The 57,671-nt window shown below is 37.7% G+C and carries 49 protein-coding genes and 1 other RNA gene (2 of these 50 running past the window's edge); 4 read left to right on the top strand and 46 right to left on the bottom strand.

Annotated features, from left to right (window positions below; all coding sequences use genetic code 11):
• The 4 genes from N3I35_15920 to N3I35_15935 form a co-directional block, all read right to left on the bottom strand.
• On the bottom strand, positions 1–1,702 hold the start of the coding sequence (locus tag N3I35_15920; protein ID MCX8131567.1) for an SDR family NAD(P)-dependent oxidoreductase. Its footprint begins 8,804 nt before the window's first position; 1,702 of the gene's 10,506 nt are visible here — the first part of the coding sequence; the start codon lies at positions 1,700–1,702; its stop codon lies off the left edge, out of view.
• A 34-nt stretch (positions 1,703–1,736) separates the two neighbouring features.
• Positions 1,737–11,534 carry an SDR family NAD(P)-dependent oxidoreductase gene (locus tag N3I35_15925; protein MCX8131568.1) on the bottom strand — a complete coding sequence of 3,266 codons (9,798 nt, stop codon included), beginning with the start codon at positions 11,532–11,534 and terminating at the stop codon, positions 1,737–1,739.
• Positions 11,535–12,576: 1,042 nt separating this feature from the next.
• Positions 12,577–13,377, bottom strand: coding sequence for a hypothetical protein (locus N3I35_15930; GenBank protein ID MCX8131569.1), 801 nt, complete (start codon positions 13,375–13,377; stop codon positions 12,577–12,579).
• A complete protein-coding gene (locus N3I35_15935; GenBank protein ID MCX8131570.1) occupies positions 13,374–13,982 on the bottom strand; it encodes a TetR/AcrR family transcriptional regulator in 609 nt (202 codons plus the stop codon). The genes N3I35_15930 and N3I35_15935 overlap by 4 nt, the downstream gene beginning before the upstream one ends.
• A 278-nt stretch (positions 13,983–14,260) precedes the next feature.
• On the opposite strand from N3I35_15935, the gene ssrS reads away from it, so the two are divergent.
• A non-coding RNA gene (ssrS, locus tag N3I35_15940) (6S RNA) lies at positions 14,261–14,473 on the top strand.
• Between the two features lie 64 nt (positions 14,474–14,537).
• Here the strand turns inward: ssrS and N3I35_15945 are convergent.
• Positions 14,538–14,705, bottom strand: a complete 168-nt coding sequence (locus tag N3I35_15945; protein MCX8131571.1) for a hypothetical protein — start codon at positions 14,703–14,705, stop codon at positions 14,538–14,540.
• Positions 14,706–14,895: 190 nt separating this feature from the next.
• Between N3I35_15945 and N3I35_15950 the strand changes: the two genes are divergently transcribed.
• The gene (locus N3I35_15950; GenBank protein MCX8131572.1) at positions 14,896–15,714 is read left to right on the top strand and encodes an MBL fold metallo-hydrolase; all 819 of its coding nucleotides are present in this window, start codon (positions 14,896–14,898) and stop codon (positions 15,712–15,714) included.
• Between the two features lie 40 nt (positions 15,715–15,754).
• Here the strand turns inward: N3I35_15950 and N3I35_15955 are convergent, their stop codons facing one another.
• On the bottom strand, positions 15,755–16,354 hold the full coding sequence (locus N3I35_15955; protein ID MCX8131573.1) for a Crp/Fnr family transcriptional regulator: 600 nt from the start codon (positions 16,352–16,354) through the stop codon (positions 15,755–15,757).
• 122 nt (positions 16,355–16,476) lie between these two features.
• On the opposite strand from N3I35_15955, the gene N3I35_15960 reads away from it, so the two are divergent.
• On the top strand, positions 16,477–16,611 hold the full coding sequence (locus tag N3I35_15960) for a hypothetical protein (protein MCX8131574.1): 135 nt from the start codon (positions 16,477–16,479) through the stop codon (positions 16,609–16,611).
• A gap of 14 nt (positions 16,612–16,625) precedes the next feature.
• On the opposite strand, the gene N3I35_15965 is transcribed toward N3I35_15960, so the two are convergent.
• The 24 genes from N3I35_15965 to N3I35_16080 all read right to left on the bottom strand — a co-directional run bounded on the left by N3I35_15965 (position 16,626) and on the right by N3I35_16080 (position 39,537).
• Positions 16,626–17,444, bottom strand: a complete 819-nt coding sequence (locus N3I35_15965; protein MCX8131575.1) for an aldo/keto reductase — start codon at positions 17,442–17,444, stop codon at positions 16,626–16,628.
• Between the two features lie 12 nt (positions 17,445–17,456).
• On the bottom strand, positions 17,457–18,740 hold the full coding sequence (locus N3I35_15970) for an alpha-amylase family glycosyl hydrolase (GenBank protein ID MCX8131576.1): 1,284 nt from the start codon (positions 18,738–18,740) through the stop codon (positions 17,457–17,459).
• Positions 18,741–18,836: 96 nt separating this feature from the next.
• Entirely contained in the window at positions 18,837–19,736 is a 900-nt protein-coding gene (locus N3I35_15975) for an AraC family transcriptional regulator (GenBank protein MCX8131577.1), read from the bottom strand.
• An 88-nt stretch (positions 19,737–19,824) separates the two neighbouring features.
• A complete protein-coding gene (locus N3I35_15980) occupies positions 19,825–20,400 on the bottom strand; it encodes a flavodoxin family protein (GenBank protein MCX8131578.1) in 576 nt (191 codons plus the stop codon).
• Between the two features lie 50 nt (positions 20,401–20,450).
• Entirely contained in the window at positions 20,451–22,043 is a 1,593-nt protein-coding gene (locus tag N3I35_15985; protein MCX8131579.1) for an MFS transporter, read from the bottom strand.
• Entirely contained in the window at positions 22,040–22,501 is a 462-nt protein-coding gene (locus tag N3I35_15990; protein ID MCX8131580.1) for a MarR family winged helix-turn-helix transcriptional regulator, read from the bottom strand. The genes N3I35_15985 and N3I35_15990 overlap by 4 nt, the downstream gene beginning before the upstream one ends.
• A 260-nt stretch (positions 22,502–22,761) precedes the next feature.
• Positions 22,762–23,913, bottom strand: a complete 1,152-nt coding sequence (locus tag N3I35_15995) for a radical SAM protein (GenBank protein ID MCX8131581.1) — start codon at positions 23,911–23,913, stop codon at positions 22,762–22,764.
• A 245-nt stretch (positions 23,914–24,158) separates the two neighbouring features.
• Complete coding sequence (locus N3I35_16000; GenBank protein MCX8131582.1) at positions 24,159–26,039, bottom strand: YcaO-like family protein; 1,881 nt, start codon at positions 26,037–26,039, stop codon at positions 24,159–24,161.
• 14 nt (positions 26,040–26,053) lie between these two features.
• Positions 26,054–26,257 carry a hypothetical protein gene (locus N3I35_16005; GenBank protein MCX8131583.1) on the bottom strand — a complete coding sequence of 68 codons (204 nt, stop codon included), beginning with the start codon at positions 26,255–26,257 and terminating at the stop codon, positions 26,054–26,056.
• A 316-nt stretch (positions 26,258–26,573) separates the two neighbouring features.
• Positions 26,574–26,897, bottom strand: a complete 324-nt coding sequence (locus N3I35_16010) for a hypothetical protein (GenBank protein MCX8131584.1) — start codon at positions 26,895–26,897, stop codon at positions 26,574–26,576.
• Between the two features lie 64 nt (positions 26,898–26,961).
• Positions 26,962–27,876, bottom strand: a complete 915-nt coding sequence (locus N3I35_16015; GenBank protein ID MCX8131585.1) for a YafY family transcriptional regulator — start codon at positions 27,874–27,876, stop codon at positions 26,962–26,964.
• A gap of 150 nt (positions 27,877–28,026) precedes the next feature.
• Positions 28,027–29,256: a bifunctional GNAT family N-acetyltransferase/class I SAM-dependent methyltransferase gene (locus N3I35_16020; protein MCX8131586.1), complete on the bottom strand. Its 1,230-nt coding sequence runs from the start codon at positions 29,254–29,256 to the stop codon at positions 28,027–28,029.
• Positions 29,257–29,258: 2 nt separating this feature from the next.
• Positions 29,259–29,393 carry a hypothetical protein gene (locus tag N3I35_16025; protein MCX8131587.1) on the bottom strand — a complete coding sequence of 45 codons (135 nt, stop codon included), beginning with the start codon at positions 29,391–29,393 and terminating at the stop codon, positions 29,259–29,261.
• A gap of 584 nt (positions 29,394–29,977) precedes the next feature.
• Positions 29,978–30,841 (bottom strand): hypothetical protein, encoded by an 864-nt coding sequence (locus N3I35_16030; protein ID MCX8131588.1) that lies wholly within the window; start codon positions 30,839–30,841, stop codon positions 29,978–29,980.
• Positions 30,842–30,992: 151 nt separating this feature from the next.
• Complete coding sequence (locus N3I35_16035; GenBank protein ID MCX8131589.1) at positions 30,993–31,919, bottom strand: DUF1848 domain-containing protein; 927 nt, start codon at positions 31,917–31,919, stop codon at positions 30,993–30,995.
• 127 nt (positions 31,920–32,046) lie between these two features.
• The gene (locus tag N3I35_16040) at positions 32,047–32,718 is read right to left on the bottom strand and encodes a DinB family protein (protein MCX8131590.1); all 672 of its coding nucleotides are present in this window, start codon (positions 32,716–32,718) and stop codon (positions 32,047–32,049) included.
• A gap of 189 nt (positions 32,719–32,907) precedes the next feature.
• On the bottom strand, positions 32,908–33,195 hold the full coding sequence (locus N3I35_16045; GenBank protein MCX8131591.1) for a MerR family DNA-binding transcriptional regulator: 288 nt from the start codon (positions 33,193–33,195) through the stop codon (positions 32,908–32,910).
• A 25-nt stretch (positions 33,196–33,220) separates the two neighbouring features.
• A complete protein-coding gene (locus N3I35_16050) occupies positions 33,221–34,105 on the bottom strand; it encodes a zf-HC2 domain-containing protein (protein MCX8131592.1) in 885 nt (294 codons plus the stop codon).
• Positions 34,086–34,589, bottom strand: coding sequence for an RNA polymerase sigma factor (locus N3I35_16055; protein ID MCX8131593.1), 504 nt, complete (start codon positions 34,587–34,589; stop codon positions 34,086–34,088). The genes N3I35_16050 and N3I35_16055 overlap by 20 nt, the downstream gene beginning before the upstream one ends.
• 268 nt (positions 34,590–34,857) lie before the next feature.
• Positions 34,858–35,814, bottom strand: a complete 957-nt coding sequence (locus N3I35_16060) for a GNAT family N-acetyltransferase (GenBank protein ID MCX8131594.1) — start codon at positions 35,812–35,814, stop codon at positions 34,858–34,860.
• A 597-nt stretch (positions 35,815–36,411) separates the two neighbouring features.
• Complete coding sequence (locus N3I35_16065) at positions 36,412–37,515, bottom strand: EFR1 family ferrodoxin (GenBank protein MCX8131595.1); 1,104 nt, start codon at positions 37,513–37,515, stop codon at positions 36,412–36,414.
• Between the two features lie 10 nt (positions 37,516–37,525).
• Positions 37,526–38,329 (bottom strand): SDR family oxidoreductase, encoded by an 804-nt coding sequence (locus N3I35_16070; protein ID MCX8131596.1) that lies wholly within the window; start codon positions 38,327–38,329, stop codon positions 37,526–37,528.
• A gap of 418 nt (positions 38,330–38,747) precedes the next feature.
• A complete protein-coding gene (locus N3I35_16075; protein MCX8131597.1) occupies positions 38,748–39,167 on the bottom strand; it encodes a hypothetical protein in 420 nt (139 codons plus the stop codon).
• Between the two features lie 13 nt (positions 39,168–39,180).
• Complete coding sequence (locus N3I35_16080; GenBank protein ID MCX8131598.1) at positions 39,181–39,537, bottom strand: hypothetical protein; 357 nt, start codon at positions 39,535–39,537, stop codon at positions 39,181–39,183.
• Between the two features lie 344 nt (positions 39,538–39,881).
• On the opposite strand from N3I35_16080, the gene abc-f reads away from it, so the two are divergent.
• Complete coding sequence (gene abc-f / locus N3I35_16085) at positions 39,882–41,501, top strand: ABC-F type ribosomal protection protein (GenBank protein ID MCX8131599.1); 1,620 nt, start codon at positions 39,882–39,884, stop codon at positions 41,499–41,501.
• A 380-nt stretch (positions 41,502–41,881) separates the two neighbouring features.
• Here the strand turns inward: abc-f and N3I35_16090 are convergent, their stop codons facing one another.
• The 16 genes from N3I35_16090 to N3I35_16165 all read right to left on the bottom strand — a co-directional run.
• Positions 41,882–43,663 carry a non-ribosomal peptide synthetase gene (locus N3I35_16090; protein MCX8131600.1) on the bottom strand — a complete coding sequence of 594 codons (1,782 nt, stop codon included), beginning with the start codon at positions 43,661–43,663 and terminating at the stop codon, positions 41,882–41,884.
• Positions 43,664–43,669: 6 nt separating this feature from the next.
• On the bottom strand, positions 43,670–44,023 hold the full coding sequence (locus tag N3I35_16095) for an aspartate 1-decarboxylase (GenBank protein MCX8131601.1): 354 nt from the start codon (positions 44,021–44,023) through the stop codon (positions 43,670–43,672).
• A 102-nt stretch (positions 44,024–44,125) separates the two neighbouring features.
• Positions 44,126–45,922 (bottom strand): ABC transporter ATP-binding protein/permease, encoded by a 1,797-nt coding sequence (locus N3I35_16100; protein MCX8131602.1) that lies wholly within the window; start codon positions 45,920–45,922, stop codon positions 44,126–44,128.
• Entirely contained in the window at positions 45,919–47,709 is a 1,791-nt protein-coding gene (locus tag N3I35_16105; GenBank protein MCX8131603.1) for an ABC transporter ATP-binding protein/permease, read from the bottom strand. The genes N3I35_16100 and N3I35_16105 overlap by 4 nt, the downstream gene beginning before the upstream one ends.
• 128 nt (positions 47,710–47,837) lie before the next feature.
• On the bottom strand, positions 47,838–48,938 hold the full coding sequence (locus tag N3I35_16110) for a radical SAM protein (protein MCX8131604.1): 1,101 nt from the start codon (positions 48,936–48,938) through the stop codon (positions 47,838–47,840).
• A gap of 27 nt (positions 48,939–48,965) precedes the next feature.
• Positions 48,966–50,411, bottom strand: a complete 1,446-nt coding sequence (locus N3I35_16115) for a radical SAM protein (protein MCX8131605.1) — start codon at positions 50,409–50,411, stop codon at positions 48,966–48,968.
• Between the two features lie 15 nt (positions 50,412–50,426).
• Positions 50,427–51,443, bottom strand: coding sequence for a BtrH N-terminal domain-containing protein (locus N3I35_16120; GenBank protein MCX8131606.1), 1,017 nt, complete (start codon positions 51,441–51,443; stop codon positions 50,427–50,429).
• A 5-nt stretch (positions 51,444–51,448) separates the two neighbouring features.
• Complete coding sequence (locus N3I35_16125) at positions 51,449–51,703, bottom strand: phosphopantetheine-binding protein (GenBank protein MCX8131607.1); 255 nt, start codon at positions 51,701–51,703, stop codon at positions 51,449–51,451.
• A 13-nt stretch (positions 51,704–51,716) separates the two neighbouring features.
• Positions 51,717–52,955: a radical SAM protein gene (locus N3I35_16130; protein ID MCX8131608.1), complete on the bottom strand. Its 1,239-nt coding sequence runs from the start codon at positions 52,953–52,955 to the stop codon at positions 51,717–51,719.
• Positions 52,937–53,683, bottom strand: coding sequence for a GNAT family N-acetyltransferase (locus tag N3I35_16135; protein MCX8131609.1), 747 nt, complete (start codon positions 53,681–53,683; stop codon positions 52,937–52,939). The genes N3I35_16130 and N3I35_16135 overlap by 19 nt, the downstream gene beginning before the upstream one ends.
• On the bottom strand, positions 53,676–54,230 hold the full coding sequence (locus N3I35_16140) for a S24/S26 family peptidase (protein MCX8131610.1): 555 nt from the start codon (positions 54,228–54,230) through the stop codon (positions 53,676–53,678). The genes N3I35_16135 and N3I35_16140 overlap by 8 nt, the downstream gene beginning before the upstream one ends.
• 251 nt (positions 54,231–54,481) lie before the next feature.
• Positions 54,482–55,801, bottom strand: coding sequence for a radical SAM protein (locus N3I35_16145; GenBank protein MCX8131611.1), 1,320 nt, complete (start codon positions 55,799–55,801; stop codon positions 54,482–54,484).
• A 4-nt stretch (positions 55,802–55,805) separates the two neighbouring features.
• The gene (locus tag N3I35_16150; GenBank protein ID MCX8131612.1) at positions 55,806–56,372 is read right to left on the bottom strand and encodes a hypothetical protein; all 567 of its coding nucleotides are present in this window, start codon (positions 56,370–56,372) and stop codon (positions 55,806–55,808) included.
• A gap of 86 nt (positions 56,373–56,458) precedes the next feature.
• Positions 56,459–57,034 carry an HD domain-containing protein gene (locus N3I35_16155; GenBank protein MCX8131613.1) on the bottom strand — a complete coding sequence of 192 codons (576 nt, stop codon included), beginning with the start codon at positions 57,032–57,034 and terminating at the stop codon, positions 56,459–56,461.
• Positions 57,035–57,166: 132 nt separating this feature from the next.
• On the bottom strand, positions 57,167–57,421 hold the full coding sequence (locus N3I35_16160) for a hypothetical protein (protein ID MCX8131614.1): 255 nt from the start codon (positions 57,419–57,421) through the stop codon (positions 57,167–57,169).
• A gap of 86 nt (positions 57,422–57,507) precedes the next feature.
• Positions 57,508–57,671, bottom strand: partial view of a hypothetical protein gene (locus N3I35_16165; GenBank protein MCX8131615.1) — the 3' portion only. It continues 34 nt past the right edge of the window; the window shows 164 of its 198 coding nt (coding positions 35–198); the start codon falls outside the window, past its right edge; it ends in the stop codon at positions 57,508–57,510.

Genomic DNA, 57,671 nt, shown 5'->3' on the forward strand with positions numbered 1-57,671 from the left:
AATATGAGACACGGTTTGCAATCTGAGCATAGTTTAGCGATAATGGAAATGCCTTCGAGTCCGATATGGCTTCAGCTCCGGTAAGCGCATAATCCTTATGCATTACCCCGGCAAACACTCCCACTTTCATCCTTTTATTCCGGCCTTGAGGCGAGACTAATGTTTTGGGCGTATATCCGGCATCTTCTATAGCCTCCCAGCAGGTTTCGAGAAATAACCTTTCCTGGGGGTCCATCAATTCCGCTTCACGGGGTGATATTCTGAAAAACTGGGGATCAAAGCAATCGGGTTCGTCTAAAAATCCTCCCCATCTGGACATCTTCTTGCCTGACGGCGAACGCAGCGTATCAAATCTTTGCCAATCCCAACGGGATTTTGGAATTTCACTGATACAATCTTTCCCTGATTTCAAGTTGTCCCAGAATTCGCGTAGATTTCTTGCGCCAGGATAGCGTCCTGCCATTCCGATAACCGCAATATCACCCTTCAATTGATCGAATCCGGAGAAATAATCTGCGTAATCAGGGTGATTTTTTACATTTGCCCGTTTATATCCTGGCAGATTTTTTTCTGTTATGTAAGCCGACAGTTCAGCAATAGTTGTATACTCAAACAACAATGTCGGAGATAAGGCCGTTCCAAATTCCCTCTCCATATCTTTAACTATCTCTAATAACCCTATAGAATCCAATCCCATTTCATAATAGCCGGAATGTATATCTATTTGTTCTAAAGGTTTTTTCAGATGCCGTGCCGTTAATTGGCGTAAAAATTTTTCAACCTCTGCACCTGATAATGTTGTATCATCCGGCGTTGAAAAAGACTCGGAATCCCCTGAATACTCCCTTGACTGAGAACCAGCCTTTTTATCCGTATTTATTAAGCCTGGTTCCCTGACCAGTTTGCAGGCAAGGTTTCTTAATTCCCCTATTTTTCTTCCTGTCTCGCTATAAAACTCTATTGTCACATAAACAAGCTCTTTTTTCCGTATAACCGAAGAAGTTTTGACCAGTGCTACGCATTTTTCCCGGATAGGTTCCCAGGCACGAAAAGATTCATAAAACAAGGGAAGGAATAACTGCTCTTGTTTCAACAAATCCTGATACATCACTTTCGAAGCAATAGCACTTCCATCAATAAGCGCCGGATGAAATATTGTACCGGCAGCGGTTGCTGATGCTCTGTTGTTCAGGCAAATATCTGCCAAAATCCATTCTTCCGTATGATAAATGCTTCCTTCTGCTTTCATAATTCCTGTGTGAATCAGCTCCTGACCCCGGTAGTGTTTATAGACTTTTTCAAGGTCAACAACTTTATTTGCAGACTGTTTCATTGCATTCAAATCCGGTATCTTGTCAGAAACCGCAGAAACAGTTTCATGCATCTGTGCAGTGATATACAGTTTTTTATCGTAGTCAGCCCTATCATTATGATACCTCTGGCCTTCTACAGTAATATTCCATTGCCCCTCACCTGCTTCAGAGCATTGAATGGTCAGCATGATGCCATAGTCTGGTCCCGCAGCTAAAGGGTTGTAAATTGTTAAGTTGCGAAGTTCGAGTCCGGAAAAGTTATATCCATTCTCCTGAAAAAACTGATATAGCATATCAATATAAGCTAATCCCGGCATCAGTTCCCGGCCATAGGCTTTATGATTTTTAAGAACCGGATGGTTTATATTGATTAATATATTATCTTCCATTGTCAATTCACCTCGATTTTTTAATCTCTGGAGTCTACTCTTCATCAGCTGTATAGCTTTGCTTCCATATGCTGTTCGTACTGTGCAAGCTTTTTAGTGCCCGCTCCTGTTCTTTGACATTAGTCGTTGTATTATTTATGTCTCCGACCATAACCGCATGTTTTCCGCCTTTGGAATTCTCACCGGTACAGTCTTTTCCGTTTTCCGGCCTAAATGCTTCCTCAGTTTGATAAACCATATATTTTTCCAATACCGGAGAAGGTATCGGATGGCGTACCACTCTTTGCAATTCAGTATTTGCCCATGCCTCTAAAATCACGTGGGCATTGGTGCCTCCATCTGCAAAAGAGCTTACTGCTGCAATCCTTGCAGCATCTGACCATGTAGAAAGATCACGTGAAAAATCAATGAAGGAAACGTCAAATTCATAATTCTTCATAGGCCGCTTTCCAGATAAGAATGGAAACTTCTGACCGTGGTACAGCATAAGTACGACTTTTATGAAACCTGCAATACCTTCAGCACACAGGAGGTGCCCGATGTTAGGTTTGACGGATCCTACTCCCAGGGAAGTACTGCTTGAAGAGCGGTAAACGGCTTGAATCGCCTTAAGTTCCAATAAATCCGTAACCTCTGATCCCGAGCCGTTTGCTTCGATATAGCCAACTTCTTCAGGCCTTCTCCGGCTTTTAGTCAAAGCAGCCATCATAACATCCTTTTGAGCTTGAATATTTGGAGTTGCAGGACCTGCGGTCCGTCCATCGTTGTTTACAGCCGCAGCTTTTATTATGGCATAGATATGATCTCCATCAGCAACGGCCTGCTCTACTGTTTTTAGCAAAACCATTCCTACACCCTCACCCAATACTACCCCTGAAACCCGCTGATCAAAAATGTGAAATACCGGCTCCCTGCTTAAAATTTTTCTCTGTTCAAAAATCCTATGGAATTCATCTGTGGTTAAAAGGCTTATTCCACCAACAATTGCACATTCTATTTCTCCGCAGCACAAGGCTTGTGCAGCTATATTTATTCCAACTAAAGCTGATGAGCAGGCAGTATCCAGAACAATGCTCGGACCACGAAGGTCAAAGAAATGTGAGATATTAGCTGCCAGGTAGTTTTTCCCTACGCCAACAATAGGATTCCGGGCCTTTCGCAGGCTGAGCCTGTCCGGCTGGTGCTGACTCCGGGCTCCAAGGTAGACCCCTACCGGTTTTCCCTTGATTTCTTTATGTGAATATCCTGCATTATGCCAGAGCCTGAGACTTTCTTCCAGCACCATCAGTGCTTGGGGGTCCATAACCCTTGCATCTTCATCATGGATGAGAAAAAAAGACGGATCAAAGTGCGTGATATTGTCAAGCATTCCCGCATGGAAATTGCTTAAGTGACCCCAGCGCTCCAAAGGCACAGGACGGATCACGGTCCGGCCTTCCCGGAGCAGCTTCAGATATTCCTCCACTGTGCCTGCACCCGGGAAACGGCATGACATACCAATAACCGCAATATCCTGCATGCCGGTCTTAATTTTCAGCTTTCCTGCCTCTACATCCTTCCGTACTTCTTTTGATGCTGATTGTCCTGCACGCTGATAGTCCTGCTTTTCAATAGTATCTTGCCTGACGGGTAAGATATCCAGAGTTTTTGCCAGGATATGGGCATGTTTGCACGAAAGCCATTGTGCAAATGCCTCAATAGTCGGATATTCATATAATATCGAAGGATCTATTTCCTCCCCAACCATTTGCTTAATCGGAGGCAATAGTTGGGCAAGCATAATAGAATCTACTCCATAGTCCTGAAAAGGTGTATCTGCATCTAGTCTGTGGGAATCGACCTTCAATTCCCGGGCAAACAAACCGGTTAACCAGTTTTTTATTGCACCGGTAAGGTCATCTGATATTTTGGGTGTTTTAGCGGAATGGAGAGTATACAACCGGGTGCCTGCTGGAATATCTTCATGGATTTTGCGGTTCATCAGTAGGTGAGGTTTCCACAAATCCGGGTTTATCACCGCTGGCAAGATTACAGGACCTAATTCATTTGACAGGACGCTGTCGAGCAGCTGCAATCCCTCTTTATCAGTCATACTCAGCAGACCTGTATACATATAGGCTTTACTTTTCACCTCTCCCATACCGGTCTCTTTCCAGCTGGGCCATTGAATACTGACAACAGGGCAACTAAAAGCATTTGCTTCTGCAAAATAATCCATATATGCATTTGCCATGGCATAGTCACTTTGCCCTGATGCTAAGGTGGGAATAACTGCCGATACTGATGAAAACAGTGCAAAAAACTGTAAAGGTTCATCTTTAAAGCATTGAAGTATTACGTCCAGTGCAGTAGTTTTAGGCTCCAATACCTGCTTAACCCTGTCAACAGATTTTCTTATGAACGCCGGGTTTTCAAAGTCACCAATGCCTGCACAATGAATAATTCCCCCGACCGGTCCCATGGTCTGCCTGATTCCCTGCAAGCTCTGCTGCAAAGCAATTTTGTCTGCCAGCGACACCTGCAGTATCTGCACCTGCACTCCTTGCTCTTCTAACTTTTGTATGGACTCTATTTTTTGTGAAAGCGGAGTATCCTTCTCCCTGTAAAATCCCCACTGCTCCCGAGGAGGCAATTCTTCCCGCCCTGTGAGTACCAGGCGCTTCACTCCGTAATACTCAACAAAATGCTTGGCACACAGATACCCTATTCCCCGTGTCCCGCCGGTGATCCATAAAACGTAATCCTTACTAAAGGCAAATCTGCTTTTCTTATCAGCTCTCAACTGAATTTCATTCAGAAAAGCCCGGTATCTTTTTTCTCTCCGGTAACAAATCTCTATATCCTCACTATCCGCAAAATATTCAAAAGCAATATGGCGCGCAAGAATCTTGTTATCCGCACACGGATCTGCATCCATATGCCGTGTCCGCAAGTGGCTGTATTCACTTTGCAGCATGCGGTACAATCCTGCACGGGATGCACCGGATAAATTGATGCCAGTATTCTGATAGGATTCAAGTCCCTTTGTTACACATAGCAGAGTCACTTTTTCTTTACGGCCGTGTTCAATCAACTGCTGCAGCCATAAAATCCACGTTTCGTCCTCACTACCATCCTTTCCGCAACCGGTCAGATCAATACAGCCGTCATATTTCTTCCACTCATATTCCTTGTTTTGCAGCTTTTTATCAGGTTCAAATATTTCCAGAATTTCGATTTCCGGAAAGTATTCAGAAAGTTCACCTGCAAGTTCCATAGTTTCTTTTGTTGCTATAATAGCAACACATGAATCCACTTCTCTGCTTTGACCCGCTTCACTCAGCTCCCAGCGCTTTTTCAGAAAGCACATTTTTCTCCCGGAAAAGCTGTCTTCGGCAATGTTCCTGCCAGGTACACCCATATCAACCCTGGGCTTCCAGCATAGTTCCCTGGCAAATGGATATGCAGGCAGGCTTATACGGCAAGGCTTCGTTTTCCCATATAGCTTGTCCCAATCAAAATCCAGACCTTTTACCCAAAGTTCGAGTAGCTTGGCGTATTTGCCTTTCTTTATCCAAGCATCAATAATACCTTCCATATCTTCATCCGCTTCAAAAACAGACAAAGAATCCTTATTGCGTTTTACCTGTCCTCTGAATAACCCCTCTATAGCTCCTTTTCCCCCAGCAAAGCTCTTAAGCTTTTCTTCCAGTTCTTTAACGGATAGAGCAGTAACGGCCATGCGTTCCTCCATGGCTTCACGCCCCACCTGCAGGGTGTAAGCCATATCTGCAAGACTATTGTCTGAAAACTGCTGCCTGACGATAGCATCCGACAATCTCTCTGCCTGCTCTTTCAGTTTCTCTTCATTTTTTGCCGATAATACGATAATCGCAGGATTTTGAGTGTTTATAACAATCTTTGGCTGCTCCGGAACAGCAGGAATATATTCTTCAACCACTATATGAGCATTTGCCCCACCTGCACCAAAACTGCTTATCCCGGCACGCCTTGGCACCTCATTCCCGCCGATCACCGGCTTTTTCCATTCTTCAATTTCCTGCTGAACTACAAAAGGTGTATTAATGAAATCAATATTGGGATTGAGTATCTCAGAATGCAGTGACGGCACCAGCTGACGGTACTTGAGCTGCAATAGGACTTTTGTCAGTCCTGCAATACCTGCAGCACTTTCACAATGCCCTATATTTGACTTAGCTGATCCTATTGTGCAAAACTGCTTATCCCTTGTATATTTCTGAAAGGCTTTGGTCAGACCCGCAATTTCAATCGGATCACCTAGTGAAGTCCCTGTTCCGTGCGCTTCGATATAGCTTATGCTCCTCGGGCTTATACCTGCTTCTTTAAAAGCCCGGCCAATAACTTCAGCCTGGGCATTAGGATTCGGAACGGTGTATCCGTTTGTTTTCCCACCATGATTTATTGCAGTTCCCTTTATTATTCCATATATGTGATCTCCATCCTTAACAGCTTTTGAGAGCGGTTTTATCAGCACCGCACCGACACCTTCCCCGGGAACGTATCCGTCACCTCCCTGCCCGAAACTTTCACATCTTCCTTTGCTCGATACAAATCGGTTTTGTGAAAGAAACAGATACTTATTTGGGTGTACAGATACATTGACACCTCCAGCAATTGCAATTTCACATTCGTTCCGCTGTATACTCTGACAAGCCAGATGTATGGCCGTCAGTGAGGATGAACACATGGTATCTACAGCCATACTCGGTCCGTGAAAATTGAAAAAATATGATACGCGGTTGGCGATGGATGCCGGAATACCCCAATAAGCTGCCGGTCTTCCCTGTAGCATTTCCTGAGCCCCGTATAATTGATACTCTTCATACATCACTCCTACAAAAACTCCTGTATTCCGGCTCTTACCCATATCGCCGTTCTTACCCCGTACTTCCCGTGTGTACCCCGCATCTTCGAAAGTCTCAAATGCGCATTCCAGAAACAAGCGCTCCTGTGGATCCATGTATTCCGCTTCTCTTGGAGAAATATTGAAAAATAATGGATCAAAACGATCAATACCTTTGAGAAAGCCTCCCCACTTACTGTAAGTTTTTCCGGGCTTGCTCCTGTCTTCATCGTAGTATAGCCTGTAGTCCCAACGGTTTTTAGGGATTTCCGTGATACAATCCCTACCTTCTTTTAAGTTTTGCCAGAATTCAAAAATGCTTTCAGCCCCGGGGTAACGACCTGCAAGTCCTATAATGGCGATTTCCCCGTTATCCGCCGTTTTCTTATCTTGCAGTATATTTTGTATTGCCGCAAAACGATGTCTTTTATAGCTTTTTAGTGTCATATCCGGTTTTTCAGTTCTATCATATGAATCATTGCAGTTTTCATCTGTCGTCAATATTTTTTTCTCATTTTCCAGCAGTTCTGTCAGCTTATCTGCATAATTTTCGAGAAAATATCCTGTTAATTCCTTAATGTTTTGATACTCAAAAAACAATGTTTTAGGTAAAGAGCCAAATATTATCTCCAGCTGGTTGGTCAATTGCATAATCATAATGGAATCAATTCCATATCTCTCCATAGGTGCATTTACTTCAATGCGGTCGTCCGGAAGCTTGATGACTGAAGATATTATCCTTTTTAAATATTTTTCTGCTTTCTCACATAGTGAATCGTGCCGGATTACAGGGTTTGGCCTATTTATCTGCATAACTGAAAGAGCTGTCGTTCCTTCAGGATTGCCCGGTTTTTCCATAAATCTTTCTCTAAGCCTTTTAGAATCCCCTTCAATTACCAGTATCTGATCCTCTCCCGAAGCCAGTCCCTGGTAAAAAGCATGTATCCCTGTGGATGTACTCATAGCTGAAGCCCTCATGTTTTGCCACATCATCCCTACAGATTCCTCAGCTACCTTCATCCCGCCATCTTTCCATAAAGGCCAGTTTATTGACAATGTCCGGCCCTGACGTTCTTTTACGGCAACCAGATTATTCCTATAGACCGCATACGCATCCATAAATGCATTGGCAGCAGAGTAATCAGCCTGGCCTAAATTACCCAAACTGCCTGAAACAGATGAAAACAAAACAAAGAAATCAAGCTTCAAATCTTTACTTGCCTGATCAAGGTTAACAAGTCCCGTAACCTTCGGCATTAATACATTCTGCAATTCGTCTTTTGTCTTTTTTAGGATTAGGTTGTCCTGGATGATACCTGCACTATGAATAATGCCATCCAGGCTTCCGTATTTTTCACATATGCTCCTGATCAAGTTTGCAACCGGCTTCTTGCCGGCTACGTCTACTTCCCGATATTCTACCACTGTACCCATATCCTGTAATTCTTTCAACAAGGATTGCTTATGTGCATCTAATCCAGACCTGCCAGTAAGAACTAAAACAACATCTTTTGCTTTGCTTAGGATCTCTTTAGCAAAAATCAAGCCAAGACCGCCTGTACCGCCTGTAATAAGGTAAACCCCTCTGTTTTTCCAGGGGATGTCTGAGTCTTCAAAAAGTTCAACCTCACTCCATCCTGCAACAAAACGTTTTCCCCCTATATATCTGATCTGATCATCAGCAGGACACCGGCTGTTATCCTTCAATTTTTCCGCAACTCCTTTTAGAGTCTCACCAGGTTCAAGTTCAATAAGCTGACATATGATATTGGGGTTTTCTATATGAGCAGTTCTTAATATTCCGGAAAGTCCTGAAAGAAGCTTTTTTTCATTGTCGGCTGCAATAACTGTTTGAATCAGAATCCTACCCTTAGGCTTCTCTTCAAACCTGCTCCGAATTTCTTCAAATAATTGAACTGCATAAGCTTGAAACCTGCCGTCAATTTCCCGTTTTTTCGAATATAGAGTGATGCAGCGGGCTCCATCCAACTCTGTCTCAATGCTTTGATATACAGTTTTATCCGGCTCGCATATTATTACAACATGCTCGTCATATACTGGCTCTGCAGCTCCTTCGCAAACATTTTGTTCTTTCCAGCACGGTTTTAGTATAAGCCTTGTATCAGGAGTAATAGATTTTTTTCCTCCCGTCTCATTCCCCAAAGCCTTTAAGGATAATCCCCTCATACGTACACACACATTTCCTGCTTCACTGCATAAATCCAAATCAACTTTTCGCAGCTTGTCTCCCATTCTGAAGTCATTACCATATCGAACCAAAACCCACATAACCGAAGTACAGCTGCTTATAATCTCAAGCTCGTCAAGTGCAAATGGTACGAATGGCCTGTCAGGCATATCTGCATTTTCACAAGCAAGTTCTGCTGCTAAAACCACTGCTGCCTGTAGGCTTGAATCCATCAAACTCGGATGCAAAACATATTTAGCTGCAGTATGAGCCAGAAAATCCGGTAGAGAAAGTTTTGCAAGGAGCTGTTCTTCTCCCTTATACACTTTTTCAATCCCCCGGTGCCCCGGACCGTAATCGATACCCATACCTTTAAAAGCCTTGTAGCATTCAGCAGCAGATAGGCTTTTCAGCTTGCATTGCTGCTTGATAGTTGGTAAATCCAAGGTTTCAACTTCTACCATTCTATCTAAAACAGCTATGCCCTGACTGTTCACTACAGGTTCCATATCTGTTCCGTCTATATTGCTGTAGATTTCAAAAGCTGCTTGCTCCGCACTTTCGGGAAATAGCCCGACATGGACTCGAACCGGCTGAGCCCCGACTGCTATAGGTTTTACCCATATTACATTTTTAAGCCTGACTCTTACCCCGCTGTTTTTCAAATATCCCGCAGCCTGACTCAGTGCTGCTTGTACCATCTCCAGGTATGCTACACCGGGAAGCAAACGTTGGTTATTAACAATATGGTCTGATAAAAAAAATTCTTGTCCTGTAAAGGTTGAACTAAACCGCTGCTCTGAAAAATCGGAGGTGTTTTGATGCAGCATAGGGTGTATTAAAGCTGCAGCAGCATGGTTTTGTGTTATAGAATCCTTGTATGCGGCGTTATTCGCTATCCAGTAGCGTTCACCGACAAATGGATATACCGGAAGGTTGATTCTTCTTATTGTATGATTTGAATAAAGCTCTTCCCAGCTCAACTCATGTCCCTCTGTATACATTTCTGCCAAGGCCGTTAGCTTGTCACCATACTCCTGCTCATTCTTAATGCTGTTATAAGACAGCTCTTTCATGATAGTTTTGCCCAACTCTCTAAGGATAGCCTTTAAGTTTTCCCTGTTTGTTTGACTGTTTGTTTTGGAAAGCTCTTTGGGTTCTTCATTGCTTAGGCTTTTTTTAAGTTTTTCCTGAAGCTCTTCGATATCCTTCACGACAAAAGCACTTCTCATTTCAAAATGTTCCCTGAACAAAAGCAGATTCGCGCTGATATCAATAAGACTGTTTTCTTGTCCGTGCTTCTTTAGCCAAGCTGCAAGTTCCTCTTCTTTTTTACGTAGTGATTCTTCTGTCCTGGCAGATAAGCAGATCAAATAGGAGGGTAATTTTTCAGATGTATGCCTGATAGCAGCAGGCGCCTCTTCAAGTATGACATGTGCATTTGTTCCCCCAAAACCAAAAGAACTGACTCCTGCACGTCTGGGAATTGTCCGGTTGTCCTCTCCTCTCAAAGCTTTCCATACCTGAGGCTTGTCCACTATATAAAAAGGACTGTCATCCAACAGAATCCGGTGGTTTAGCTTTTTATAATTCTGCAATCCGGGCAACTGTTTATGCTTCATCGAAAGCAAAACTTTGATAACTCCTGCAATGCCTGCTGCTGATTCCAGATGCCCAATATTGGTTTTCACCGACCCGAGGCCACAATAGTTTTTTCTTGCCGGCTGTCCTTCTTTTGAAGGAAATGACCCGAATGCCTTTACAAGCCCCGCAAATTCAATAGGATCACCTTTGGGAGTGCCTGTACCATGAGCTTCTATGTAGCTGATACTGTCAGGTTCTATTCCTGCACGCCTGCAGGCATCAACAATCACTGCTGCCTGTGCATCCGGATTGGGGTAGGTTAAAGTATGAGTCCTGCCATTGTGGTTAACTGCACTTCCCTTAATAACACCATAAATAAGGTCTCCATCCGCTACCGCCTTCTTCAATGGTTTGAGCAGAATCAAGCCTGCACCTTCGCTGCGGACGTAACCGTCTGCACTATCATCAAAGGTCTTACAGGAACCTGTAGGAGACAACATTCCAGTTTTTGAAAAGGAAATATGTCTAGTAGGAGTCAATAAAAGACTTACACCCCCTGCAAGGGCCATACTGCATTCTCCAAGGTATAAGGACTGAATTGCTGAATGAATAGCATTCAGCGAACTTGAACACGCAGCATCTATAGGAAAACTCGGCCCATTAAAATTAAAATAGTGGGAAATCCGGTTGGAAATCACTGCAGAAGCGGTTCCTGTAGAATGATAAGCTTCAATGGAGCTAAATACTTTTTCCTGTAATTCTTTATAATCATGATTGAACACCCCAATAAAAACGCCTACTTTAGAGCCGGATATGTCAGACGGACAAACGCCTGCATCTTCCAGACAGTTCCAGGAAAGCTCCAGCATGATTCTTTGCTGCGGGTCCATGACTTCAGCCTGTCTGGCAGAGATATTAAAAAAAGCTGCTTCAAAGGCATCTGCATTTTCTATAAAACCTCCCCACTTGCTGTTGGTTTTATTCTCCCCGGTTTTGGGATCCCCCCAATATGCTCTCCAGTCCCACCGTTCCAATGGAATCTCCTGGATACATGACTTTGAGTTGTTCAGATTTTCCCAAAACTCTCTATAGTTTTCAGCCCCCGGAAACCTGCATGCCATACCGATGACAGCTATGTCCATACTATTTCCATCTTCCTGTTTTCCTTCGAAAGGTTGAGGTTTTTTGTCTTTCATACTGATCTCCTTTCTTTATGTAATGACTATGTTTTCAGTTGTACATTTCTTTCCAATTCTAAATAGAAAAGCAATAAAAAAAACCACCTTATCGCAGCCATCACATATCGATAACAGCAAAAAGGATATACTTAATAAACCTCACCATTAATATGCTTGATGCGGTATTTCTCGTCATCAGTTTTCATTGGGTTTAGTAAAGGCCAGTACGGTTAACAATGAGCAGTTGAGCATGCCCTTTACACTAGTATGCTTGACTTGCTTTTCAACCATTTTAGTGCTATCTTCTCGGGATTTAGAATTGACCAGATATTTTAGCGGACTTTTCCATAAGAAGCAGTCCGATTTATTTAACAGTCCTTCTTTTCCTATCATATGACTGTATAACCATTTCTACCTCTTCATTATCCCTTCTGCTGAATAGCCTGCAGCATTGCTTGTGAATTCCACTTAAATTCAGCAGTTATTCCGTTCAATGTTTTCTCTTTTGAAGGACCTCCAATACAGTTTTGACCTTTATTACGACATGTTAAGTTACAATGACTTTCGTAATATGCTTATCATCAGTGACTAACATCACATTCCGGCGATTGGCAATCGCCAGATGCTTATCAAGCACTATATACTTGATAAAAACTATATTTACCAGAAAAATGTTTTATGATATATTAAAGTGGCAATACTGAATAAATACATTGCCTAAGCTTATAAGAAAGTCCTTCCATCAAAAAAGTCTTTCTTACAAGTCATTTCTCCCATAATGTGTATCATTATACATCTTTTCCCATTTAGCGTCAACCTTCGTATATTGCTTGTATTGAAATTATAATAATTTCCCGATTTTTATATTGTACTTCACGCTATATGAAAAATTGTTTTTACATAGTCTTAGCCAAAAATATAAAAAGACGTTGATAAACAACGCCTGTTTTATATACATTATCGCATCTGATTAACTTTTTATTTTGTTGATTTTCTGACCAGAATTTCCAGCTTTTTCGCTGCCATATACAATAATTCTCCTCCATTTTAAAATGAAACTTTAAGCTGAAAGCTTTTTGAAAGCAATGACACCAACTACTGTAAAAAGTATATCTACCACTACACGGATTAATAAATCGAAGGTGAATTCCAGCACTACATACATAAAGATATGATTCATAAGCCAATTTAGTCCAAAAACTATTACCCCAAAATATACTGACTGTCGGATGATTGATGTCCCCTTAGCACCTGACTGTAATATTAAGTAAATATTTCCTACCCATAGTCCTAGGCTTAGTGTCCAAATAAAGCTTCCTAACGGGTTAACATCATTTGCTGATTGGATGTGAAACACAGTATATGCCAAATACCTTCCGATAACATAAAAAAAACTTATGACAAAAATTGCCGGTGCGTTTTTCAATTTATATTTCTGCACAGAATCAGTTCCGGTAAAAATCCCCAGAAGTGTCCCTGATAATACTAAAGTTGCACAATCAGTCAAACCCATTAATAACTCGCTCTGCACACTGGTATTGAATAACAGGACTGCCTCAAACATTCCTATAAAGTATAAACCACCAAAGGAAAGTCCATACATAAGCCCTTTTATCCACCTTTTTCCCGGGAGGTTATCCTGAATAAGAATAAATACGAGTGCCAGTACACTAAAAGCCAGCAGCTCCCAAACAATCACAGCAGGTATAAGCATGCCGTTCTTAACAAAAATACTGAGTTTAATGGAAGACAAGTTTGATGTATTAATTGGTGATAATACCGCATGGAAAACCATGTTTATAAAGCCGCTTATGCAAATAATACAAATGACCTTGCGCCAATCTGTTTTCAAAGCTTTCATGGATGATTTGCCCCCTTCTTCATTAACAGTTTGTACAGCTGCTTAAGATTTGACAATAACTTCTTTTTTGCTTCCTCATTACTGCTTGTAAAACTCCTCTTATTGATCCACTTACACAATTCACCGTGCATGTAGGTGTGCAATATATCGCCAATTAAATTTGCTTGCTCTCCAGTAAGTTTATTACCGCTTACTTTTATAAGCGCATCCTTTAGTCCTTCGCCTGGCTTATATAGTATTTGCATAACTTCCGGCGACGGTTTTCCACCTATTGATTCCAACCAAACCAGCCTGAACCACCCCGGATATGTCATAGAAAAATCTATTATGCCGGATAGTATCAGGTATATTATTTCATCATCCTTCACTTCAGTGCCTACATTAGATTCCACATAAGCTATCATTTTAAGCAAAACTTGTCCCAGTGCCTCCCAGAAGATTTCATCAAGGCTGCTGAAATAGTTGTACAAATTCGTATGGGCACATCCGATTTCCTTAGCGATCCCTCTTAGATTTACATTTTTGATACCCTCATTTTCCTCGATTAGTCGTAATACAGTCTCTATTATGAGTTCTTTGCTTATGTCCTTTTTACCTGTCTGCATATTATCACTCCAGTATTATATTACCAGTGGTAATTACCACTGGTAATATAATACCAAAACATAACTTTTATGTCAACATTCTTCAAGTATAGATCAAGAGTATTTTCACTTAATCAGGGTAATTGATCAAGCATAGTCTTATAGCTATCGTCCGTATAGTGGGGCATTCTAAAGCTACCTTGCTGCAAATCCATGCCAAATAGATTAAAGGTAACTAAACGAAATCAGATTATGTTGCCTCGTACCAATAACACATGTATAATAGGAGCTGAAGTAAAGTAGACCTGGGATGTACGGAAAAAGCTTGTTGTTTGAACCTACAAATGTAAAAAGGGAGTTTAGTGTTTGGAAGCTGAAGTCAGGCCCCAATTTTAATACCTCCATATAGCAGAAGCTATATGCAAGGCAGGGGAAGGCTGAAATTTTCAACAGGACACCCACCTAGCGAGGGCTAGGTGTCAAACAACAGGTGAAGGCATTTTGGGTATTTATTACATAATAATTAATTGAGTTTTTAGTATAAATATTTAGGGGACACTTAAGCCCCCTGCACAATCATTTACCCCTAGGACATGTCAATTCAGACGATAGTTCACATTTGGCACCAGTAGTCTTAGCACAGATACCAGAACAATCTTGTTTGGTAACCTCCGGCATGCATTCTTTTTTGCCATTATCAAAATTTACAATACAGGCCCCTTTATTCCTGCTATTTTCATCCATGGTTTATCCTCCTAAAAGTTGTTTTATTTCAGAATTTATTATTTGCATATGCTAAATAATAATACTTCAATATGAGGATTCAAATATGGTAAAAAGATTAACAGATTTACTCTTTATCAATATCTACCTCGTATAAAATTAATCTGTTTTTGAAACTATTATAATAGATACTGTTATATGGAGATAGAATATGATAAATGATTTACTGAAAGGATTATCCAAATTAACATCAACATCCCAGGAAGTAATACCGGACATCCTTCTCTTGCAATTTTCAATAGCAAATGCATGCATTGTAGGTGAAGTTAATGAGTGGGTCCTAATAGACACCGGGCTTGAGAATTCCTATGAATATATACTCAGGTCTGCTGGTAAACGCTTTGGAGAAGGCAGCAGGCCAAAAGCAATCATTTTGACCCATGGACATTTCGACCATGTGGGTTCGGTAATCAGGCTGGCTGAGCAATGGGATGTTCCAGTATATTCCCATGAGCTGGAATTGCCTTATATTACAGGTAAGAAGGATTATCCGGAAGGTGACCCTACTGTAGACGAAGGGCTTGTTGCCAAAATGTCACCCTCCTTTCCTCATAAGAGTATAAATCTTGGTTACCGTGCTGTTGCACTTCCGTCAGACAAAAGTATACCAGGCATGCCGGGATGGAAATGGATTCATACACCCGGACACACAGAAGGGCATGTTTCATTATTCAGAGAAAGTGATAAAACACTAATTGTTGGAGATGCTTTCACAACAACTAAACAGGAATCGTTTACTTCTGTATTGACTCAGCATGAACAAATAAAAGGCCCTCCTGCGTACCTGACTACAGATTGGGATTCAGCGAAAAAATCAGTCCAGAGTATAAAAGATTTAAAACCGAAGTTAGCCATACCAAGCCATGGGTTACCTATGAAAGAAGACGAACTGGAAAAGCATCTGGATATGCTGACCCGTCATTTCAAAGAAATCGCTGTTCCAGATCACGGCCGTTTTGTGGATAACTGAAAATCAGAGGTTTTATAAAAAAGAAAGATTCCTTGCATTATCATTTGTTAAGATTTATTTTTTTTCTTATCCTGCTTAGGGATACAGGGGTTATTCCCAAATAAGAGGCGAGGTGATATTGTTTAAGCCGCTTTTCCAATCCTGGAAATGCGGCAAGAAATTGTTTATATCGCTCCATACTGCTTAACAATTTAAAACTACTCGCGTGTTCCTCTTTCGCAACAAGGACTGCATCAATCATTTTTTTAAAAAACAAAAGCAGGTCATAATTACCTTCAACTATTTGCTCAAAATCGGAAATACCTGCTACGAGGATTTCACTGTCTTCCAATGCTTGTATGTAATACATAGATTCCTTCTGAGATAGATATGCCGCGTAGGAGAATAGTACCCCACCTTCTGCATAAAAGTACTTTGTTATGTCATTACCTGTTTTATCAATATAGTAAGAGCGGAAAATCCCCTTAATAATAAAGCCTATTTCAGTAGATTTTTCACCTTCCTGCAAAAAGAACATATCCTTTTTTACTGCCTTTGGCTTAAAAATATTCCGCAATAAAGAAATACTTTTCTCATGAAGAGAAATCTTCTTGCTTCTTAAAAGATCCAGCCATAAACTGTCATATACATTCCCATCCATGCAAAAACCCCGCTTCTTTTGTATAAGGCGCTATTGTTAACTTCAATTATACTTTGACTTGGATTATATTGTAAACCCCGCACTATTATCCTGTCAAATTTGACTGGAAGGAAGCTTTTAGATTGATGGTAATGGATGATATTGCCGGAATGTCACATGCAGATTCCCTTGGCTCCCTGGTGTCTTATTGGAGATATTCAGGTAAGCAGCAAATATGGGCCCTTGATCATAAACAGTTGTACGTATTGATCGAGTAATATATTTCTCCTATCTAAAAATCAAAGTCATCGGGATTTGGTCCTACTCTAAGATTCTTGTTCATTTCATTAATCATCTTCATATCTTCGGATGAAAGTTCAAAATCAAAAACATCCATATTAGAAATAATTCTATTTTCATGTACTGATTTCGGTATCACAATTATATCTCTTTGAATATTCCATCTGATAACAATTTGGGCTGCTGTTTTACCATACCCTGCTGCAATCTGTTTTAATTTTTCATTCTGCAGCAGATCGCTACCGGTACCTCCTAACGGACTCCATGCTTCCACCTGAATTCCTTTCGCTTTACAATAGTCTATCAGTTCCTGATTATTCAGCAATGGATGTGATTCAATTTGATTAATTGCAGGTATGATTGATGCCACTTCTTCCAATCGTTCTAAATGCTGCTTGTGGAAGTTGCTTACTCCTATTGCTCTTATCTTTCCTGCGGCATAAAGCTTTTCCATTTCAATCCATGCTTCTTCCAAACCTTTAACAGGCCAGTGAATCAAATATAAATCGATATATTCCATTTGTAAAGCTTCCAGACTTTCGTAAAATGCTTCTTTCGTTCTTCTTTGTATGATATCGTCATTCCATAACTTATCAGTAACAAAAATTTCTTCTCTTGCTACTCCGCTCTCTATAATTGCCTTTCCAACACTTTTCTCATTATTATAGATTTTTGCTGCATCAACATGCCTGTATCCTGCCTTTAATGACCATTTTACGGCATTCTCCGTCTGTTCTCCTTCTTCTGTCTGAAATACACCCAGTCCCAGTTGAGGAATCTCTATTCCGTTATTAAGCTTTATCAAATTCATCTGATTTTCTCCCTAATTCATGATAATAATAGGTTTGCCATTCGTAATAACATAATTTCCTTTTACTACAATGGCTTCATTATTAAGCTCATTGTGATAAACACCGTCAGGTATATTCACTTCTACCTTACCTTCTTTCCCTTTTAACGGGAAAATCCCGACACAAGTTTTTTCCCCTTTCCTATAATAACCAATGACAGTATCGTATGAATTATTTGCTGTCAGATAGTAGCTTCCATTAGAAAAAATCTCATTCTGTTTAGTTTCATATAGCTTTTTCATAAGTCCGCTCAAGTCCACAGTTCCACTTCTATCAATTTTATCCAGATCAAACAGACTTGGAGTATGTGTGTTGGCAAATTCCTGACCTGCATATATAAGAGTAGTACCTTTCTGGAAATACAAGAAAGCAGTAAAACTTTCCAATGCACTCATATCACTAACATAATTCTTAAATCGCAGCTGGTCATGATTCTCTAAAAATCTTAACTTAACGTAATTATTCGGATAAATGGCATCCTGGAAGTTAAGATATCCTAAATATTCACTTAATTTCATTTCTCCTTTTAAATATTTCTCATAAATATCCCAAATATCATAGTCATAGGTAATATCAAATGCAGAATATAATTCACCATCTGACCACGCATCAAAACCTCTAAATCTAAAATCCTGTAAAAACACAAGATGTACTGACTCAGCCAGCCATATTAACTTTTCTTTGATGCTAGAGCACTCTTTTCTGGCTCTTTGCCAGAATTCCACCGGCACCAAAGATGCAACATCGCATCGAAATCCGTCCACTATTTTAGCCCATTGCTTTAGTGTTTCGATCTGATAATTCCATAATTCCTTACAGGAGTAATCTAAATCTACAATATCAGTCCAATCACCTACTCTGTTCCCCATCTTTCCATCTGCTTTTCTATAGAAAAATTCCGGATGATTTTCTGCAAGCCAAGAATCCGGTGATGTATGATTGTAGACAACGTCAATAATACACTTCATTCCAAGAGAATGGATTTTTTCTACCAAACCTTCAAAGTCTTCCAATGATCCATATTCAGGATTTACTGCACGATAATCCTTTATTGCATATGGACATCCAAGATTACCCTTCTTGTTTTTCTCTCCAATAGGATGAATAGGCATGAACCAGATAATATCCGTTCCTAATTCCTTTATTCTTTTCAAATCATCCTCAATGGCTTTAAATGTACCTTCATTGGTATGATTTCTCACATAGATACAGTAAATGACCTGATTTCTTAAATCTGTATTTGTATTATTTGCCATAGCGTTCCTCCATATAAGTTCACTACTCTTTGTAATTACTATTTTATATCAGATTACTCATTTTATCTTCCGAATTTATGAGGAGTTTTTACGTTTCTATGACTTTTTCCGATATTCCTTGGGTGTAAATGTTGTTTCCTTTTTAAAAGTCCTTATAAAATTGCCCATGTTATGAAATCCGCATTCAAATGCAATTTCGGTAATACTCTTATTTGTAGTTAATAACAGATTTTTAGCATTTTTAGCCCTATATATATTTACATATTCCATTGGCGGTATTCCAACAATTTGTCTAAACACTCTGGAAAAATGCTGCTCATTCATACCTACTTCATTTGCAATAGTTCCTACTCTAATAGGCTTATTAAAGTTCTTTTCAATAAATATAAACGCATCCTTTATACTGGCAATCTGCTTATTTACTGAATTGTTATTTGCTTTCCTAAAAAAACTGCCAGACATTAATATCCCTAAAATAGCAATCAAATTTCCCATGATTTCTATCTGATTTCCTATTGATATCGATACTTTCCCACAAGCTCCGTCATTTGCTGTTTTCACACCGTCATGACAATCCACAATGTTTTTATAATACCTATTAATTCCTTGAAATTCCTTTTCACCTTCCGGGATAAATCTTGGAAATTGCAGCTCTCCTTTAATCAATGGCTGTATCACTTTTAACTGAATCTCAGTCTGCTCCCAGAAATTCATCATCTCCATTTTGAATACAACTGCATCCTCCCTGCATTCATCATCCGAAGTAATAGAATGAAGTTCATCTCTATTAATAAACAGATAGCCTTTTTCAAAAACTTCCCTCTGTCCATCTATTTCAACCGTGAATTCTCCATGCATAAGGCGCACGATTTCGTATTCCTGGTGCCAGTGCATTTTCACTTCCAGCTTGCCTCGTACTGGGTCATGTTTATAATAACCGCAAGGAAAACTTTCCGTTCCGTGAATCTTATCTTCTTTTTCTTTTGAAATATTCATTCCCATCTACCTCTTTTTTAAACCTTAACTTACAACAGGCTAAATATATAAAGCTATGCACTGGGACAGTAAGTATGCAAAATCTGCACTATTGAACACTTTTTAGTTTGGCAGCTGTATCCTCGATTGCTTCCATAACCTCATGCTCGTTCACTATCTCCGGTGAGCTGTATTGAGAACCATATGCTTTTATAAGATAGCAATTATCAAACCCAAACATATTAAAATAACTTTTGTATTTTTCAAAAAGAGAGTTATAAATATTATCATCGGCATAACCATAAGACTGGATAAACACTAAACTCCTGTTTTTAGGAAGATGATCAGCTGATACACCGGTTATGCCATAGTATGACCAGGTTCTGTCGACAAAGCACTTAAGTTGTGCACTTATATCTCCATAAAATACCGGAGTTGAAATTATAAGCACTTCTGTTTTTTTTACCAGTTCAAGTATTTCGGAAAGATCATCATTAATCGCGCATACATCGGTTTTGTTTTTCCTGCAATAAAAGCATTCCTGACAGCCATGCATATTTAAGCTGTTTACGTTATACTTTTGAATTTCATTTCCATGATCCCCCAACTTACTGAGTAGATTTGCGGCAAGTTTTGAACTTACACCATTTTCCCTTGGACTGCCATTTACTAATAATATTTTCATAATAATACCCCCCTAGATTTTATAGTTAATTTTTCAGTTAGTCTGCTTTTTTAGTCACCGTTCGATACAGTCTGTGATTTATTCTTCCTGACGGATATATCCGGAAGTAATAAGGAAACTGCAATTGCTGCAACAGCGATGATTAAGCTTGTAATAAACACATTGTGAATCGCTGAAGAAAGAATATCTTTTATTTGCTCTAGTAGTATATTAAAATCCGCCATTAGTGATGCCGGAACCTGCTTTTTAAAGGTAGTTATTGTGTTTGTATTTACTAGGGCTTCGGGGTCTTTTATAATTGCACTGTAATCGAATGAAGTATCTGAGGTGCTAAGTATGCCCAAATCAATTTTATCAATTCCACTAGAAATCGATGAAAGCATAATTATTCCAAACACAGCCGATGCAATGGTTCCACCTATATTTCTAAAAAATTGAACCGATGCCGTAACAACTCCCATTTTACTTTGAGGAAAAACATTTTGAACTGCGAGTGTAAAAACTGGCATATTAATTCCTATCCCCATGCCAGAAACTGTCATGGCAGCAGCAACTTCCATAATCGTAGATTCAGCATTCAGCCTTGTCAGAATAAAGATGCCTATTGCTGTTACGACAAATCCGGCGACTGCAAAAAACTTAAGCTTTCCCGTTTTTGAAATTGCCTGCCCGCTAATGAAACTTGCTATCACAAAGCTAATCATCATTGGCGCAGTAGCCATACCAGAATTAGTAGCACTTTCGCCAAGAACAACCTGTGCATAAAGAGGAATAAATAGTACGGCTCCAAACATAGTCGCATTAGATAAAAAAGCTGCAACAGTTGATACGCGGAAGGTTTTATCTTTAAACAGCGTCAGTGGAAATATTGGTTCCTCCGCTTTCTTTTCTATAAAGCCAAATGCTGCAAGCATGATAAACGAAAAAGCAAACATAATGAGGACCTGTGCAGATAACCATGAATATTTTTTACCTGCCCATGTAAAGGCTAAAAGCATAGGTGTAAGCCCCAGTATTAACGCAATTGTACCTGCATAGTCCACTCTTCGGCGGGCAGCAGTATCTTTTTTATCTGAAGGTACTGCAACAAGTATGAGGGTAATGAAAAGAATGCCAATAGGAAGGTTTATGTAAAATACCCATCTCCAGCCAAAATGCTCCGCGATGACCCCTCCTAAAACAGGACCAATGATACTTGCAAGTCCAAACGCTGAAAATACGACACCTGTGTTTTTTGCTCTTTCCTCTGGCGGAAAAACATCACCAATCATTGCGAAAGTATTTGCCATTAGTGTTCCGCCACCAATACCCTGTATTGCCCTGAAAATAATCAGCTGCATCATAGACTGTGAAAGGCCGCAAAGCATAGAACCCGCCAAAAATGTAAACGAACCTATTATAAAGAACAGTTTTCTGCCGAATGTATCCGCAAGTTTTCCCGATATCGGCGTAATTACCGTCGAAAACAGCATATAGATAGTTAACGGCCAGGCATATAAATCAAAACCATTCAAAGCATCAGAAATATTTTTCATGGCAGTGGAAACAATTGTACTGTCCAATGCGGCAAGAAGGACACTCAGAGTTAAACCTATCATAATAATTTTTTTTTGTTTTCTACCTGGATTAATAAGTTCAGTCACAATATTTTTTCCCTCCATTCAGTTTTTTTCATTACATGCTGTATGATTTCTATGGATTTTAAGAATTGTTCCATTTCGTCATCAGTAAGATTTTCAAATCGTTTACTGACCGCCGCTTTTAAATTTCCCCGATGTTTTTCTGTTAACTCTTTTCCTTTGCCGGTTAATCCGATTTTTATAATCCTGCGGTCTGTTTTATCCGGAAATCTTTCGATAAGCTGTGCTTCAATCAATTTATCAACAAGAACAGTCATTCTTGATTTAGATATCAGCAGCATCGCCCCGACAGTTGAAATAGGAACTTTCCCATACTCCTTAAGTACATGCAGTGTTTGGTAATCCTGATATGAGTATTCGGGATCGGAACACTTGTCTCCAAGCAGTATAAAGTACTTGATAACAGTAGGGAATACTTTTAGAAAACTCTCAGAAACTGAATCCAACTTATTTTCATTCAATTTGTCTGCCTCCTCTTAGTCCGAAATGCCAACAGTTTATATTATGTATAGTTAACATTATAAATAGTTCATAATATTAACTATTTATAATGTTAATCCATTTTATACCAAAAGTCAATACAGAATTCATCGCTTGAATAATTTATAAAAAAAATAAAGGCATTAAGACTTTCCTTCTCAATACCTTTATTTTTTTGTGAATTGTGTTATAGGGTAACATAATCAAAAATATCCAGAATCATTTATCTCAAGTATGATTGTCATGTGGTTGCCCAATATACCAGATTTCGTAGCTTTTCGGCCTGATCCTGCTCCGAACAAACTGGTTTTAGCTTACTGCCTGTAAGCTTTTCATTAACAATTCTACAGGTTCCCCCGCACACTTTACGAAGATCACAACCTTTGCATGTCTCCATGTAGCTAACCTGATGCAGTTTGGATAAAGTGCGAAGATAGGGAACAAGTTCTTGAATCGTCATTTTATCTATATGACCGATGGACCCTTCGAGCAGATGGCAAGGATAGATATTTCCATCCGGTCCTATGACAATCTGTTCGCAATAACCGCAGCTAAGTGTTTCACAAATGACCTTTCGGGTCGGAATTTGATTTGCTTCGGCAAGCAGAGATAAAAAATTAAACCGATTTTGCTCCGTATCAAATTCACTCTCAATTTCACATCCACGACCATGACGGCATACACCCATGCCTATATGGAATTTTACACCAGTTCCACTATAACGCCGTGCGAATTGCAAAAAATCATTTTCTATCGAATGACAGTTCTGTGGCATGGCAGTTATTCCAACCTGTACGTGAAGCGGTGTTTTAATAAGTAAATCGATAGCTTGAAGTATTCTTTTGTAAGTACCTCTGCCTCTTATAAGATCATTAGTTTTTTCTTCCGGACTTCCTAAGCTGATTTGTATACCGCTAAGTGTTTCCGTAAGAACATTGATATACTTTGGTACTAGCAGTCCATTTGTAAGCATGCGGATTGAGAGACCATTCTTTTTCCCACACTCGAGTAGTTCAGCGATATCATGTCTCAGTAACGGCTCTCCACCGGTAAGCAATAAATGTGTGCCGCCATTCTTGGCAAAATCTTCTATGAAAGCTTTCCATCGCGTTGTTGGAAGTTCATCAGTTGTCGGAGAATCCGGGCCTGAGTCGGCATAGCAGTGAATACAGCGTAATTGACACTTTTTTGTTATGTGTAATCTGGCAAAACGCTCCGGTTTTAACGTATAAGGGTATGTTTCGCCCCTTATCCCACATACGAACCCTGATCGTGCTAATTTGAAAACGAGGCTTAGGATATTCTCCCATTCTTTGGTGAGCACATCTTCATCAGCCTTGGTAGAACGGTGCTGAAGTATTGATACAGGGGAAAGACCGGATTTTAGAAGCATCAAAATTTTATGCTCGTCAAAATTTAAGACGATAAAAACACCTTTTTCTGGAGCAATCCAAAAATATTCATTTCCTATTTTTTTGTACTTGATATTAGTAATCAATTGAATTCTATTTTCTGGTAATAGCAAATTCTGTTTATCAATCATCGGGATTCCTCATTCAAAATATATTTCATCTTAAAGGTACTCAATATTTCGTTTGCAGTCTCGCTTATATCTGGCAATAAGCCTCTGTTCATTTTTCATACCTCCTTGAGGCTGTTATACATCGCAGTCTGTTCAGCTTGATTGAACCTTGAAAGCCTACTACGCACTGAATTCTGTACCTGAAGCCAATCCTCATAATGACAGAACTTATTGATCGGGCACTTATTGCATTGCCCACAATCCGGCAGCCGCATATATTGAAATGCATTTTTCCGGTCACAAAGGTCCGCTATTATCTCTGAGGCTAAATCTTCATCATATATTTCCTTAAGATGGTGTCGGATGTCCGAGATCGCCCACCCATCAGCCATCAATCGAAAGTATTCCAGAACACCTGCAAAATATTTTTTATTTTGCAGGTCATATCCTGTCCTACGCAGGTTATCTCTCAAATATTTATAAGCATGCTTATAGTCACCAATCCGATGGAATAGAAGCGATAAAAGAAAATCCCCTTGTTCCAAAAAAGAGCAGTCCCAGGACGGTGATATTATCAATCCGGCCATCCAGGAGAATAAAGGTATTTCCTTCCTCAATTCATATTGAAGCGGATCATCTTCTGCAGCTTTCCATTCAGTTTCCAGTGCCAAGATGCAGGCATTAAGCTCTTGTTCTGAGGCATGGGAGAGGTGAAGAATACACCACCGGTCCGATTGCTTCTTTGATCGTTTAAACATATTCTCAACTTGCCCCTGGCTAATCGGCGGAATTAATGCGTTAGACATTCCTTCAACAAAAACATGAAAAGATGGAAAACTAAGGAATGATACATCCCGGATAAAAATCTTTCCTCCCAAATCATGAATCCGTCTTACAACGAACTCAAAGGCTTCACGGCTTGTATTAACCCTGTCTGCGAATCCGGCTGGAAGTCCTTTTGCAAAAGACGATACCAACATATTTACCGGGATCTCACTTGATCCGTTTTTCACACACCGCACGAATTGAAACAGCCGGTTTTTTGCAGAATCAAAAAATGGGGGACCTTGGAATTGCTTATGGGAAAGCTTGATCGGAATACGTTGCTTAGGATACCTTTTGTCCAATGTACCTTGAAAACTCTCTGTTAAGCATCGCTCTAGTGCAATATCGATATTTGGATCAGAGCCGTATCGCAATACTCCTTTGTTTTCATTATCTATCAAAACAGTCCCGATTACAGGAAAACACCCTCCAAGGCTGCAATCTTTAATCATTACAGTTAGTCCCTTGGCGCGTATTTCCTGAATGACGGGATATATCGGACGATCTGCCCATACCTCCAGAGGAACTGTTGGAAACTCATATAGACTATCTGAAAACGCCTGTCTCATAACATAACGCTCCATGATTTCGCAAAGTCCTTGACAAACAGCCTCATAGAAGGAATTGCCAGCACACATCCCGGTAGAACCAATCCGATTCAGCATAAGCGACCATCTTGCATTTCCAAACTGTAGACTATAGGGTAAATTGACCATACATTGTTTTTCAAAATCAAAATATGGGAGGCAAATTACTTCGCAGTCATTCGGAAAAGGCACATTATCTATTGGTGGAGCAATAAACCATTGTAGAAAACCAGGTTGTTCTTTAAGGTATTTATGGACTGGAACATGAATCTGGTCAGGAGGATCTAGTGAATACTCCAGCTTAGGCATCTTACCATAATATTCCATGAATCCATTCATAAATCTATTCTGGAGCCGCTCCATTAGTTCTGCGTACGCGCTCGCCAGAGCCAGTTGCCTCGTTGTCCCCTTGCCATTGCACCCGCATCCAGGCAAATCCGAAAGATCAAGCCGTACCGCGTGAAGTCGATCACTTGAAGCCAAATAATATGATTCATGAACATTAATCTTTGCATTCTGCAGAATGGTACGGATTCTGTCCACCGTTTCTTCCGGGGGACAATCCTTTCGATATTGATGTATCACATTATAGCTGGAGCTTAACAACGACAACCTCCAGGAGGATCTGGACACCAGCAGCCATCTTTTGAACAAATAGCTTCAAGCTGCGTCCTTAATTCCTCGCTTGATCCGCCGGCTATATTAAGGAATTCACTATCATCAAGTGTTTTAGCCCCTTTTCTTACGATACATCTAATTAGTTCTTGTAGTATTTCTTCCTGATTACTTTCTTTCTGTTTCATTTCTTTTCTCCTTATTTTTTGTAGTATTAGTATTGTTATTGCCACGAGCAATCCTAATTATGCGTAAGCATCAAATATTTTCAACTTTACCACAAAATAAGAGTAAGTAAGATTAATCAAACAATTTTCAATGAAGTGAAATAATAGTATCCAGGCAAATCATTTTGTACATCGCTATTTTTACTGAATTCGACACTTTTGCCGAAGTGTTGTGCAGCTATCAACAAATGACAAATACCTATGCCCATTTCAATCTTGTTAGTCTTTTCATAAATAAGGGCTTTTATTAAGTTTGATTTAGTGCAGTATGCATGGATTATACTGTTTCCTCCTGCAAAAAACCATGGTTGGTCGTTGGAGCAAGGCGTACAGGTTCGAGTAATTCATCCTCACCTTCCATGTTTCTAATTTGTTCGAGAGGCTTTCTCTTAAATTCGGATACACTTAACCTGTACAATGGTTCATTAGGCTTTCCAAATGCCATTAATATAACGAATTCAAGATTTGTAACATTTAGTATTCCCTTCGTAGGCTTTGGCCATCCTTGCCAACAACTGCCGATACCGTTGGAAGATAGGATAAAACACTTCATCTTTCGCTGCTCTAAAATTAAAGCAAACATTTCTTTTTCTGTACGCATTGTATAAACTCTCCTCTATACTTTGCCCTTCATCCAACCAGCACTTAATTTATCTATTATACATTTATACATCATGTTCATAATTCCGGATAATATTTTTTGCCTTTTCCTTTATTTCATTGACCAAATCAACAGGTTCAATAACCTTAGCCTTATCTCCAAATCCCAGAACCCAGGATACCATATAGCCTCTATTTGTATATCCGACAGAAAATTTCAACCTTCCATCCTCCATAATCTGATAACAATCAGGCCCGTATTCCTCAACAAGACGATATTCCAATGACTTGTCAAACAAAATGGTAATTCTGTTTTCATCAGTAAAATAATCATCTAAATCAAACTCTTCAGAGGGCACTTCTCTTGGAACAAATACCTCATCAAGCACTCCATGCCTCCATAAACGGTTAAGTTTGAACAGACGAAAATTATTCCTGTTCCTACAGTAGCCAAACACATACCAGGATGTCCATTTAAATGTAATAAAATATGGCTCAATCGTCCTGTTTGCAAGTCCCTTTTCAGAATAGTAATCAAAGCTCACAAGCTTGTTTTCCTTTATTGCTGATTTTATCAGGCTGATTTTTTCTGAAAGGCTTGATTTATAATGTGAGGAAAGGTCTATGATAATACTGTCTTTTACTGAAACAACAGCCTCAGTTTTAGGTGACAGCTTTAAAATCAATCCTTCAATTCTGGCAGAATCAGAAACACTGCCAATGCTTTTCAAGCCAGCTATAATGCTATGTAATTCATCAATGGTTAATACACTCTTATCAAGCTTATAGCCATGAGCAATAGAGATTCCCCCATCTCCACCCTGGTAGGTAATAATGGGAATACCTGCTTTACAAATGTCATCAATGTCTCTATGAATTGTCCTGCGGGAAACCTCAAACTTTTTCGCGAGCTCCGGCGCAGTTACTTTATCACGCTGTAATAACACGGTAATGATACCCAATAAACGGTCTATTTTCATTGCCTACCTCATATCAAAAGCACATTTTTATATATATTAACAAAATGCATTCTATTTGTATACTCACTATCGCAGCCTCCGATTCATATTGTATGGGAGCGTTCCTCCAAATGAGTCTGAATTCAATGCAGGGAACGCCCCTTTCTCAAACTACTTCCGGGCAATCAGAACAGCGTGACTGCCTTCCGGCTTGATATCCTCATGGAATACTGAAACGTGAGAAAAACCAGCTTTCAGAAGCAGTTCTTTCTGCAGATCAATTGTAAAAGGTATATCAATGTGATAATATCCACTATATCGTTTGTCTACCAGTTCCTTTGTAATACGAAAATACCTTTGCATATACTGCTCCATCATCATTCTGTCAACGATAAAATCGGATTCGATGTACAAACCTCCAGGTTTCAGAGAAGATACTATATTTCTGTATATTCCTGCTTTTACATCCTCCATAAAGTGATGCAAAGTGAAGCTTGATACAACATAATCAAAGGACTCCTGCGGATATTCCCACCCAATGTATGAACCGCATATTGTATGTATCTGCTGAGCTTTTGAGGAATATTTGTCTTTCAGTAACTCCAGCATTTTCTCTGACATATCAATACATGTAACTTTTGCTTTGGGTACACGGTTAAGCAGATATTCCAGCTCAATTCCAGTGCCGCAGCCGATGTCAAGTATGTCCATTTCATTGCTGTTTACAGGAATAGATTCTGCAACACACTTATAGCATTCAATATCTGCCACCCTCTTTAGCATATGTGAATCATAGCCGTCTGCTCGTGCATCGAAAAACTCAGACATTTCTTCCACATTGCAATTAAAGTTCCAATCAGCATCAGGAATATGCTCTATATGATATAAACGGTAATAGTCAAAATCCGCCATATTCCCGTTATAATTCAGCCTTCGTGAATCACCATAAACAAACCCCAATTTTTCGATGACTTTTCTTGATGAAGTGTTTTCGGGCTTTATAATAGCTGAAATCACAGCCAGACCCTGCTTCTCAAAGGCGTACCAGATTAGCGCTTTTGCTGCTTCAGGCGCATAACCGTACCCCTGGAACGGATCGGCAATTGCAAAAAGAATTTCTATCTCGTTGTTTATCTCTGCCTTTGGAGCATATCCAATCAGTCCAATACATACATTATCTTCTTTACGTTCAATGGCAAACACTCTGAATAGTTCAGATGCCTGGCACTTCTCATTTATCCAATCAATCCATTTAATAGCATCTTCCTCATTATTCAATATCATATCCTGCATCCAGAAAGCAACCTTAGGCTGCCGACTGTTTATTGACGCCGCATAAGCATCTTCCCGTGTAAAAGGACGAAGGTCAAGCCTTTTTGTTTCAATGTTAGTTATCAGCATGTCTATAATACCTCCCATCTGTTTCTGTTTTCATATTTTGTTACATCAACCTCTGATACCTTATAAGGTTTTGCAATCATCCGGTTTTCAAGCACCTCTTCCAGCAAGTACATTGAATCACTCCCTTTTCTCTCCATAATTCTTATTTCTCCTTTCCTCTTCCAACACAAAGTACCCGCCAATTTCGCGGATCATGACACTTATTAGCATTCACAGCCCTTTCCGAGCTGCACATTTTACACAAAACAAAATCACCATGTCATTGCCTTGAAAATTAAGACAATGAGAATGGTGATTGATGTACTGAAATAAATGATATTTATTGAACATTTCTTAAGCTAGGAAAACCCTCAGCAATAGAAATGCCACTTCACTTAATAAATAGATATATCTCACTCAATATGCAGCTCTCACTTAATTTTCTTTTACGCAACAAATTAAAGCCCTGGACAACAAGGCTATAAATACATTTATTCGTTTCAGAAAATTTAAGCGTTAGCTGGCATGGGACTACCTCACTTTGTTTGAATTTGAGAATATTTTACTATGCGTACTTGCAAATGTAAAGAAGATCATAATATATTTTTAAAATCCGATCATCAATTTTTCTCGCCACTGAACATGCATGAAGTATCCTCTTTGGTAGCACTAAACCCAGAACATCTCATACCAGAAGTGATCAATAAACTGCCTTTTCTATTTACTAATGAAGAGCTTATTCTTAACAATTACTGAAGTTTTTTGTTCCGGATTTAAGAAGTGAATCCATGATAACTACGATCAAGTAGCAGGATAACACATCTGCTGAGGTTATAGTTAAGAACCATCCGGGACGAATAGTTATTACACCTATTTTCGTTAATATAAATTGAGTTAAAAACAATCCGCTAAATACCATACACTTCACAAACCAGCTTAGTTTCATCTGATAAACATAAATCATAATATTTATGATTATGAAAAGGGGAATATGAACCAATATCAAATTGTCCTTAAATACATTTGGAAACACATTATAGTTTATTATTCGAAACTTTCCATATACAAAAGCTGAACGCACTAACCCGTAACTGGACACAACCGCAAAATACAAGGCAAAATAGTAAGTCAAGAATTTTGGTGAATTGAGTAGTTTATAATACCACTTTTTAAACAGGAAAGCCAGCACTATTAAGCCAACTAAAGTAATCCAAGCTTTATACCAATTATGCTGATATACTCCCAGTTTTAAAAAAAGAATTTCAATTAAGTAATAAATTACAGCAGAAATAAAATTCCATATTGTACGTGATTTGTATATAACCAACAATACCAATGTAGTACAGATTGAAAGTTGAGAAAAGTGATTTCCCATAACTGTATCAAGAAATGCATCCTTGGAAATCTTTGGATAATAATTATAGGCCCCGCCATAGAAACCAAGGAGAATAGACTCTGCGCTGTAAACAAAACCCAAAGTTGTAAAAGTAAAAGCTATATTGAATTTTCTGCAATCGGGCTTCCTTATTATTAGTATTGAAGCAACAACGCTTGTAATGCCTAATAAGACATACCATATGGTATTAGTCCAAAATGTTGGGCTCATAATTTCCTCCATGCAGAAAACACAATCACCAAATGTTACAAACTTAAGTACTAATCCTGGTACCATTCTAAGAAATGAATATAATTATTTACAATTAGTATTGGCAGAAAATTAATTATTGAAACAAATAAATTTTATAGAACCCCGCTTGTCAAAACAATTCTATTTGGACTTTCTTAAGTGATTTTACTTTTCTTTCAGTTACCCTTTCTTCTGATTTAAGTATATCGTTGAGGATTTCAGATTTGGGATTATATGCTTTCATATTTGATTCAACTGATTTTTCACTAAAATTTGCATAACAGTATACGCAGCCATTGGCACAGGTGTTATAAGTACCAATGTCTATACTTTCCACACATCCACAGTATTCCCTCTGGTTTTTATCCTGCTTCACATCAAGCTTATGACCGCATACCTTTTCAATAATATCTTTATCTATACAACTGGCTTTTCCAATACCATAAACAGTCAAATCCATTTTCTCACAACAGGCTTTTACATCCAGGTCATAGCTCTTTGCAGTTTGTCCAATAAATACTGCAAGTTCAGCGATTTCCATATCGGTTATATCTCTGATAACATCTGTCCTTAACTTCTTATAATAGTCCACAAAGCTAATTGTAACGCTTTCTGTATATGAACGGAGTCTATCACAAAGCTGTAAAAACTGCCCCAGGTGGTAATCTACTGTCAGTCTGTCATTCAATATTATAGGGTCATATCTCCACAACACCCGTTCTTTACCGACTAAACTGCTCAACTCAATAAACGTACTCACAATATCATTCTTGTCACGCATATTTTTCTCAATCGTGCAATCATATGGTGTAAGCGTGAATTGAAAATAATATTTATACCCCATATTATCGATAAGTTTGAGGTGAGGAATAATATTCTTTGCATCTTTTGTCCAAAAAACAATGCAATCCACAACATCAGGCGACAAAGAAATTCTACTCACCTGTGAATGATTAATAGGATTCCTGGTTAGAACATACCCTTCTTTCAAGCGGTTTATGAACCACTCAGAATAATAGCAGGGAATATCAGTGCGTCTTGAAACAGATAAAATCATAAAATCACCTCAACTGCATGAACTTTAAAATTGCTACAAATGAGTTTAACATTTATTTGCAGAGTTACACTTTCTTAATATCTCTTAACTCTCTTTTATTAAACATGCCCAGCTCCCACTCATGCATCTATCGCGCTCTTTTGGCAAGCAGCCGAAATGATTCATTCAGATGAACAAAGAGATGTCTGCTTGCAGGCATAAGGAGAAGTCCTGAATAAGTCTTTTTACCCCAATAGTCAAGGAGCCAAGCTGCCTCATTATGCACAGCTCCTTCATCTAATAACCGTTTTAACCTTGATGGCTCTACTCTATTTTTCAGCTCCTCAGGTTTTAAGGATTTTACAATTTCTATTGTTCTTAGGCCAACGGAGTTTCTATATCCCCTTAAAGCTTCCATTTCTATTGAATTCGATAATTGCTCAATTTCATTCTCATTCATTGCATTTCCTGTATCATAAAAGTTTATACTTAGCTTTTCTGTCCAGTCTCCGTTAGTCATAACCTGTGATTCATTTGCAATCAAAATATTCATGGTAATATCTTCGATTCTAGCAGAATGCCAAAGCTTCCATGCAATAGACTGTTCTTCTATGAAAAGCTTTCTAAATGCAGATTCATTCATTTTATTCCATAATTCATCTTCAAAAGAAAAAGTCGTTGGAGATACCTGAGATGAATGAACCATCCCATGAATAGCTAAAAATATATCTATACATTTTTCAAAGTCATTTGATTTCGACCATGTGTCCTGCAAAATCTTAAATTGTTCATTCCAATATACTCTGTTTAAATCCTTCAAGTTTGCACCGCCTTATAAATATTAAGAAATAACATTTACCACATTATAACTTAAAAGCGTTCTCTATTCCATCGCATATCCTGAATAAACTAAACGCCGTCAATCAAATATTTAGCTGTGTGGCTCACCATGTCGAAATCAATCGTATCCAATGTATCTTTTGGCGTATGGCTATATTCCAAGGCACCACTAGCAATCTGCATGTTGTCTTGCAGTATCCCACTGTTTCTTTGCTATTGCCCACATAGTTTCATTTCCGGCATTCCTTATTCGCCTGTTTGTAAAAGGATAGCCAAATATACTCCGACATACTTTCATCTGCAAAACATGCAGTTCTTCAAACATACGGTAGTTATTTGTATTTCTTTGTGCCTGGGATATAAAACCCAATTTTTCATAAAGCCTTATGGTATTCGGATGAATACCGAACATTTTAGCCAGGTCAATAGCATTATAACTTTTTTTATTTTTCTGCATTGTAAATCACCAAACCATTTGCACCTTATTCTCTAAAATTCTTAAAAACTCCATTTCCCAGATTGTAATGATAGATATTAGTGTTATTGAAATTATCATTTTCTAATAATTCTTTTCCATTCTGATACTCAATTGGCAAATATTCTTTGCTAAATGCCACTTTATTGTTTGAAACAGTCTGAAGATATACATATACGATGGTTTTTGTTTCCTCATTACATAATGCATACTCATATACTTTACTACTTCCATAAGCCGTAATATATGCAGGGTAATTAAATTTTGTATTTGAATATTCGATGGAATTGGCTACTTTTCCGTTTTTTATTTTAATCTCACATTTTATATTTTTAAGCCTATCAATTTCTGCTCTGTATTCTTCATCAGAGTAGGTACATTTTAAAAACTGCTGATAACCTACAGAAAACCCCATTCCTCTACATGAATAAAGAAACTCTATATCCTTGGCGTTTTTCGAAATTTCCTTGGGAAATATATATAGCCCGCCCCGTAAATCTTCTTTTTCACCATCTATATGACCTTCATATATGCCATAGTTACTGATATCAATCGTCGTATAGCTTTGATTGCCAAGTGAAAGTAAACCTAATACTATAAGACCGAAACATATTATCATAATAATGCTAATGCATATCGCTCCCAACACTATGAACATTGTCTTTCGCCTGTTTCTTTTCTTTACCCGGAGTGCCAAGTCTTTAAATATTTTATTATTATCTTCCTTTATTTCATCAGGTATTGATGAGTTACAGTACGAGTCCCATAGTTTCTTACACGTTGCGCACTCTTTAATATGACCTTCAACCAGTTGCTTACTATTTTCACTGCATACGCCGTCAATGCATAACGGCATAATATCTTTTGCAACATCACAAGTTATTCTTTTCATTGCAATAGCCCTCCATTCCTTCCTGAATCTGAACCTTGGCCCTAAAGTAGGTTACTCTTGCCCAATTTTCAGTTTTGCAAAAAATTTTACCTATTTCTCTATAAGAAAGTTCGCCGAAAACCCGCAGCATAAATACTTCTTTATATGGTTCATTTAGCTTATGCAACTGTTCATGGATTTTGAGTATGTGCTCTTTCTCGCAATACTCTTGCTCCAAATTTCTTTCTTCACTAATATCTTCGATATTTTCAAGTGACACTATCCGCTTATCCTTACGAAGATAGTCTATATAAGTATTCTTTGCAATCTGGCAAAGCCAGGAAAAAACATTTGCATCATCGCTCAAGTTTTTACTTTTCTCCAAGGCTTTAAAAAATGTTTGTTGTGTAATCTCTCTTGCAATACTATCGTCGCTGCTTAACCTGATTGCAAAGGAGTATACTCTCGAGAAATATCTGTTGTACAGCATCTCTATTTCCAGCAACTTGTCACCTCCTCATAAGTATAACGATAAATTTTGCATTTCGTTACAAATATTTCTTATACCAATTATGCAAAATGTCTGTCTACCTATGCATATCCTGCCTTGCTCAATATTAATAGCCCTTCGGCCTTAATTAAGGCGAAAGACAGACTTACATGAAAACATTGGTGGAAAGATAAATACAGAGTGAAAAGGAGTGTCTCTCCAAAGCAGAATTTGGTTATTTTTCGACACTCCCTTTATCTGTTACTAACTTAGAAATATACTCCTATATATCCGCGTGGATCGTCCTTTTCAAAGAAATCATTACTGGATTGAAGAATTTTCTCCAAAATTTGTTTGCATATAGATTAGAAGTTTCAAAGTCTACATGGACACAGGAAATTTTATTATCCATGCAAAAATTTGCTGCTTCATTGAGTAATTGGTTACCAATATTTCTATTTCTGTACTCTTTTATTATATATGCCCCTATTTCATCAATTGACCCAAAATTCTTAGCACACATTCTCAAAACATCATCTTCTTCTGCTATTGTTAGATTCAGAAATCCAACAATCCTGCTAAAGTGCTTTGCTACAAACACATTGCTGGTATATACAAGTTTCTCCAGTTCCTCCAAGGTTACATTTTCCCTATTGAGATATATTGGCGAATCTCGATAATAATCATTTGATAACTTTACTAAATCATACAACTCAGAAACATCCTGTTGTATCGCCTTTTCAATAATTATACTCTTGTCAAAAGTGTAATTAGCCGAACAAAGATTTGAAAACGCATCAATAAGATACGAACCAAATCCTATATCAAACAACGCGTTTTTGATATGATTATCTGAAAACGGAATAGTAATATAGTGACTCTTAATCCCAGCATTGACCCATGTTTTCGCAAGTTCTTGATACATGACTGAATAAATTATCTCCCTGTTTTCCTGGATAGAAGCATTTCCAGCAAAAGGAATAAACGCGCTTTCTGCACCATGAAAACAAAATGCATCATATACCAGATAACCTACAATTTCATTATCTATCCTTGCAACTACGCCTCTCCCTGTCTGAGCATGTGCTCGTATAAATTCTAAAATCTCTTGTGTATTATTTTCCCAAAATTCATATAAATCTGCATCCGAACAGAAATATGCGAATTGTTTTTTCCATAACTCTAACAAACTCAAAGTGTTATGATTTTCGATTTGTTCCACTACTATTTTTTTATGCACAAAAATTCCTCCACCGACGGAGAGCTATTGAATGGACACCCTCCATATTTTTTTATTGACAGTCATAGCAAACTCCTCCTTTCCAAAAAGATTTATTAAAACGCTGATTAGCGAAATAACACAAGCTGTACATAAAACGTAATTACTGTTCATTTTAGTCATTAATTTAATGCAAATAACCCATATATTATATATCAAATATTGTAATGGGTAAATCTGTTATGAATTTTCATAGCTGTCAACTGGTTTTTTCAGGTGGATGTTAATAATAGTTAATAAGGATTTGAGGCAAAATACTGGGTACAAGTTCAGGCAGTGCAGTTAGCACTGCCTTATATACTTAATACCGGTGCAACAACCTTTATTACTGCTGTTTCAGCCCAAATGGCTAATTCCGGAACATCGTTGTTTATGGCTGTCTTAAATTAAAAGCATAATGATAATCTTGTTAATGTCAGCCATCCCACGAGCCATTAAAGTCTGATTATCGCATGACAATTATTTGAACATTAAGAAAAAGAATATTCCAGATATACCTGATAATCAATGGCAGACTTATAGACGGTTCATAACAGAAAATACATGCAGCGATCATCACTACTTTTTATTTTTTCGGTTGTAAAACAACTCTTGCCGTACTTTCCCTGCAATATCTTTTAATTCAGTGTCCGGCTCATGATAACGGCGGTAAAAATATGTAAATGTTGTATATGTAAAAAGCTTGTTAAGCATAGGAATTCTAATGAAGTATGAAAATATATAATATGCAAAGGATATTGAAAATAAATAGTATAGATAATAGAATATTGTTTTAGCAAATGAATAGCTCATGTCCACCTTCAATATGTCGCTCAGTCCATCCAATATATAGGAGAATATAGGCATAGTTATTATTAAGTATAAAAAAACAGCAAATAAATGACTTGCTTCAATGGCCTGGTTTGGGCAATACCCCATGCACCGCATACAGCCTTCGCAGGTGAGTTTCCAGTAGGGGCGGAGCTTTTTCCATCCAATCATTTTGATTGCTTTTTTCGGACAGCTTTTTGCACAAAGTCCGCAGCCTGTGCAATTCTCCGAGGCAAAGAACAGCTTTGCCAGGAAAAAGCGTACAAATACCATATATATGAAAGACACCGGAAGCAATGCAAGGCCCAGGAGCAAATCCGGAATACCCCAAAATTCTTTCCTGCCGCTGAGTATGCGATCAATGAAAAAATCCTCTTTAATCCTTGCTTGATCAATAATGATTCTCGAATCTGCCTCAGTCAGGCCGGGGTGTACATTTATCATGTTGGCTGGCATATTCAGCCCCATCACGCCACGGATTCTGCATCCCTTCAGCATAAGGATCAAGGCAATCAAATAAGCTGCAGACCCTTCAAAGCCGCGGAAAGGAACCGAATCAAACATCAGCGCACCTTTGGTCGCTACCACAAACGCATGTTGTCCTTTCACGCGAGGCAGCTGTAAGGCATGCCGGATTACCAGCCAGGGAGCTGTAAGACCATAGGTTGGAAAAACAAACCCCATCAAAGTTCCCGGCTTTTTGCCGGCAGCAGTTTTATTATGATGCCCGGTAATTTGCTCCAGTTCGGAGCTGATCCCTTTCCCCTGGGCTGCTTCTTTCATCCATACTGCAGCCCTGTAAGAATTCCCGGTCCCGCTCATGAATTTGATCTTCAGAAAACTATAATCCATACTGCACCACCTAGCGTAAGTTTTTCATCAGGTATTCTCTCAGAGAATCAGGGAAGCGTGCGATCATACTTAATGCATAAGGAACTGCAACCTCATAGCGGGATTTCAGCCGTCTTTCCCCGATAATTTTACAAATAGTTTCTGCAGCTTTTTGAGGTTGAGCATAAGCCTGCATTTCCCTGCGTCTTGTATCTGAGCTATATAAACTTTTATAGCAGGAAGCCGGATTTGTCATAAGATAGCATGAATGTTCATCCATTGTCTTAAAAAATCCGGTTTTGATTGGGCCCGGTTCGATTACTGTTACTTGAATATTTTGTTTGAACAATTCTAAACGAAGGGTATCAGTTAATGCCTCAACAGCGAACTTTGAGGCGCAATACGCTCCATTAACCGGCTGGGCGAATTTCCCCGATACCGAACCGATGTTGATGATTTTTCCGGCTCCGTTCCTGCGCATTTCAGGTATTACAGCCTGAATCATATTGATTATGCCGAAAACATTTACATCAAACATACTTTTCATGTTTTCAATACTGATTTCTTCTAGGGCACCTCTGATTGAGTATCCTGCATTGTTAACCAAAATGTCGATTTTTTGGAATCGAGCAATAACTTCGCGTACTGCACCGGCTATCGACTCACTTTTTGTAACATCAAGCGGCAGCCTTAAGGATGCTGGCAGATCCTTAATAGTATCCACTTTCCTGGCTGTTGCAACAACTATATACCCTTTGTCCGCCAATACCCGGCTGAGTTCACGGCCAATTCCGGAAGAGCATCCGGTAATAAGCACGACTTCTTCCTTTTCCATAACAACTGACCTCCATGAAGTATGATGATTACATCATACTAACTTCGGAAAGCCGACGCATTATCATTTGTTAAGATTGGGCTTATTTCTGATTCTGCTGGGTCATACTGGTGTGATACCAAGATAAGCTGCAAGTGATTGTTCATCAGACACCAGGTAATAATTCTATTTTTATTTTCTTTTCATACTTATCCGGTGTCTCAATAAATCTTACACGATCCTCATTATCGTAAAAGATTTCCTGTTTGCCAATTTCACTTAATGTTATCATAGCCTTGGTATGACTGCAATACAAAGCTTAAGTCAAGTGTATATTCATACATTCAGGGTAACAAAGAAAAAGTCCTGACAGAGTGTGTGATCTATCAAGGCTAAGTACTTAACTTTAATAAGTGTGCTCAGGTAGATAAATTAATACTTATTCAAAGTATTGTAACTCAACTTTTATCTTCATTTCTTCTTGTATACATAAAATTACCCATAAATTTGATAGTAGTATGAATATACCAGCAAAACTTATTAATATACTCTTACCTCCCTCAAAATAGCTATTTATACTATAGACTAAATCTTTACATATAACCATAGCCAAAAAAATCATAAAAGTAAAATGTAGATATGCAAGTTTACGTAATCTAATTTCTCTATAAGGGATCAATAATAAGACTCCAAATACTATATATTGAATATTACTTATTAATCGCTCCCGAAACTTTGGTATTTGCTGGATTTCATCAGCATGAAAAAAAACAAATAAATCTCCAAAAGAAATAATGATAAAAAACACCTCAACTACAATACCTATAATTCTAATGAATGTCGAAAAATAATTTTTCATAAAATACTCATCCTTATATTTTCAAATATAACTTATTAGCTAGTAAACCCTTTTTTATTTGTCTTTTTTCCTTTGCTTCATGAATTTTACTCCAGTTTGGCGCTTTCTTTGGTTCTGCTGGCTTTAATCCCTTAATATAAGTAGTAAATTGCTCACTAGCTGACCGAGCTTTTCTTTCTGTCCCCCAAATATCTTCCCATACTGTATATCCATTGTCCGAAAATACATCTCCAAAATTCGCACCTGCAGGGTTACTTGGCAAATCCTCATATGAAAATGCACTGTTCTTGTTTTTAAATATATCCTTAATCCCATTTCCAAGCCCAAGTAATTTTACATTTGATGAATCTAATAGCCAACTATTAGCCAAGCCTTTTACGAGTGGTCGGAAGAGGCAAGGAAGAAACGAGAGTTGTGTATAAATGGGAGTATGACGCTGGAGGAATTTCAGACGTGGCTTGACGATTTAGATTTACACCATTTAGCAAATATTGGTTGATTTAAAATAGTAAATCAATTATAATTATATTCAAGAATTAAGAAGGAGTATTACTTAAAGCATGAGAATACGCTAATTCAGCAAAAATTGAGAGGTTTTGTTCAGAGGCAAATATGCCTCTAATTGTGCTGGATTAGTTTAAGTGACAAAGTATATAGAATAGTATCTATCTCATTTTTCATTTAATCTTTCCAGCTTTTGCAAAGGAGAGATTTATGCTTATCTTTGAAGCAATAAATATAAAAAAGTATTATGGTGACCAATTAATCCTATCGTTTGATTCATTTAAAATACACAGTGGTAATAAAATTGGAATTGTGGGACAAAATGGCGCAGGAAAAACCACATTACTCAATATTTTGGCGGGGGAAACCGACCCGAACGAAGGTATTGTTAGAAGACTATGCCAATTCGCATATATCAGGCAGTTTTCTGATGAAAACATAGAAGCAAATACTCAAATTCTTAAAGAATTTGGTATCATTAATCAAATTGACCATCAAATAGTAAGTGGAGGTGAATTTACAAGGCTAAAAGTTGCAGAAGCTTTAAGCAGAAACAGCATTTTATTATTTGCAGATGAGCCTACATCAAACCTTGATTATGAAGGAATTGATTTAGTAAAGAACAAGCTTCTTGAAGTTGATACCTTACTTTTAGTCAGCCATGATAGAGATCTGCTTGACACTTTGTGCAACAAGATCGTTGAGATTAAGTATGGAAAATTATTTTTTTATAATGGCAACTATTCATCCTACCAAAAACAAAAACAGATGGAAACTGAACGTGAATGGCGGGAATATGAGCAATATAAAACTGAAAAAATAAAACTGGAAAAAGTCTTTGAGAAAAAAATTATTGAAGCTGCAAACATAGCAAAAAAGCCAAAAAACCCCACTAGAATTTGTAGTGATACTCCATGTGCGCGCTCAAGAGGGTCTAGCCAAAAAAACATGGAAAGGGCAGCAAAAGCTGTTCTCTCAAGAATAAAGAGACTTAATGTGAAGCAAAAACCCAAAGAACTACTAAGCATTAATCTAGATTTTTCACTTACCGATCCACCTCAAAATAAGATTGTAATATCTTGCAAAGATTTGAGCTTTAGTTATAATAAAAATGTAATATTTAATAACGCTAGTTTTAAGGTATATAACGGTGAAAAGATAGCTTTATTGGGTAATAATGGAACGGGGAAAACGACGTTATTGAATCTAATAAATAACTTAGACCAAAGAATATACTTAGTTCCGAAATTAGCAATTGGGTACTTCCATCAGGATTTGAAAAACCTTGATTATAACAAAACTGTCCTAGAAAACGTAATGCAAGACAGTATACAAAGTGAGAGCATCATAAGAACAGTTTTAGCTAGATTATTAATTTGTGGAGATAATGTTTATAAGAAAGTTGAAGTATTAAGTGGTGGAGAAAGGATAAAAGTATCATTTGCAAAAATAATGTTGTCAAAGGCTAACATTTTATTACTTGACGAACCAACAAATTATCTTGATATAACTTCCATAAGAGCTTTGCAAAATGTTCTCTGTGATTATGATGGAACCGTATTATTCGTCTCTCATGATAAATCTTTTGTTGATGCTATAGCCAATAGATTACTTATACTACGAAACAACCAGATTCACGAATTTGAAGGAAATTTAAAAAAGTATGAAGAAAGCATACAATTTACTAAGAATACCAATTTGGAAACTCAGAAATTAGTTTTACAAATTCGATTAACTAAGGTAGTTTCAAAGTTGTCTTTACGAAATGCTGATAAAGAAACACTTGAAAAGGAATATCAGAATATTCTTGCACAATTAAAGAGCCTATAGTTTGAAAATATTATACATCTAGGATAATATCACCATGAGAATACCTAGATGTAAAATATATATCATTCTTACGCCTTAACTAACAAATTTTAGCTGAATATCTACAGAAAACAAATAAAGCGTATAAAATCCCCGATTAATAGAATATTTCGGTGTGGCGGAGCAATCAATACGCAATTGTGTCATGCTAAAATTGAGGCGCCCTGTTGCTGGGTGAGTCATTAACTAATGACCTCCTATGGGTTTATTTACACTACGATGTAGCGTATAAATCCATTATAGCCAAAAACTTTTGGTGGCTCACCCTGCATGAAGGTGGCACAACTCAAGCGGATTAGTGGCTCTAAGTCAGCATATTATTCAAATTCAAGATATAGCATTTAAATTTTTTCTAACTTCTTTGACTCTACGTATTCAATCAATGATTGAATAGTTGGGAAGGCTGTAAATAATAACATATCAACATCGAATTCAATTTCAAATACGTTTTCTAATGCTACTATTATCTTAATAAATGTTATTGAATCAACTCCTACGCTAGATAAATCTGTGCCACAATGTAAATCAATGGTAAATTTTTCATCCAAATTAGACTTTATTACCTCAAACGCTTGTCGCTGGATCTCTGAAAAATCTGATAACAGTTTAGATTTTTTATTACGTGTAATAAGTATATTTTTACCCAATCTATTACGATCAACCTTTCCGTTTTGTGTATAAATGAATTCCTTTATTCTCGTAAATTTCGATGGAATCATATACATCGGCAATTTTTGTGATAAGTAATCTTTTATTTGAACTATGTTGAGGTCAACATCACTTATATAGAAAGCTTCCAGCATCTTATCTGATTCATTTATTACTGTTACTTTAACTATTGACTGCGATATTCCTTTAAATTGATTGATAACAGCTTCAATTTCTTCAAGCTCTATCCTATGCCCGCGAATCTTAACCTGATTATCTACCCGTCCAATGTATAAAAGATTCCCATCATCCAACTCTTTAACAAAATCACCGGTTTTATATATTTTCTGGTTTTGCGCAAACGGGTTTGGGACAAACTTTTTTTGTGTCATCTCTGTATCATTCAAATAACCAATAGCCAGGCACTGTCCGAAAATGCATAACTCGCCTTTTTGGCCTTGTTGTACTCTAGACATTTCTTCGTCTAAAATGTAAAGCCAAACATTATTTATAGGTTTACCTATCGGAATTTCTTCATAATTGGTTTTTCGTTGTATGACATAGTGAAGGGTATCATCAGAACATTCACTTTGTCCATAAGCATTAATAAGCTGAATCGCATAAAGCTGATAGAACATATTTACAATTTCCGGATCTACTTTTTCTCCTGTTAAAATAATATATTTCAAATTCTTTAGTTCAATTTTTTTCATTCCTCCTTGAATAAGCATTAAGTAAGCAAGCAAAAATTGCGGTATCAGGGAAACTACCTCTACTGAATCCTTTTCTATCCTTTGGAATAAAGTATATGCATTTTGCAGAATATCTTCATTGTATATGACTAATTTAGCTCCGGTTGTAAGTGGAGTTAGAATCTGCCAAATAGTCGCCACAAATCCAATGCTGAAACTCTGACATAATATGCTGCTTTCATTAATATAAAGCAGTGTTCGTTTAGCTTCCATATGGTTTATTATACCGCTGTGGGACAGCATAACACCTTTTGGGTTTCCAGTTGAACCAGATGTATAAATGCAAAATGCTGGGTCATGACCATAAATTGTGCAATTATGCTGTGACAACGTTTCATGGGTGAATGTATTCTCAAGTGTTATAAAAATTTGTTGGTCTGCCGGCAATGATTTGACCGGTATCTCACTATACAATAAACTTTTAGCGTTACTATGGGTAATAATTTGCATTACTCTCATCTCTGGAGAGCGAATATCAATTGGCAGGCATACTGCTCCAATGTTCAAAACTGCAAGCATCGCTACAACTGTTTCAATAGAATTTTTCATATAAATCGCTACGATATCCTGTTTGCAAATTCCCTTCTCAATTAATTTGACGGAAATATGACTAACAGAATCCTGTAATTCATTATATGACATAGTCTTATTGCCATTCTGTATAGCAATTTTATCCTTGCATACCAATACTTGCTGCCTAAATAATGAATATATATCATTCATAAAATATCATTTACCTTCTTGTACTATATTATTTTTATCATCAACAAGCACTACTACTGGCTTGTATCCAGACTCAACCTGGTTAAAGTATTTATAGGACATTATTATAATTTTATCTTTAATATTAACAAGTTTTGCGGCAGCACCATTAACACAGATTGTATTTGGCACCTTAGTCTTAATTACATAAGTTTCAAAACGTGCGCCATTTGCGATATCAGCAACCAAAACTTTTTCGTATTCAAGAATATTAGCACGTAGCATTAATTCCTCTGAAATTGTTATAGAGCCTTCATAATCAACGTTTGCATCTGTTATTGTCGCTCTATGAATTTTTGATTTCAACACTTCAATCATAATAGTTGTACTCCTTCCGCTAAACCTCTAATGCATAAGATGTTAAAATTTTACCCAATTTACGTTACACTAGTTACAATATTTAAATCTATTATTTTTATACTTTTACACTTCTTCCGTACTATACCATTGTTCTTGTGAACTGAACATTTTCGCATAAAGTCCATTTGATGCCATCAACTCTTTATGGGTACCAATCTCAGCAAGTTTTCCTTTATCCATCACAATTATCCGATCAGCTAACTTAACTGAGCCTAACCGATGTGTAACAATAATAGCAGTCTTTTCCCTGGAAATTTTCGCAAAATGATTATATATGCTATATTCCTCTAGCGGATCGATTGCCGATGTCGGCTCATCCAACACTACTAAATCATGATTCCGGTACAATCCCCTAGCTATTGCTACTCTCTGCCATTCACCCCCTGAAAGGTCAACTCCATCAAACTCTCTTGAAAGCATTGTGTCATACCCCATGGGAAAGGTTTCCTGTTTCTTGTCTAGTCCCGACATTTCTATGATTGCATCCAGTTGGGATTCATCTGTAGAAGCTGATATTTGACTAATAGTAATATTCTCCTTTAACGTCATCTGATATTTCTGGAATTTTTGGAATACTGCAGAAACATCTGCAAACAGAGATTTCATAGAATAATCTTTTGTGTTTGCATCACCAATTAATATGTCCCCTTTGTCAGGCAAATACAGGCCTAACAGCAATCGAACAAGGGTGGTCTTACCTGATCCATTTTCTCCTACGATAGCAATGGTTTCTCCATTGTTGATTGAAAAACTCACATTATCTAGGGCATATGTTTCTGATACCGGATATTTGAAAGATATATTTTCAATGTGTATATCTACATTTTTTGAAATGGGAGTGTTTTTACCTTCCCGTTCAGGCAGATCCATAAGTGAAAGAAAGTTTTGTATGGTTGTAAAATTCTTGGATATCCTGGCGCAATGACCGCACACCACCTCGTCCATAATAGAAAACAATGCCGCAATAGAGTTGAAAACTGCAGCAAAAGCACCTGCGCTGATTTCGCCCTTCATCAAATAATAAAATAACAAGTACAATATCATTAGGTACCCAATCAATGTGAGCAATTTCATTGCCAACTCATACAAGTTTGTTTTGACATCAGCCTGTATCCTAAGTTTGTTGATTAGTCTAAGAGTGTCAGTAAAAAGCACCTGAAAGAACGGAAAAGCACCCAACATCCTTGTTTCTTTAAAATACTCACGCCCTACGATGCATGATTCATAGTACTCATTTTCACGCCTTACAGGCGCTGCTTTATCCTCGAATTTCGAAAACACTTTTGAGCGTATCAACTGTGTAGAAGCAGTTGGCACGAAAACAATAATGATAGAAACTGACAGGATTGGTTTTAGATGAAACAGATATACTGCCATAAATACAAAGTAAGGTATGTAAAAACAGACTACGACAAAGAATGTTAAGATAAACCAAACTGCATTATTTTTTCCCTGTTCCGCCTTGTTGATATGATTCAGTATCTCGGTTTTCTCATAATCTATAGGGAGTAATTTCCCGATTTTTTTATGTATTTTTGATGTCAGCTTGCCATTTACTTTTTCAGCAAACATATTGGGAAGCAAGTTACTAGCAAAGTTGACCACCTGACTGAGAAAGTTTATCAATACCAATAGCAAAAGTGCTTGAATAGCAATACTGCTACCCAGATTTTTTTGCACCATTTGAGTGGCGGAATCAAAAAAGCGCTGCATGAACATGGTATTGACACCCCACGACAAGCCAAGTAATATGGAAGAAAGCTGAGCACAAACAAATAAGAGCGGAGCAGCCTTAAATATTATAGGCAATAATTTCATCAATATGGAAAATATGTTAAGCTTTTTATCAGTGCCACTCAAATATACCATCCCCTTTGCTTTTCAAACATTTCGGCATACAAGCCGTTTTTTCTCATCAACTCGTCATGTGTACCTTGTTCAGCAACCATACCATCGTCAATGACCAGAATCTCATCTGCTAGTTTTGCTGCACCCAACCGGTGTGTGATAAATATAGTCAATTGTCCTGTGCTTATCTGACTGAAGTTTTGATAGATGTTGCTCTCCGCTATAGGGTCCAGTGCGGCTGTAGGCTCATCCAGTATCCGTACAGGAGCATCGCTAACAAGAGTCCTAGCCATGGCTATCCTTTGCCATTCTCCGCCCGAAAGATCCACCCCGTTTTCTTTGATCTTCCCTAGGGGAGATTGTATTCCGTCGAGCAGCTTTTCTGTCAAGTAGCCCAACCCGATCGATTCAAGAGCTGAACCAATCCTTTCTTTGTTGCTGCCTGCAATATTACCAAGCCTTACATTATCAAAAAGTGATATGCTATATTTTGCAAAGTCCTGATACACTATTGAAAAAATGGCTTTTAACTGTGCTGCCGTATAGGTTTTTATGTCTTTATTACCAATCAGTATCTGACCCTCATACTCTCCATACAATCCGGTCAGCAATTTTGTTATAGTAGTTTTACCAGCACCATTTTTACCCACAAAGGCATATTGCTTTTTGGGATTGAGTTTCATTGAAAAATTTCTTAAAACATATTTGTCTATGCATGGGTATTTGAATGACACATTTTTAAACTCGATTGTAGGAGTTATCGTTTTCAATACACTGATATCCGGTATATCGAGTACACCCGGCTGCTCAGACATAAAACTGAAATTGCTCAAATCTTTTAAGTATTCCATCTGATTTGCAAGATCATTTGTCACAGAGGAAAGTTCCCAGGATGTCATCTGGACTAAATTGAAGGCGGCAGTGATAAGCGCGATAAAAAATCCAATTGAGATCGTTCCCACATTGAGCGGCGGAATAAGAACACCAGCTATTAAAAACGAAACTAATACTGTGATGAGCCCGGCGCCTTTCATTTTAAGCAGTTCTTTCGCCTGTACCTTCAAAACGATCTTTCGGGCTATTTCAAATTTATCATACCATTTCTCATCTATATCATCGGTGTAGGAAAATAGGCTTCGTTCTTCAACATAATCGCGCTCAGTCAAGACATCATTCATATATCCAGCCCGTCTTTGATGGATTGATGCTTTTTTAAAACCATCGTAATTTGCTTTACCACTTTTTACAGAAATATAAAAAATGGGTACTGAAAATGAGACTACGATAACTGCAGCCCACCAAACCTGTAAAGTCAATATAATGATATATGATGAAATATTGATGATCATATTGATCATATGCATAAGGATGTTTAACCCTCTGGATATCCGTTCAGCAGGATTGTTGCAAACTCGGGCTATAAGTTCCCAATCGTCATTGTTTTCAATATGATGATATTCTAGAAGTGCTCTTTTTTGCATGATTGCACTTTGATATTGTTCTGTAAGCTTAGCTGTAAGTTTTATATCAATAAAGTTAATCAGAACCTTGTCTATATTCTGATATGCAATAATACCTATTAGCATAAAAAGAGGCAGATAAATGTCATTGAATTGCCGTTTGTTATTGAATATGGAAAAAGCGGTATCAATGAAATTTGCCGTAAACACAATCTGTAATGAGGGTATAAATGCCGTAATAATCCGGTCTATAATTTTTATTGATGCACTGGTAGGTGAAACGACAAATGGTATCCTTACCAAATCTAAAAGGTTGAACTTTTTGCTTTGGATCTTCATATAGTTTTCTCCTTGTATAGTGGTCCATAAGTATTTTAGTCTGATAAGCCTACACTCCGTTTAATAATCATGTAAGACTTAGATATCTCTAAACATCTCTAAATATCTCTATTAGTTATAACTATATATCATGCCTTAATAAATCTTGACAATAGTTTAGCTCTTTTCATAGTAATACATTTTCTGCATATAAAATCCTTATCAGGTTCTTTCTTGCCAAAAACATATTGTCTCAAAGATATGGCTTTTTCCGTCAACAGTATGTCCTCAATCTCTCCATCGGCAATGTTGCCTAAAACATAATTCTGATGGTAGTCATTATAGCATAGGTAACATTCCCCATTGACAGATACATTCAGCCAATTCAATATCCAGTTGCATCCTCCATATAATTTACCATTTATATTAACATTTTGACAATAACGATTATCTAGAAGACCTGCACGGTCGAAAGTCTCCCAACTGTTGATTTTATTAAATTTTTCTTTAAATCTTTGCTGTATATGAGGTAAATTGTGTTCTAATTCCTTTTTTGTTCCCTGAATAGAAAAAGTGACAGGTAAACCGATACCCAATGCATAGTCAATATTTCTCAATACCTTGTCCAGGTTACTATATCTAGTCATTTTTTCAAATTCATCCTGTACCACACTGGGTAGATTAAAACATACAAACGCCAGCACATCAGTTTCTTTAAGATAATTCATCATATCTTTGGATAAATTACTTCCATTGGTATGCAGCCTCAATTTTAAATCAGTCGTTGTGAGGTATTTGACCCGTTCAAGAAAAAACTTGTCAAGGGTAGGTTCATTACAAAAACAAAAAGTAACATTTTTTATGGTTTTATGCCTAACGGCCTTATCGATGGTTTGTTTGAACAAATCCATGGACATTTTTTTTGGAGGCTTTGGCTGTGTGCTTACAGGACAATACTCACAGCGCCAATTACAATGAGCACATATTTCTATTTCAACATTTTCGATATTAGTAAGTTTCCAAGTATCCTCTATAGAAATTATGAGCTTATTATTGATCAAGTAGTCAATGTCTTTTTTGCTAGAACAATTTATTAATTGGTTGTAATCTTTTGGTGTATGACAGTCTTTTAATATGGACAAATATCTGATATCGTGATCCTTATTATACAGGAAGTCCCTTACCATACTTTTGTTTTTATTGAAAATATCCTTGAGCACCATCAGGTATGGAGATGTTTGTAACAACATATTCGCTCCCTCTTATATTCCATTTATTTATTGAAATACTTTTCTCCTGGTAAGATATTGGTAAAGCCTTTCAAACAGTTCAGGTTTATTGAAGCTAAGATATGCAACCAGCTTTATAGAAAGCAAACATAATTTTTGATTTACAACACAAAAAGCCCGATCAGGCTCCTTTATATCCGAATTCTTCAAGTACGAGTTGTAATAACAATCACCACCGCAGATGATATTTGCCCAACAGTTTTTACATGCCGAACGGTTAAAGATGAGCATATCATAGAATGCGTCAACCTTTTTTTCATCTACACCATCAAAAATATTACCTAGCTTGAATTCTGCCTTTCCGACAAAACTATCACAGGGATAAATATCTCCATTAGCTGCGAAACTGAGCTTGTTGCGTCCAGCCATGCATCGGTATACTGCTGCGTCCCGGAGAATTAGCCTGATTATGATCTTACCCATGTAATCATTGCCATTTAAAATCATTTTAAGATAAGAGATATCGTTTTCTTCCTGTACTTTCCGGATTAGAAAATCAACCAATTCAGTATACAATCCAATAAAATGCTCGGTATTTTTATGATTTAACGCAAAGTTATTTTCTTCTGAGGATCTTACTATTTTCATCTGGATATTTCTTACCCCCAGATTTTTATGATGTTCCATTATCTCTACTAGGCTCTTGGTCTGCGCAGTGACAACAGTAAGCATCCAAACATCACGGAAGTAGTTATTATAGCTGGTGTTATGGATGATATTTGAGAGGTGATTGAGAACCTGGTCATAGGAGCTTTTGTTATCAGAAAAAACCCTGAACATGTCATTGACGTCTTTAGGACCGTCCAGACTAACTCCCAAACCAATATTATGTTTATTCAAATAATAGGCTTTTTCATTATTTAGAAGAATCCCGTTACTACATACCCATATATCAAGTGATTTGCCATGTTCCTTAAAAACGGTATCACCTATTCTTCTGGCTTCCTTTATCATGTCGAAATTCAGTAGCGGTTCTCCGCCACTGACAAAATCAAGCCTGAACTGCTCACACGATTGGAAGTCATTGTAACACAGCACAAAACGATATATTTGTTCAATCATGGAACTATCCATAACAGGATTTAGGCCATCATAATTCTCCCCCGACTCAGCAAAACAATATTTACAAGCCAAGTTGCACTTATGGATGGTGGGGAATGAAAAATATGCTTTTTTATAATTCTTCATTATTTCACAGCTGAGGTTAATATCAGAAATCATCAGCTTATTTTCGAGCAAGGTAGATATATCTTCATAAATTGGCTCCAAGCTGCTTTTTTTTATGTCATCTAGACTCCTAACAGGTTCTTCGTGATTTAAATAATGCTCCAAACAGTTATGTATTTCTTCATCCATCTGGATAAACAGTAAATTGTAATAATCGAATATAAAATGCTGATCATTTACTTGCATGGTAAAAAAATGATTTTTCATATCCTGTATCTTTCCTTATCCTTTTATACTTTTTACAAGGCAGCTATACAAATGGAACTCACTTTCTAAAATATTCAGGTAAAATCTATCAAGTTTAATTCTGTCGATATGCATTTTCGCTATATTTGTCTTTAATAAAAAAGTGAGAAATATATTCCACTTGGTAATATTATTGTCCATGAAATATAGTATATCGTTATACGCTTTTCCAAGATGCTGTCCTAAGCTTTTGAAATAATGAAAAAAAAGTATCTTTTCCCGGTAATACATATACAAGCTTTTATGGAGAAATCCAATGTTTGTGGAACCATTAGCGGAAATATCATCATTCAACCAGTTCTTCAACCGCATCAAGCCTTCTATCCCTCTAAAACCATAAGTAACATCTTTTCCGAAAAAATTCGAAATTGCCCTATCCATGGTTATTTTCACGATATTGGCAACATTCTCAAATGAAGGTACTGTATGTAATACGCTCCACACATTATTTATGGCATATCCCGAGAAGGGATTTTCCTCGGATGGATTGGCTGATGACCAACTATCAAAAAAATCCTTATAGGATAAAGTTCCTTGATACTTGTCCTGATCATAATAATCCACTATATAGAGCTGCTTTTGGCTGTCATCATACCCACCGATTATAAGTGCATGTGATGCGTGATGCTTCAAATAATAGTTTTTTTTGTATGGTAAATAAAAAACATCAGTAGAAGCGATGACAGGAACGCCACAGTCAATCTTGTGAATAATATCCGGAAAATTGTGCGCACTGGTTTTGATTTTTGGATCATGCGTAGTAAAACAATCCATAAATATATCCAGCAAAGGATTTTTGTTAAACCAAATCGCATACCCCGATGATAATTTCTCTTTTATAATAACGTGCATACAGGGAGCACAGTTTAAATAAGCAAGCGCATGATCCACTTTATGATAATTCAATAACTGCTTGACACAATTTTTCAAACAGAAATACCTGAAGTTTTCATTATATTCAAAAGTGCTTTTGAACAAGCTCTCAATAATCATGGTTGTTATTTTACATTTTCTATGAATTTTATCACATCATTGACTGTTTTTAGTGACGCTATTTTTTCTTCCTCAAAATCTACATCAAATTCGATTTCTAACTGGGTGACCAAATCAACGATGTCAATTGAAGAAAGTCCTAAAGTAACAGCCTCATTCTCACCACTTGCTTCCCTAAGAAACTCATTACCTGTCAACTCCACTTCCTGGCCGATTATTTCCTTGATAATATTCTGCATAGTTTTCATTTTTTCGCTCATTTTGATTCCTCCTTCATAACCATTTTTTAACTCTATTTTTTATTACTGATTCACATAACAGGCTCAACTGTTTACAACCAAACTGCTCAACATACTGGTCCCGAACTTTTGCGCACAGGCTGATACAGACAGGTAAATACTTACATGCATAGCACTTTTCTTTTACCTCAGGGCAGTAGGACATCCAGTCCAAAAATGTCTGATTTGTCGTAATGCCTTCTTCGGTACTGCCTATTTTATATGACTCATCACCCATTTCTACAGGACACTTGTACATATTACCCCTTGGATCAATAGCAAAATCGAAGTTCCGTTGTGCATTGCATATGGACAGATATGGTTTCAGCCCTCCCCAATAACAGTTTTTATACTTGTCCGAGCTTGAAAGCATCTTTGCAAAGGTTTTGCTTTCCAGTATCTTTGTTGTACAACTGCTGTTGCAGTACATGCGCGGAGAAAGTGTGAACTGCAGGTTGTTGGAACCGATATCTCTGAGCGAATCGATTAGGTCATCAATTGAATGATAGTTGTCCTGGTCGATCACCATCCTGACAACGATATCTAATGCGCCGACCGTCAGAGCCAAATTGTCTTTTATACAATCAAAGGTCTCCCCGCCATCCTTTGTTTTTCTTCTCCTATTGTGTATCTCCGCCGGGCCGTCAAGCGTCACCACAATTTTTTGAAGGCCTGCCTTTTTCAATTTCCCAATTGTCGCTTCATCCAGTAATGACCCATTTGTAATGACAGTCGAATAGACCGGTACGGAGGTACGGTTTCTCAACCTTGACTCAAGGTATATTATTGTATCAACCGCAGTCAAGGGTTCGCCGCCGCCGCCCCATGTGATGTTAATTTGTTCGGCATTCCTGCTCAGCGATAGAAGGAATGCAAGGACGGAGTTGGCGGTCTTCTTGTCCATCCTGTCCTGGTTGGCATGGTTTGCAAAGCAGTAATCGCAGCTGAAATTACAGACCATGGATGGTATGAGGAATATGTTCAGTATTCGGGAATTGTATCTGGCCGCATTGTATGAATAGCTTATAAGCTGTTTCTCATCAATGCCGGCATCGACAATGAACCCACACCGTATAAGCTGGGCCTGGATATCCTGATCCATTTCATCTATTTGCTCCCAATCAAAACCCTTGTCTAGCAAAAAGTTATCGGTGATGGTATTGTAGATGAAATCCCGGCCTTCAACACCTATTTTTACATTGAACTTTGAAATCTTCAACTCTGCTTTTCCCATAACACCCAACCTTCAATATCTATAATATCCAGTGATTGATAAAAGCTTTTCTTATTATACGGTGACATTCCGTAAAAGTGCGGATATCCTTTTTCATACATCAGTCCCGAGATTTTTTGCAGCAGGGCTGTACCAATATTTCTGTTTCTGTAATCCTCCCTGATATAGATAAGATTGAGAAATCCGGCATTTTGATATATTGTTGCGACAAGGACACCTATCAACTGCCCCGCCGATTTTGCACAGAGAGTGACAGTGTCATCCATAAGCCACTGCTTCTTATCTCCAAGCTTTGGATTTTTCTTCTGCCTGATAAATACTTCCTGTATATCCCCTATAAATTCCTGCGAATCAGTAAGTTCAGCGATTGTGATGTCCTCGTTCACTGAGTACTCAAGCTTTTGGGGTTGAAACTGATAAAAAAATCCGACATCAACCTTTTTGCATTTCAAGTACTGATTCAGTTTGATTTTATTACTGCACAGGTAGAGGTTCGATCTGTTATATATGATATTCAGCAAGTCTGTGTGTTGGTCCAGTTGATTGCTTTTGCATACCAAGTTGGATTTTTTGTTTTTCTCATCACCTGTCATCAATACAAAAATGTTTTTATCCTCGGACACATATATTTCATTCTCATAGGGCAAAGAAACTTCCCGGATGGCAGCACATGAAGAAATGCCAAAACAATCCAGCAAGCCGGATTTTTCAATCATCCTTTCAGTCATCTGCAACCTCCACATATTCAATACACATTTTATAGGCAATGCGTATCAATTTATTAATCAACATACTGAATGTTTTCTCCTTATCTATAGTAGCGTGTTTTTCCTGAGAACTGTCTTTTTTCCGAATACGCCCTACCATGTTTGACAATTTCCCGATATATACCATAATGCAACCATATAACCGGTATCTGAATGTATCCATATTCAAACAGGTGTTTTTAAATTCGGCACAAACCATTTTACCAAGGATATTGTCAGTGTCTATCCACTTGCACTTTGTCCAGAGATTACAGTTATCCCCCCGTTCCAATACCCTGTTATTATTCTTTTTGATACACCGATGCACACTCACACCGTAATCATCATAGAATGCGATTACATCCCCATTATGAATATCATCCAAATGATTAAACTCAATGTAGATATTCGTATTGCTCCGCAGGAGTGGGGACATACTGGAGCCTGTTGTCATCAAATCAATTACTTCTTTTTTATCTTTTGCCTCTTTTAAGGCAACTTGTCTATATTTAAAATCTTGTGTTAGCAAACTATCACCTCATAATCATAGATGTTACCGGGTTAACATCTATGCTAAATGATCTAGCAGCCCTGCCAGCAGTTAGAACACATATGTACAGGCTGTACTAAACCTAAAATATCTCTTTTTGAACCAGCATTAACGATGATTGGTTTCACTTTTTTAGCTTTGTTTTTCATATTATCCCTCCTTTCTTGTCTATTGATTATTGGTTAATATATTAATAACCCGGCATATTAATATCGCAAGTTATACTATCGCTAGCTTTGCCATAATAAATGTTTAAACCAGTGCTTTCTCAGCTCGCAATAATAATCAGTAACATTAATTTCTTTATGATCTAAATACGAAAGAACCATGCAGCCACCACCGCACATATGCCGCCATATACATGATGCACATTCAGGTATGATATTGATGCGTTCACGGCTGTTTTTACGCATCATACACATCATGTCGCTTTCTAGGGCTTCCTTTAGTGTCATGTTCCTTATATTCCCGATCTTGAAATATTCATCGCAGCAAATTTCGCACGGGTAGATGGTTCCGTCGGAGGTGATATGGATATTCCCTGCGAGAGGGCAACAATCCCATCTGTAGCCAACACGGTTTATATCCAGCATGGAAGGCAGATCCCCAAGGATTTGGATTCTCTTTGACAGTTTCTTTAATAATACCTGGAAGTCAAAGAGCTGATGATGATCTAGTCGCAGACTACTCTTGTTCTTATCACCTCTGCCCTGCGGGGTGTATGTACAGACATGAATTGCACGTATACCCAGTTCCCTGCATTGTTCTACATAGTCTTCAAACGTGTGGACATTCAACTTTGTAGGCGTAAAGGACAGTCTCACCCTGCATCCAACCTCAACAAGATTGCAGATGCCCTCCATAGTTTTGTCAAATGTATGCTCACCACGGATTTTTTCATGGATCTCTTTGTCAAAAGACTCAAGGCTAACCTGCACAGTCGTTCTTCTGGCTTTTTTAATTTCTCTGGCTGTACCGATATCTACAAGTGTTGCATTTGTTAACAGCGAGCATCGGTAGCCCTCTTCAGAAAATTTGTGAAGCAGGGGTATAACATCAGGGCGCATGAGTGGTTCTCCGCCACTCAACGCCACTATGGAAGGAGGAGAGAGCTGATGTACGATATCTATTATCTCATCTGTCGTAAGTTCGTTCTTCTGTATATCGGCGGCACTCAAATAGCAATGCTTGCACCGCAGATTGCATTGTGACGTTGTTTCTAAGAAAATACCACCGATTTTTAGCTCTTTATTTGTCTGCTCGCCACATGTTTTTTCATCGGTAACAATAAAGCTTTCTTTCAAGTTCTGTAAAAGCTCTAGGGCTACTCCAATATCATCCGTCTCATATCCGATGCCTTTCAACAGCAAAGAAATCTCTTCACCTGTCAGCACCCTATCTCTGGGAAACAGATTCAAGATGTCAAGGCCATCGGTATCAAGAACCGCCCAACCTACCGGATCAGCAGATACAACCAATACCCTGTCTTCTTGTTCCTTATTCTTGAACACCTGCATTTCTGAAGAAATAAAAAACGTTTCTTTTTTCATCTTATCACCACTCTAAATTAGAATTTTTCATGTTATGTACATTATTACTGTATTTTTTCAGTACAGTATCATCCCAAACCTGCATCTCTATATAATAGGGAATCTTTTTTTCACCAAAATTCCACCCGCATCTATCTATAACTTCATCAATTTCATAAATGGTATAAACTTTCCTTTTTGTAAAATGGTCATCTTTGCGCTTGAAGGCATGGAATGAATCACAGTAAGTAAATGTAATGGTCTTGGGATCAAACTCCGAAATAGGTATTTCCACAAAATTCCAATCAACGAACAACTCTCCTATGAAGTCATTTCTCCCAACTGTAAAATAAAACGCATTATTGCGTCTGGGTAGCCCTCCTTTTTTTATAAACATAGCTCTCATGTTTCTCTCGATCATTAATCTTTGCTTCATATAATACAGACGTTCAACTTCCGTTTTCATATTTTTGTGGTTTATCAGAATGGCATCTTGGTAAGGAATTTCTAAAATGCATGCGCAAGGACCATATTCCTTTTCATAATAATGGTAAGCATATAAGTCATTTATTTTCATAATTTGTACTTTCATTCCTCTATAGAAATACCTAAATCACTTGTTTTCTCATAGTAAATATTTATTGTAAATCATAAACGCAACATAATTTTTCAATTATTCTATATATGTAATTTTTCGATGTTATGAAAAAGATATCGTGCAACCATTATCATTTCTTTGGATTCTTTTCTTCTTAATAATGAGGTATTTAAATCTTTTATACGAATACGATCAAGAGCGTCTGCATCTTTAAATAAATCTAAAAGATATAGAGCGCTATCAATATCTGTAATTTGATAGTAGGTCACCACTTTTTTTGCATCGTCGTCTATGCTGTGATTCTCTATTATATATCTTACTATTCTAATAGTCTGTATTTGCTCGCCTTTTAATAATTCAAATTTTTCAACTTTTCTCCAACTACTCTTACCATGAGATTTATAATTTCCATCAAATTTTCGTCCTATATCATGGTATATAGATGCTAATGACAAAATGGATTTATTAATATCAGATTGATCACCAGATAAATACAATAAGCAATTGCTAAGTAACAATACTCTTTTCGCATGACATATCCCATGAATACCATTAGGATCTTTAAATAAACATAGATGTATTCTATCCATGAACGCCTTAATATACAGGTTATTTGCCAATACATTATTCAAAACTATAGGACAATCCTCTTCCATTGATTCCCTCACATAATAGACAAGATATGAGCATATATTACAAAATGTTTTAAAATTTATAAATTACACTGCTACCACTACACACGACAAGTTATTAAGTTATATACAACATTCTAGTAATCATCTGGAGTACTATACTATTTCATTTGTCTTTAACACAATCTCCAAAGCTACAATAATCCGCCTCATATCACCAAAACACATACGTTTTATTTCCGCGTGCCTTTTATGCCTGTCAATCTTCTTTATTACGCTTTTCCGGCCCTGCAACAGCCCAGAAGTAACAACTACCTTATCCCCTGCTATAAATCCTTCTGAATCTTCTACAATATAGTCGTCATTACAGAATCCTAACAGAAAACTCTTCTCATCATTGCGCAATTTCATATAGCTAATATTTTCACTTCCAAGTATTTTAAATATGCACTTTGAAAACCTCACATATTATATGTAAGATTTGCAAATGATCTTTCCTATAAAATTGAATCAGTGAAAACATATCCTGGAAACATTGGTTTAAGAAATTCTGAAGTAACCTTTGAATTCTTGAAAATCATTTTGACTTGGGGAATAAATGCTACAGACTCATCTTTATCAAATAACTTATTTAAAAAATTGCAGGCTGTTTGTTCACTAC

This window comes from Clostridia bacterium (genome assembly GCA_026414765.1).
Lineage (GTDB): Bacteria > Bacillota > Clostridia > Acetivibrionales > DSM-27016 > SKW86.

Excerpts from the sequence above, each read along its gene's own strand:
- N3I35_15925 (MCX8131568.1), bottom strand. The coding sequence starts at position 11,534 with ATGAAAGACAAAAAACCTCAACCTTTCGAAGGAAAACAGGAAGATGGA.
- N3I35_15930 (MCX8131569.1), bottom strand. The coding sequence starts at position 13,377 with ATGAAAGCTTTGAAAACAGATTGGCGCAAGGTCATTTGTATTATTTGC.
- N3I35_15935 (MCX8131570.1), bottom strand. The coding sequence starts at position 13,982 with ATGCAGACAGGTAAAAAGGACATAAGCAAAGAACTCATAATAGAGACT.
- N3I35_15945 (MCX8131571.1), bottom strand. The coding sequence starts at position 14,705 with ATGGATGAAAATAGCAGGAATAAAGGGGCCTGTATTGTAAATTTTGAT.
- N3I35_15950 (MCX8131572.1), top strand. The coding sequence starts at position 14,896 with ATGATAAATGATTTACTGAAAGGATTATCCAAATTAACATCAACATCC.
- N3I35_15955 (MCX8131573.1), bottom strand. The coding sequence starts at position 16,354 with ATGGATGGGAATGTATATGACAGTTTATGGCTGGATCTTTTAAGAAGC.
- N3I35_15965 (MCX8131575.1), bottom strand. The coding sequence starts at position 17,444 with ATGAATTTGATAAAGCTTAATAACGGAATAGAGATTCCTCAACTGGGA.
- N3I35_15970 (MCX8131576.1), bottom strand. The coding sequence starts at position 18,740 with ATGGCAAATAATACAAATACAGATTTAAGAAATCAGGTCATTTACTGT.
- N3I35_15975 (MCX8131577.1), bottom strand. The coding sequence starts at position 19,736 with ATGAATATTTCAAAAGAAAAAGAAGATAAGATTCACGGAACGGAAAGT.
- N3I35_15980 (MCX8131578.1), bottom strand. The coding sequence starts at position 20,400 with ATGAAAATATTATTAGTAAATGGCAGTCCAAGGGAAAATGGTGTAAGT.
- N3I35_15995 (MCX8131581.1), bottom strand. The coding sequence starts at position 23,913 with ATGCTTCTAAAATCCGGTCTTTCCCCTGTATCAATACTTCAGCACCGT.
- N3I35_16005 (MCX8131583.1), bottom strand. The coding sequence starts at position 26,257 with ATGAAACAGAAAGAAAGTAATCAGGAAGAAATACTACAAGAACTAATT.
- N3I35_16010 (MCX8131584.1), bottom strand. The coding sequence starts at position 26,897 with ATGCGTACAGAAAAAGAAATGTTTGCTTTAATTTTAGAGCAGCGAAAG.
- N3I35_16015 (MCX8131585.1), bottom strand. The coding sequence starts at position 27,876 with ATGAAAATAGACCGTTTATTGGGTATCATTACCGTGTTATTACAGCGT.
- N3I35_16020 (MCX8131586.1), bottom strand. The coding sequence starts at position 29,256 with ATGCTGATAACTAACATTGAAACAAAAAGGCTTGACCTTCGTCCTTTT.
- N3I35_16025 (MCX8131587.1), bottom strand. The coding sequence starts at position 29,393 with ATGGAGAGAAAAGGGAGTGATTCAATGTACTTGCTGGAAGAGGTGCTT.
- N3I35_16030 (MCX8131588.1), bottom strand. The coding sequence starts at position 30,841 with ATGAGCCCAACATTTTGGACTAATACCATATGGTATGTCTTATTAGGC.
- N3I35_16035 (MCX8131589.1), bottom strand. The coding sequence starts at position 31,919 with ATGATTTTATCTGTTTCAAGACGCACTGATATTCCCTGCTATTATTCT.
- N3I35_16045 (MCX8131591.1), bottom strand. The coding sequence starts at position 33,195 with ATGCAGAAAAATAAAAAAAGTTATAATGCTATTGACCTGGCTAAAATG.
- N3I35_16050 (MCX8131592.1), bottom strand. The coding sequence starts at position 34,105 with ATGAAAAGAATAACTTGTGATGTTGCAAAAGATATTATGCCGTTATGC.
- N3I35_16065 (MCX8131595.1), bottom strand. The coding sequence starts at position 37,515 with ATGGATTATAGTTTTCTGAAGATCAAATTCATGAGCGGGACCGGGAAT.
- N3I35_16070 (MCX8131596.1), bottom strand. The coding sequence starts at position 38,329 with ATGGAAAAGGAAGAAGTCGTGCTTATTACCGGATGCTCTTCCGGAATT.
- N3I35_16075 (MCX8131597.1), bottom strand. The coding sequence starts at position 39,167 with ATGAAAAATTATTTTTCGACATTCATTAGAATTATAGGTATTGTAGTT.
- abc-f (MCX8131599.1), top strand. The coding sequence starts at position 39,882 with ATGCTTATCTTTGAAGCAATAAATATAAAAAAGTATTATGGTGACCAA.
- N3I35_16090 (MCX8131600.1), bottom strand. The coding sequence starts at position 43,663 with ATGAATGATATATATTCATTATTTAGGCAGCAAGTATTGGTATGCAAG.
- N3I35_16105 (MCX8131603.1), bottom strand. The coding sequence starts at position 47,709 with ATGAAGATCCAAAGCAAAAAGTTCAACCTTTTAGATTTGGTAAGGATA.
- N3I35_16110 (MCX8131604.1), bottom strand. The coding sequence starts at position 48,938 with ATGTTGTTACAAACATCTCCATACCTGATGGTGCTCAAGGATATTTTC.
- N3I35_16115 (MCX8131605.1), bottom strand. The coding sequence starts at position 50,411 with ATGAAAAATCATTTTTTTACCATGCAAGTAAATGATCAGCATTTTATA.
- N3I35_16120 (MCX8131606.1), bottom strand. The coding sequence starts at position 51,443 with ATGATTATTGAGAGCTTGTTCAAAAGCACTTTTGAATATAATGAAAAC.
- N3I35_16125 (MCX8131607.1), bottom strand. The coding sequence starts at position 51,703 with ATGAGCGAAAAAATGAAAACTATGCAGAATATTATCAAGGAAATAATC.
- N3I35_16130 (MCX8131608.1), bottom strand. The coding sequence starts at position 52,955 with ATGGGAAAAGCAGAGTTGAAGATTTCAAAGTTCAATGTAAAAATAGGT.
- N3I35_16135 (MCX8131609.1), bottom strand. The coding sequence starts at position 53,683 with ATGACTGAAAGGATGATTGAAAAATCCGGCTTGCTGGATTGTTTTGGC.
- N3I35_16145 (MCX8131611.1), bottom strand. The coding sequence starts at position 55,801 with ATGAAAAAAGAAACGTTTTTTATTTCTTCAGAAATGCAGGTGTTCAAG.
- N3I35_16150 (MCX8131612.1), bottom strand. The coding sequence starts at position 56,372 with ATGAAAGTACAAATTATGAAAATAAATGACTTATATGCTTACCATTAT.
- N3I35_16155 (MCX8131613.1), bottom strand. The coding sequence starts at position 57,034 with ATGGAAGAGGATTGTCCTATAGTTTTGAATAATGTATTGGCAAATAAC.
- N3I35_16160 (MCX8131614.1), bottom strand. The coding sequence starts at position 57,421 with ATGAAATTGCGCAATGATGAGAAGAGTTTTCTGTTAGGATTCTGTAAT.